The organism is Microbacterium sp. 1262 (assembly GCF_040544895.1).
Classification (GTDB): Bacteria; Actinomycetota; Actinomycetes; order Actinomycetales; family Microbacteriaceae; genus Microbacterium; species Microbacterium plantarum.
Genome location: NZ_JBEPKU010000001.1, coordinates 1,641,176 through 1,697,608 on the forward strand (window position 1 = coordinate 1,641,176; position 56,433 = coordinate 1,697,608).

At 69.8% G+C, this 56,433-nt stretch carries 54 protein-coding genes (2 of these 54 only partly in view); 16 read left to right on the forward strand and 38 right to left on the reverse strand.

The features are described 5' to 3' along the window. Positions 1–747: the 3' portion of a prolyl oligopeptidase family serine peptidase gene (locus tag ABIC53_RS07865; protein ID WP_354450985.1), read on the forward strand. The gene continues 1,182 nt to the left of window position 1, outside the view; only the last 747 of its 1,929 coding nucleotides appear in the window; the start codon falls outside the window, past its left edge; its stop codon occupies positions 745–747. 119 nt (positions 748–866) lie between these two features. On the opposite strand, the gene hflX is transcribed toward ABIC53_RS07865, so the two are convergent. Next, the gene (gene hflX / locus ABIC53_RS07870) at positions 867–2,195 is read right to left on the reverse strand and encodes a GTPase HflX (RefSeq protein ID WP_378718968.1); all 1,329 of its coding nucleotides are present in this window, start codon (positions 2,193–2,195) and stop codon (positions 867–869) included. A gap of 274 nt (positions 2,196–2,469) precedes the next feature. Between hflX and ABIC53_RS07875 the strand changes: the two genes are divergently transcribed. Continuing rightward, the gene (locus ABIC53_RS07875) at positions 2,470–3,111 is read left to right on the forward strand and encodes a class I SAM-dependent methyltransferase (RefSeq protein WP_354450988.1); all 642 of its coding nucleotides are present in this window, start codon (positions 2,470–2,472) and stop codon (positions 3,109–3,111) included. Between the two features lie 32 nt (positions 3,112–3,143). On the opposite strand, the gene dapF is transcribed toward ABIC53_RS07875, so the two are convergent. The 4 genes from dapF to miaB are packed head-to-tail and all read right to left on the reverse strand — an operon-like array spanning position 3,144 to position 7,029. Then, positions 3,144–4,013, reverse strand: coding sequence for a diaminopimelate epimerase (gene dapF, locus ABIC53_RS07880; RefSeq protein ID WP_274177558.1), 870 nt, complete (start codon positions 4,011–4,013; stop codon positions 3,144–3,146). A 9-nt stretch (positions 4,014–4,022) separates the two neighbouring features. Further along, positions 4,023–4,481: a GNAT family acetyltransferase gene (locus ABIC53_RS07885; RefSeq protein ID WP_282502295.1), complete on the reverse strand. Its 459-nt coding sequence runs from the start codon at positions 4,479–4,481 to the stop codon at positions 4,023–4,025. Continuing rightward, positions 4,478–5,482, reverse strand: a complete 1,005-nt coding sequence (gene miaA, locus ABIC53_RS07890) for a tRNA (adenosine(37)-N6)-dimethylallyltransferase MiaA (protein ID WP_354450990.1) — start codon at positions 5,480–5,482, stop codon at positions 4,478–4,480. The genes ABIC53_RS07885 and miaA overlap by 4 nt, the downstream gene beginning before the upstream one ends. Then, the gene (gene miaB / locus ABIC53_RS07895) at positions 5,479–7,029 is read right to left on the reverse strand and encodes a tRNA (N6-isopentenyl adenosine(37)-C2)-methylthiotransferase MiaB (protein WP_354450992.1); all 1,551 of its coding nucleotides are present in this window, start codon (positions 7,027–7,029) and stop codon (positions 5,479–5,481) included. Before miaB ends, miaA begins: the two co-directional genes overlap by 4 nt. A gap of 344 nt (positions 7,030–7,373) precedes the next feature. On the opposite strand from miaB, the gene ABIC53_RS07900 reads away from it, so the two are divergent. Continuing rightward, complete coding sequence (locus ABIC53_RS07900; RefSeq protein WP_354450994.1) at positions 7,374–9,830, forward strand: LuxR C-terminal-related transcriptional regulator; 2,457 nt, start codon at positions 7,374–7,376, stop codon at positions 9,828–9,830. Positions 9,831–9,888: 58 nt separating this feature from the next. On the opposite strand, the gene ABIC53_RS07905 is transcribed toward ABIC53_RS07900, so the two are convergent. The 10 genes from ABIC53_RS07905 to ABIC53_RS07950 form a co-directional block, all read right to left on the reverse strand. Continuing rightward, positions 9,889–10,386 (reverse strand): regulatory protein RecX, encoded by a 498-nt coding sequence (locus ABIC53_RS07905; protein WP_354450996.1) that lies wholly within the window; start codon positions 10,384–10,386, stop codon positions 9,889–9,891. 215 nt (positions 10,387–10,601) lie between these two features. Beyond that, positions 10,602–11,654, reverse strand: coding sequence for a recombinase RecA (gene recA / locus ABIC53_RS07910; protein WP_274177548.1), 1,053 nt, complete (start codon positions 11,652–11,654; stop codon positions 10,602–10,604). A gap of 279 nt (positions 11,655–11,933) precedes the next feature. Next, a complete protein-coding gene (locus ABIC53_RS07915) occupies positions 11,934–12,158 on the reverse strand; it encodes a DUF3046 domain-containing protein (protein ID WP_112613755.1) in 225 nt (74 codons plus the stop codon). A 15-nt stretch (positions 12,159–12,173) separates the two neighbouring features. Next, complete coding sequence (locus ABIC53_RS07920; protein WP_112613753.1) at positions 12,174–12,494, reverse strand: helix-turn-helix domain-containing protein; 321 nt, start codon at positions 12,492–12,494, stop codon at positions 12,174–12,176. Positions 12,495–12,651: 157 nt separating this feature from the next. Further along, the gene (locus ABIC53_RS07925) at positions 12,652–13,197 is read right to left on the reverse strand and encodes a CinA family protein (protein ID WP_354450999.1); all 546 of its coding nucleotides are present in this window, start codon (positions 13,195–13,197) and stop codon (positions 12,652–12,654) included. Further along, positions 13,194–13,766, reverse strand: a complete 573-nt coding sequence (pgsA, locus tag ABIC53_RS07930) for a CDP-diacylglycerol--glycerol-3-phosphate 3-phosphatidyltransferase (RefSeq protein WP_112613749.1) — start codon at positions 13,764–13,766, stop codon at positions 13,194–13,196. The genes ABIC53_RS07925 and pgsA overlap by 4 nt, the downstream gene beginning before the upstream one ends. Positions 13,767–13,783: 17 nt before the next feature. Next, positions 13,784–16,507, reverse strand: coding sequence for an FtsK/SpoIIIE family DNA translocase (locus ABIC53_RS07935; protein WP_354451001.1), 2,724 nt, complete (start codon positions 16,505–16,507; stop codon positions 13,784–13,786). A 48-nt stretch (positions 16,508–16,555) separates the two neighbouring features. Further along, the gene (locus ABIC53_RS07940) at positions 16,556–18,232 is read right to left on the reverse strand and encodes a ribonuclease J (RefSeq protein WP_269266686.1); all 1,677 of its coding nucleotides are present in this window, start codon (positions 18,230–18,232) and stop codon (positions 16,556–16,558) included. A 52-nt stretch (positions 18,233–18,284) separates the two neighbouring features. Then, positions 18,285–19,262, reverse strand: coding sequence for a 4-hydroxy-tetrahydrodipicolinate synthase (dapA, locus tag ABIC53_RS07945; protein WP_112613743.1), 978 nt, complete (start codon positions 19,260–19,262; stop codon positions 18,285–18,287). Positions 19,263–19,419: 157 nt separating this feature from the next. Continuing rightward, positions 19,420–20,262: a type IV toxin-antitoxin system AbiEi family antitoxin domain-containing protein gene (locus tag ABIC53_RS07950; RefSeq protein WP_354451004.1), complete on the reverse strand. Its 843-nt coding sequence runs from the start codon at positions 20,260–20,262 to the stop codon at positions 19,420–19,422. Positions 20,263–20,485: 223 nt separating this feature from the next. Between ABIC53_RS07950 and ABIC53_RS07955 the strand changes: the two genes are divergently transcribed. Next, positions 20,486–21,025 (forward strand): NUDIX domain-containing protein, encoded by a 540-nt coding sequence (locus ABIC53_RS07955; protein ID WP_354451006.1) that lies wholly within the window; start codon positions 20,486–20,488, stop codon positions 21,023–21,025. Between the two features lie 30 nt (positions 21,026–21,055). On the opposite strand, the gene thyX is transcribed toward ABIC53_RS07955, so the two are convergent. Next, complete coding sequence (gene thyX / locus ABIC53_RS07960; RefSeq protein WP_354451008.1) at positions 21,056–21,808, reverse strand: FAD-dependent thymidylate synthase; 753 nt, start codon at positions 21,806–21,808, stop codon at positions 21,056–21,058. A 74-nt stretch (positions 21,809–21,882) separates the two neighbouring features. Here thyX and ABIC53_RS07965 point away from each other — a divergent pair, with 74 nt between their 5' ends. From ABIC53_RS07965 to ABIC53_RS07975, 3 genes are all read left to right on the forward strand, one after another. Continuing rightward, a complete protein-coding gene (locus tag ABIC53_RS07965) occupies positions 21,883–22,317 on the forward strand; it encodes a TlpA family protein disulfide reductase (RefSeq protein WP_181574138.1) in 435 nt (144 codons plus the stop codon). A gap of 121 nt (positions 22,318–22,438) precedes the next feature. Beyond that, entirely contained in the window at positions 22,439–22,864 is a 426-nt protein-coding gene (locus ABIC53_RS07970) for an OsmC family peroxiredoxin (protein WP_023951786.1), read from the forward strand. Further along, entirely contained in the window at positions 22,857–23,771 is a 915-nt protein-coding gene (locus ABIC53_RS07975) for a TIGR01777 family oxidoreductase (protein ID WP_114587983.1), read from the forward strand. The genes ABIC53_RS07970 and ABIC53_RS07975 overlap by 8 nt, the downstream gene beginning before the upstream one ends. A 1-nt stretch (position 23,772) precedes the next feature. On the opposite strand, the gene ABIC53_RS07980 is transcribed toward ABIC53_RS07975, so the two are convergent. The 7 genes from ABIC53_RS07980 to ABIC53_RS08010 form a co-directional block, all read right to left on the reverse strand. After that, the gene (locus ABIC53_RS07980; RefSeq protein WP_354451011.1) at positions 23,773–24,222 is read right to left on the reverse strand and encodes a tetratricopeptide repeat protein; all 450 of its coding nucleotides are present in this window, start codon (positions 24,220–24,222) and stop codon (positions 23,773–23,775) included. Next, positions 24,219–25,034, reverse strand: a complete 816-nt coding sequence (dapB, locus tag ABIC53_RS07985) for a 4-hydroxy-tetrahydrodipicolinate reductase (RefSeq protein ID WP_354451013.1) — start codon at positions 25,032–25,034, stop codon at positions 24,219–24,221. The genes ABIC53_RS07980 and dapB overlap by 4 nt, the downstream gene beginning before the upstream one ends. Positions 25,035–25,044: 10 nt before the next feature. Next, positions 25,045–25,866, reverse strand: coding sequence for a sulfite exporter TauE/SafE family protein (locus ABIC53_RS07990; RefSeq protein WP_112615043.1), 822 nt, complete (start codon positions 25,864–25,866; stop codon positions 25,045–25,047). A gap of 64 nt (positions 25,867–25,930) precedes the next feature. Then, the gene (locus tag ABIC53_RS07995; protein ID WP_323987427.1) at positions 25,931–26,518 is read right to left on the reverse strand and encodes a GrpB family protein; all 588 of its coding nucleotides are present in this window, start codon (positions 26,516–26,518) and stop codon (positions 25,931–25,933) included. A gap of 4 nt (positions 26,519–26,522) precedes the next feature. Then, entirely contained in the window at positions 26,523–27,122 is a 600-nt protein-coding gene (locus tag ABIC53_RS08000) for a histidine phosphatase family protein (RefSeq protein ID WP_112613727.1), read from the reverse strand. Positions 27,123–27,207: 85 nt separating this feature from the next. Then, positions 27,208–28,230, reverse strand: coding sequence for an aldo/keto reductase (locus ABIC53_RS08005; RefSeq protein ID WP_112613725.1), 1,023 nt, complete (start codon positions 28,228–28,230; stop codon positions 27,208–27,210). A gap of 199 nt (positions 28,231–28,429) precedes the next feature. Then, on the reverse strand, positions 28,430–30,709 hold the full coding sequence (locus ABIC53_RS08010) for a polyribonucleotide nucleotidyltransferase (RefSeq protein ID WP_354451016.1): 2,280 nt from the start codon (positions 30,707–30,709) through the stop codon (positions 28,430–28,432). Positions 30,710–30,998: 289 nt separating this feature from the next. Between ABIC53_RS08010 and ABIC53_RS08015 the strand changes: the two genes are divergently transcribed. Both ABIC53_RS08015 and ABIC53_RS08020 read left to right on the forward strand, forming a co-directional pair. Then, a complete protein-coding gene (locus ABIC53_RS08015) occupies positions 30,999–31,181 on the forward strand; it encodes a DUF5302 domain-containing protein (RefSeq protein WP_036304634.1) in 183 nt (60 codons plus the stop codon). 128 nt (positions 31,182–31,309) lie between these two features. Then, positions 31,310–32,773, forward strand: a complete 1,464-nt coding sequence (locus ABIC53_RS08020) for an HNH endonuclease signature motif containing protein (protein ID WP_502915517.1) — start codon at positions 31,310–31,312, stop codon at positions 32,771–32,773. Positions 32,774–32,908: 135 nt separating this feature from the next. Here ABIC53_RS08020 and ABIC53_RS08025 read toward each other — a convergent pair whose 3' ends face one another. Then, positions 32,909–34,357, reverse strand: a complete 1,449-nt coding sequence (locus ABIC53_RS08025; protein ID WP_354451018.1) for a cation:dicarboxylate symporter family transporter — start codon at positions 34,355–34,357, stop codon at positions 32,909–32,911. A 117-nt stretch (positions 34,358–34,474) separates the two neighbouring features. Between ABIC53_RS08025 and ABIC53_RS08030 the strand changes: the two genes are divergently transcribed. Beyond that, the gene (locus tag ABIC53_RS08030; RefSeq protein ID WP_354451020.1) at positions 34,475–35,779 is read left to right on the forward strand and encodes a sensor histidine kinase; all 1,305 of its coding nucleotides are present in this window, start codon (positions 34,475–34,477) and stop codon (positions 35,777–35,779) included. Next, entirely contained in the window at positions 35,776–36,456 is a 681-nt protein-coding gene (locus ABIC53_RS08035) for a response regulator (RefSeq protein WP_282502275.1), read from the forward strand. Before ABIC53_RS08030 ends, ABIC53_RS08035 begins: the two co-directional genes overlap by 4 nt. Before the next feature lie 62 nt (positions 36,457–36,518). On the opposite strand, the gene ABIC53_RS08040 is transcribed toward ABIC53_RS08035, so the two are convergent. After that, positions 36,519–38,507 (reverse strand): glycosyltransferase, encoded by a 1,989-nt coding sequence (locus ABIC53_RS08040; RefSeq protein ID WP_354451023.1) that lies wholly within the window; start codon positions 38,505–38,507, stop codon positions 36,519–36,521. A gap of 150 nt (positions 38,508–38,657) precedes the next feature. Between ABIC53_RS08040 and ABIC53_RS08045 the strand changes: the two genes are divergently transcribed. Then, positions 38,658–39,341, forward strand: coding sequence for a DedA family protein (locus ABIC53_RS08045; RefSeq protein WP_354451025.1), 684 nt, complete (start codon positions 38,658–38,660; stop codon positions 39,339–39,341). Here the strand turns inward: ABIC53_RS08045 and ABIC53_RS08050 are convergent. Next, positions 39,253–39,897: a CE1759 family FMN reductase gene (locus ABIC53_RS08050; protein ID WP_354451027.1), complete on the reverse strand. Its 645-nt coding sequence runs from the start codon at positions 39,895–39,897 to the stop codon at positions 39,253–39,255. The genes ABIC53_RS08045 and ABIC53_RS08050 overlap by 89 nt on opposite strands. Continuing rightward, a complete protein-coding gene (locus tag ABIC53_RS08055) occupies positions 39,894–41,090 on the reverse strand; it encodes an LLM class flavin-dependent oxidoreductase (protein ID WP_274178014.1) in 1,197 nt (398 codons plus the stop codon). The genes ABIC53_RS08050 and ABIC53_RS08055 overlap by 4 nt, the downstream gene beginning before the upstream one ends. Before the next feature lie 147 nt (positions 41,091–41,237). Here ABIC53_RS08055 and ABIC53_RS08060 point away from each other — a divergent pair, with 147 nt between their 5' ends. Both ABIC53_RS08060 and ABIC53_RS08065 read left to right on the forward strand, forming a co-directional pair. Next, complete coding sequence (locus ABIC53_RS08060; protein WP_282502272.1) at positions 41,238–42,401, forward strand: acyltransferase family protein; 1,164 nt, start codon at positions 41,238–41,240, stop codon at positions 42,399–42,401. A 9-nt stretch (positions 42,402–42,410) separates the two neighbouring features. Next, positions 42,411–43,424 (forward strand): isopenicillin N synthase family dioxygenase, encoded by a 1,014-nt coding sequence (locus ABIC53_RS08065; protein WP_354451029.1) that lies wholly within the window; start codon positions 42,411–42,413, stop codon positions 43,422–43,424. Between the two features lie 185 nt (positions 43,425–43,609). Here ABIC53_RS08065 and rpsO read toward each other — a convergent pair whose 3' ends face one another. Continuing rightward, entirely contained in the window at positions 43,610–43,879 is a 270-nt protein-coding gene (gene rpsO, locus ABIC53_RS08070) for a 30S ribosomal protein S15 (protein WP_023951820.1), read from the reverse strand. Between the two features lie 118 nt (positions 43,880–43,997). Here rpsO and ABIC53_RS08075 point away from each other — a divergent pair, with 118 nt between their 5' ends. Continuing rightward, complete coding sequence (locus ABIC53_RS08075) at positions 43,998–45,302, forward strand: MFS transporter (RefSeq protein ID WP_354451031.1); 1,305 nt, start codon at positions 43,998–44,000, stop codon at positions 45,300–45,302. A gap of 75 nt (positions 45,303–45,377) precedes the next feature. On the opposite strand, the gene ABIC53_RS08080 is transcribed toward ABIC53_RS08075, so the two are convergent. From ABIC53_RS08080 to ABIC53_RS08090, 3 genes are all read right to left on the reverse strand, one after another. Next, positions 45,378–45,932 (reverse strand): YceI family protein, encoded by a 555-nt coding sequence (locus ABIC53_RS08080; protein ID WP_323987419.1) that lies wholly within the window; start codon positions 45,930–45,932, stop codon positions 45,378–45,380. 164 nt (positions 45,933–46,096) lie between these two features. Continuing rightward, positions 46,097–46,465: an FKBP-type peptidyl-prolyl cis-trans isomerase gene (locus ABIC53_RS08085; RefSeq protein ID WP_023951826.1), complete on the reverse strand. Its 369-nt coding sequence runs from the start codon at positions 46,463–46,465 to the stop codon at positions 46,097–46,099. A 184-nt stretch (positions 46,466–46,649) separates the two neighbouring features. Next, on the reverse strand, positions 46,650–47,819 hold the full coding sequence (locus ABIC53_RS08090) for a PrsW family intramembrane metalloprotease (protein ID WP_114588022.1): 1,170 nt from the start codon (positions 47,817–47,819) through the stop codon (positions 46,650–46,652). 86 nt (positions 47,820–47,905) lie between these two features. Here ABIC53_RS08090 and ABIC53_RS08095 point away from each other — a divergent pair, with 86 nt between their 5' ends. Continuing rightward, positions 47,906–48,775 (forward strand): fumarylacetoacetate hydrolase family protein, encoded by an 870-nt coding sequence (locus ABIC53_RS08095; protein WP_112613699.1) that lies wholly within the window; start codon positions 47,906–47,908, stop codon positions 48,773–48,775. On the opposite strand, the gene ABIC53_RS08100 is transcribed toward ABIC53_RS08095, so the two are convergent. The 7 genes from ABIC53_RS08100 to ABIC53_RS08130 all read right to left on the reverse strand — a co-directional run. Further along, complete coding sequence (locus ABIC53_RS08100; RefSeq protein ID WP_282502270.1) at positions 48,765–49,916, reverse strand: LacI family DNA-binding transcriptional regulator; 1,152 nt, start codon at positions 49,914–49,916, stop codon at positions 48,765–48,767. The two genes, ABIC53_RS08095 and ABIC53_RS08100, sit on opposite strands and share 11 nt — an antisense overlap. Positions 49,917–49,953: 37 nt before the next feature. After that, the gene (locus tag ABIC53_RS08105; RefSeq protein ID WP_282502269.1) at positions 49,954–51,798 is read right to left on the reverse strand and encodes a glycoside hydrolase family 3 protein; all 1,845 of its coding nucleotides are present in this window, start codon (positions 51,796–51,798) and stop codon (positions 49,954–49,956) included. Between the two features lie 56 nt (positions 51,799–51,854). Then, positions 51,855–52,739 carry a carbohydrate ABC transporter permease gene (locus ABIC53_RS08110; protein WP_282502268.1) on the reverse strand — a complete coding sequence of 295 codons (885 nt, stop codon included), beginning with the start codon at positions 52,737–52,739 and terminating at the stop codon, positions 51,855–51,857. 4 nt (positions 52,740–52,743) lie between these two features. Next, positions 52,744–53,694: a carbohydrate ABC transporter permease gene (locus tag ABIC53_RS08115; protein ID WP_112615035.1), complete on the reverse strand. Its 951-nt coding sequence runs from the start codon at positions 53,692–53,694 to the stop codon at positions 52,744–52,746. A gap of 5 nt (positions 53,695–53,699) precedes the next feature. Further along, positions 53,700–54,965: a sugar ABC transporter substrate-binding protein gene (locus tag ABIC53_RS08120; protein WP_269266712.1), complete on the reverse strand. Its 1,266-nt coding sequence runs from the start codon at positions 54,963–54,965 to the stop codon at positions 53,700–53,702. 173 nt (positions 54,966–55,138) lie between these two features. Next, a complete protein-coding gene (locus ABIC53_RS08125; RefSeq protein WP_274177527.1) occupies positions 55,139–55,552 on the reverse strand; it encodes a DUF4190 domain-containing protein in 414 nt (137 codons plus the stop codon). A gap of 76 nt (positions 55,553–55,628) precedes the next feature. After that, positions 55,629–56,433 carry the 3' portion of an aspartate ammonia-lyase gene (locus tag ABIC53_RS08130; RefSeq protein WP_112615031.1) on the reverse strand. It continues 656 nt past the right edge of the window, so the window shows 805 of its 1,461 coding nt (coding positions 657–1,461); the start codon falls outside the window, past its right edge — the gene reads right to left on this strand; it ends in the stop codon at positions 55,629–55,631.

Consider the following 56,433-nt stretch of genomic DNA (forward strand, 5'->3'; position numbering starts at 1 on the left):
AACCCCGATGTCACGGCGCCGACCGACGAGCTGCCGCCGTACCTCGTCTGGGTGCACGGCGGGCCGACGTCGCACGTGGGCGGCACCGCCGACGCCAAGGCGGCCTACTTCACCAGCCGAGGCATCGGCGTGCTCGACGTGAACTACGGCGGGTCGACCGGGTACGGCCGGTCGTACCGTGAACGGCTGAAGGGCCAGTGGGGCGTCGTCGACGTCGATGATGTCGCGGCGGCGGCACGCGGCCTCGCCGCCGACGGACTCGCCGATGCGTCACGGCTCGCGATCGAGGGCGGGTCGGCCGGTGGCTGGACCGTGTTGGCGGCGCTCGTCGGCACGGACGTGTTCGGCGCGGGCGTCTCGCGCTACGGCGTCGGCGATGCCCGCGCCCTCGCGGCCGAGACCCACGACTTCGAGGCGCGCTACCTCGACGGCCTGATCGGTCCCCTTCCCGAAGCGGAGCACGTGTACATCGAGCGCTCGCCGCTGAGCCACGCCGAGGGGTTCCGCGTGCCGCTGCTGCTTCTCCAGGGCGACGAGGACGCGGTCGTGCCGCCGGCGCAGGCCGAGGCCATCCGCGACGCACTCGTCGCGCAGGGCGTGCCCCACGCCTATGTCCTGTACGCGGGCGAGGGGCACGGGTTCCGACGGACCGAGACGATCGTGAACGCTCTGGAGAGCGAGCTGGCGTTCCTCGGTCAGGTGTTCGGTTTCGACACGCCCGGCGTCGCGCCGATCGAGCTCGACTGAGCCCGGCGACCGCCTGGCGCTGATACGCCTGTCAGGCCGGCGGTGCTGTTGAGGCCTTCCGCATCCGCGGCGGGCTCACCAGCACCGCCGAGCCTGCAGGTGTATCGCCGACCGCGGGCTCAGACGGCGTAGGGCGCGAGCTCAGCCGCGAGACGCTCGGAGACGTGCGCGTGCACGGCCGTGCCGTCCTCCTCGTGCGAGGTGGCGACGATGTGGCCGCTCTCGTGCACGGCCGAGATCAGGTCGCCACGGTCGTACGGCACGAGAGCGCGCACCTCCACCGCCGGCAGCGGCAGCGCATCCTCGATCGCGGCGCGCAACTCGTCGATGCCCTCACCCGTGCGCGACGACACGAAGTGGGCCGTCGGCTCGAGCCCGCGCAGCAGCAGCCGCGCATCGTCGTCGACGAGGTCGGCCTTGTTGAAGACGACGAGCTCGCGGGTGGCGCGAGCGCCCACGTCGCCCATCACGTCGCGGACGGTCGCGAGCTGCGCGGCGGGGTCGGGATGCGAGCCGTCGACGACGTGGACGATGACGTCCGCGCCCGAGACCTCCTCGAGCGTGGACCGGAACGCCTCGACGAGCTGGTGCGGGAGATTGCGGACGAAGCCGACGGTGTCGGTGAGCGTGAACACGCGCCCGTCGGCGGCCTCGGCCCGACGCACCGTGGCATCCAGCGTCGCGAACAGAGCGTTCTCGACCAGGACACCCGCGCTCGTCAGCCGGTTCAGCAGACTCGACTTGCCGGCGTTGGTGTAACCGGCGATCGCCACCGAGGGGATCGTGTTGCGCCGACGCTCGGCGCGCTTCGCCTCGCGCGACGGCGCGAACTCGCGGATCTGCTTGCGCAGCTGCGCCATGCGGGTGCGGATGCGGCGCCGATCGAGCTCGATCTTCGTCTCACCGGGACCGCGCGAGCCCATGCCCGCACCGCCCGCGCCGACCTGGCCACCGGCCTGGCGGCTCATCGACTCGCCCCATCCGCGCAGACGCGGCAGGAGGTACTCGAGCTGTGCGAGCTCGACCTGGGCCTTGCCCTCACGACTCTTGGCGTGCTGGCTGAAGATGTCGAGGATGACCGTGGTGCGGTCGATGACCTTGACCTTCGCGACATCCTCCAGGGCGCGCCGCTGGCTCGGTGCCAGCTCGGTGTCGGCGATCACGGTGTCGGCACCGACGGCGGCGACGAGGTCGCGCAGCTCGGCTGCCTTGCCGCGTCCGATGTAGGTGGCGGGGTCAGGATGCGGTCGCCGCTGCAGAACGCCGTCGAGCACGACCGCACCGGCGGTCTCGGCCAGGGCCGCGAGCTCGCGCAGCGAGTTCTCCGCGTCCTCGTGCGACCCCTGGGGATACACGCCGACGAGCACGACGTTCTCGAGTCGCAGCTGTCGGTACTCGACCTCGGTGACGTCCTCGAGCTCTGTGGACAGACCGGGGACACGGCGCAGCGCCGCGCGCTCCTCGCGATCCCACTGGTCGCCGTCGGTGTCTCCGTACGACACCGTCGACTCATCCTGCAGCGCCTGCGCGCCGCCGAAGACGCGGATCGACGAGCGCGTCTCCGCGCTCGCGAGCACGCGATCGACCGGGTCCACCGCGATGTCGCCGTCGCCGTCGGGGGTGGTGATATGCGTCATAACTCTCTTCCCGGGATGCCCGTGCCCGGGCATCCGTGAATTCTAGTCTCCCGCCGGTACGTCCGGCTCCGATACGCTCGGATGCATGGGGAGCGATCATTACTTCAGCGCGTCCCCGTCCAGCGAACAGAACCTCCGCCGTATCCGCGTGACCCTCGCGGGTCACGCCGTCGAGGTCACGACCGCGGGCGGGGTGTTCAGCCCTGACCACGTGGATTCGGGTACAGGGGTTCTTCTGGCCAATACTCCCCCGGCACCGTCCGGTGGGGATTTCCTCGACCTCGGCTGCGGCTGGGGGCCGATCTCGCTGTCGCTGGCTCTGGAGTCGCCTCACGCCACGGTGTGGGCCGTCGATGTCAACGAACGGGCCCTCGACCTGGTGCGACGCAACGCCGCTGATCTGGGACTCAGTAACATCAACGCCGTCCTGCCCGACGATGTTCCCGACGACGTCGTATTCCGGACCATCCGCTCCAACCCGCCGATCCGCGTGGGCAAGAACGAGCTCCACGGGATGCTGCAGCGCTGGATACCCCGTCTGGCTGAACGCAGCGACGCGTGGCTCGTCGTGCAGCGCAACCTCGGTTCGGATTCCCTCCAGCGCTGGCTGGCCGCGACGTTCGACGACGGCTACGGCGTCTCGCGCGCCGCGACCGGACGCGGATTCCGCGTGCTTCGGGTGCGCCGGCACGGCACTCCCCCGACGGGCGCGATCGAACTGCCCTGACCACGAGCCGTCCGGAAACCGCGGCGCTCGGATCAGTCGGCGAGGGTGACCTGCCCCGAGAAGACCAGCGTCGCGGGGCCCGAGAGCAGCACGTGCTCGCCATCGGCCTGCCGCACGATGCGCACGCCCAGCGTTCCGCCCGGCACGTCGACGGTCCAGCGGTCGGGTGCCGCAGCCCCGGCCCAGTGACGCACGGCCAGAGCGGATGCCGCGACCCCGGTGCCGCACGACAGGGTCTCTCCCACGCCGCGCTCGTGGACGCGCATCCGGATGGCCCCGACACCGTTCTGAACGAGCGGCTCGGCCGGAACGACGAACTCGACGTTCGCGCCGGCGGACGGACGAGGCTCGAGGGTGGGCTGTACCGTCAGGTCGAGGCCCTCGAGTTCATCCTCCCCGGCGAGCGCCACGACGACGTGGGGGTTGCCGACGTCGATCCCCTGCCCGGGGCGGGCGACGCCGAGCCCGCGTGCGCGGACGAGAACGTCGCCGTCTTCGGCCCGCCAGGTTCCGAGGTCGACCTCGAAGCCGTTGTCGACCCGGGTGATCGTCTTCACTCCGGCACGCGTGCCGATGCGGAGGCCGGCATCGATCGAGGCGAGGCCGGCGTCGGCGAGGTAGCGCGCGAAGACCCGCGTTCCGTTGCCGCACATCTCGGCCTTCGAGCCGTCGGCGTTGCGGTAGTCCATGAACCACTCAGCGCCGGCGGCAGCGGCATCCGCCCCCTCGGGGATCGCGGCCGAGCGGACGACTCGCAGCAGCCCGTCGGCGCCGATGCCGACATGGCGATCGCAGAGCGCTGCGATCTGCGCGTCGCTCAGGTCGAGGTCGCCGTCCGGGTCGGCCAGGATCACGAAGTCGTTGCCGGTGCCGTGCCCCTTGGTGAACGCGAGAGTCGCCATGAGCCCAGCTTAGGCGGGGCCGCCCGGGCCATCGACGACGAGGCGCTTGCCCGCGGACCACACGGTGAACGGCTCGTAGCCGAGCTCGTCGTAGAAGCCGCGCACCGCCTCGTTCTCAGGCCGCACCATGAGCTGCACCTTCGGACACCCCATGGCCTCGAGCAGGCGCTCGGACTCGGTGACGAGCAGGCGCCCGATGCCGAGCCCCCGGTGAGACCGAGCCGAGGCGAGGTAGTAGAGCCAGCCGCGGTGTCCGTCGTAGCCGGCCATCACGGTGCCGACGACGGCTTCAGCCGTCCCGTCGACAGGCTGATCGACGGCCACGAGGAAGAGTTCGGGCTGCAGGGTGAGTTTCCGCCTGATGTCGGCACGCGGGTCGTTCCAGGGACGGGTGAGACCGGCCTCGTGCCAGAGCCGGATGACGGCTTCTTCATCGGCGAGCGCGAATGCGCGCACGGTGATGCTCACTGTTCCTCCCGTTCCGACCGGGGCACTGCCTCGCCCGGTCCGGCCACCGCCCCGATGAGGGACGCCGCGTCGACCTCGCGGGCGTCGACCCACCGCACGTTGTCATAGCGCTTGAACCACGAGACCTGCCGGCGCGCATAACGCCGCGTGAGGGCCTGCGTCTCGGCGATGGCCTCGTCCTCGCTCAGGTCGCCGCGCAGCTGCGCGAGTGCCTGCGCGTAGCCGATCGCCCGGCCCGCCGTCACACCGCGTTCGAGGCCCTGCCGTCGCAGCGCCTCGACCTCGTCGAGCAGCCCGGCAGCCCACATCCGTTCCACACGCACGTCGAGCAACGGGACGAGCTCGTCGCGCGGTACCGCCGTGCCGATGATCCGCGTCCGCGGCATCCAGAGCACCGGCGCCTCGGGCAGGGCTCCGCCATGCGTCTGTCCACCCGATGCCAGCACCTCGAGCGCGCGCACGATGCGGCGGCCGTTCCGCGGGTCGATGCGATCGGCCGCCTCCGGGTCGGCCGCGCGCAGGCGCGCGAACAGATGTCCGGCACCGTGTCGCTCGAGTTCGTCCTCGAGAATCGCGCGCAGCCCCTCGTCGCGCGGCGGGAAGCGGAAGTCGAACAGGACGCTCGACGCATACAGCCCGGAACCGCCGACGAGGATCGCGTCGGCTCCGCGGCCGTGGATCGCCGAGATGGCGCGACGCGCGACTTCCTGGTACCACGCGACCGCGGCCTCCTCGGTGACGGCGAGCGCATCGAAGAGGTGGTGCGGGATGCCGCGGCGCTCGGTCTCGGGGAGCTTCGCCGTCCCGATGTCCATGCCGCGGTACAGCTGCATCGCGTCGACGTTGACGACCTCGGCCGGGCGGCCGCGTGCGGCGAGCGCTGCGGCGAGGTCGAGGGAGAGACCCGTTTTGCCGGTGCCCGTCGCCCCGACGACGGCCCACAGGATCGGCGCTCCGGCAGCCTCGCTGCCACCGGCGCCCGGGCCCGAAGCTGTCGTCACACGCCGACGCGCAGGGACGGCAGCCCCAGCGAGACGGAGCGCGGACCGCCATCCGACGAGGCCGGAGCCGGCACGCCGCACGACTCGGCCAGCGAACGGTCCCACGCGTCGCCGGCTCGGGTACGGCGGACGCGCAGCGGCGAGCCGTCCGTGCTGTCGGCCAGCAGGTGGAAGGGGGCTGCGTGCGTCACCGTCACCGTCACGACATCCCCCGGTCGCGGGGTATCGGAGCCCTCCGGCACCTCGAAGTGCACGAGGCGGTTGTCTTCTGCGCGCCCCGTGAGCCGGTGCGTCTCGGCGCCCTTCTTGCCTTCGGCCGACGAGACCAGCACCTGGACCTCACGGCCGAGCTGCTTCTGGTTCTCCTCGAGCGCGATGCGGTCCTGCAGCGCGACGAGGCGCTCGTAGCGCTCCTGCACGACGGCCTTGGGCACCTGGTCGGGCATCGTCGCGGCGGGTGTGCCCTCGCGGATCGAGTACTGGAAGGTGAATGCGCTCGCGAACCGGGACTGCTCGACCACCCGCAGGGTGTCTTCGAAATCGGCGTCGGTCTCGCCGGGGAACCCGACGATGATGTCGGTCGAGATCGCCGCGTGCGGGATGCGCTCGCGCACGCGGTCGAGGATCCCCAGGAATCTCGAGCTGCGGTACGACCGGCGCATCGCCTTCAGGATGCTGTCGGAGCCCGATTGCAGCGGCATGTGCAGCTGCGGCATGACTGCCGGCGTCTCGGCCATGGCGTCGATGACGTCGTCGGTGAACGCCGCCGGATGCGGACTCGTGAAACGGATGCGCTCGAGGCCGGGGATCTCCCCCGCTGCGCGCAGGAGCTTGCCGAACGCCTGTCGGTCGCCGAACTCGACACCGTAGCTGTTCACGTTCTGGCCGAGGAGGGTGACCTCGATCGCCCCGTCGTCGACCAGCAGACGGATCTCGTTCAGGATGTCGCCGGGACGGCGGTCCTTCTCCTTGCCGCGCAGGTGCGGCACGATGCAGAACGTGCACGTGTTGTTGCAGCCGACCGAGATCGACACCCAGCCGCTGCAGACCGAGTCGCGCTTCGTCGGGAGAGTCGAGGGGAAGGTCTCGAGCGATTCGAGGATCTCGAGCTCGGCCTCGCCGTTGTGCCGCGCTCGCTCGAGCAGGCCCGGGAGGGCCCCCATGTTGTGCGTCCCGAAGACGACGTCGACCCACGGCGCCTTCTGCTGGACGGCCGCCTGGTCCATCTGCGCGAGGCATCCGCCGACGGCGATCTGCATACCGTCGTGCTTGTCTTTGCGCGATTTCAGATGCCCGAGGGTGCCGTAGAGCTTGCCGGCCGCGTTGTCGCGCACCGCGCAGGTGTTGATGACGATGACGTCGGCCTCGGTGCCGGGATCAGCCGGGAGGTATCCGGCGCTCTCGAGCGAACCCGACAGGCGCTCGGAGTCGTGGACGTTCATCTGGCAGCCGAAGGTGCGCACCTCGTACGTGCGCGGGCGGCCGTCGGCGGTGCGCGCCGCGAGCGACGGCGCGATGAGGGTGGGTGCGCTCGAGGGAGTCGACATGATTCCCTCATTCTACGAGCGGCTGCCCGAAGTCCCGCCGATTCACCTGTCCGCGCTCGTCCGCCCCGGGACCATCTGCACACCGCGAGAGCGAACTCAGAGCCAGCTCAGTAGTGGCTCCGCGCTTGCTCATTGGCTCTGCTCTCGCGGGCTGGCTAGGTTGAGCAGAGACAGCGTGAAACCGGGGGGAGCATCGCAGGACCATGATGGACGATCGATTCGGATGGCCCACGTCTAGAAGGACGGGCAGAACGGCCTCCTCCACAGCGGAGCGCGACGTCCTCATCGGGGCGAGCAGAGATGCGCGCGCCTTGACGGACGCTTTGAGTCGAGGCGCATCGACCGTGCTGGTCGGTCCTCTCGGGTCGGGCAAGACCTTCCTCATGCAGCACGTCGCCGAGGCGCTCGCCGCCCGGTCGGTGTCGCCCGTGATCCTCCGAGGAGCAACGGCACTCGCAGACGTCGAGTACGGGGTCGTGAACGCGTCATCCGACCCCCGGGCGTCCGAGCTGAGGGAGGGCACGCTCGAGCGCCGCATCGTGCTCATGGTCGACGACGCGCAGCACCTCGACTCCGCGTCGGCCGAGGCCGTCGCTCGTGCGGTCCATCGCGGGCAGGCGGCGGTGCTGGTGGCGCTCTCCGAGCCGCGCATCCCCTCTCGCGAGCTCGACACGGCGGGTCATCGTCTTGCCGATCTGTGGCTCGATGGGACGGCCGAGCGGCTGGACCTCGGCGGCTTCACCGCGGAGGAAGGATCGCGCCTGTTCGCCGAATTCACGTCGAACCAGCCTTTCGACGGTGTGACCCGCGCGGCGATCATCTGGCAGGCCGACGGTTCTCGCCTGTTGCTTCGAGCCCTCGCCGATCACGCTGTTGACGCCGTATCCCGCGGCGAAGATCCGATACGCGCGATCGACGACGCCCCGCCCAGCAGCAAGCTCGCCGCAGCTCTGAGCGCACACATCCGCGGCGTCGACGACGCCACCCTCCAGGCACTCGTCCTGGTCGGCCACGCGCCAGGCATCGCCTTAGGCGACGCGGCGAGATTCGTCCCGACCGCCGTCCTCCATCATTTGCGAAGCGCAGGCATAGTGCAGGACGACCGCAGCCTGGCACACCGCCTGACCGCCAATCGCGCGGTCGCGCGCGCGGCCGCGCGCGCAATCGGTGCCAGCCGAGCCGAGGCACTCGTCCGCGAGGCGACGGACCGCATGATCGAGGATGGCGGCCAATGGTGGAATGGACCGCTGGCGCGGCTGGTCGCCGAGCGGTGGATACGCGGGTCGGGCAGTCCCGCCCGCCTCGCCAACGTGTCCGCCGACCTGATCGTGCGTGTACTCGCCGACGCCGCACGCCTCGCCAACGACGAGGGTGACGCCGGGTCGGCTGCGGCATACGCCGCCTGGGCGGGCGAGCACGCCTCCACACCGGTCCTCGCGCTTGAGGAGAATCTCGCTCACGTCGTGCTGGGGGCGAAGCGCACCAGTCGCCTCAGCCTGCACGCGCTCCCCTCCCATGGCCAACGGAGGACGCTCACCGCAGCGGTGGCGCTCGCGCTGCAATTCGACAGCTCGCCTCGCCCGCAAACCGACGCTGGCGTGGCGGCAGAGGTCACGGTCGACAACGCCCTCGCCGATGCACGCAACGCCATCAGCAGAATGGAGATCGGACGAGCCGACAGCGTTCTCCGCTCCGTGCGTGCGCACCCGGATCTCGACCACGCCGACCGAATAGACACGGAGCTGCTGGCCGCGACCGTATCGGCGTACCTGGGCCGCGAACAGGATATGCGACGTGATCTACGGTCGGTCGATTGGCTGCTGCGCAGCGGGGGGCGCCGCGGCTCGGCCGCAGAACTGCTCGCTGCTCGCTGCCGGGACCTCGCTGCGCGAACGACGGCAGGGGTCGACGACACCGACGTGCTCGCGCAGCTGGACGCAGAGCGTCGACTCGCAGTGCACACCGGTGACATGAGTCTCGCGCTGGCAGGCGTCGCTTCCGTACTCACGCTCCTCCGGCGAGGGCACGTGCTGGAGGCGCGCATCGAGCTTCTCGCGGCTCTTCGGCGCAGCCCGATCAACGGGGGCGAGGGGCAAGGCCTCATCGTCCTCGAGACCGCGCTCGGACTCGCCCTGTACGGGCATGTCAGCGAGGCCCGACACCTCATGGACACAGTGGCACCGCTCGAAACGCCGACACCATTGTTCGAGCATATGGAGCACGCGACGCAGGCCACGATCGAGCTCGCCGAGGGACGATGGGATCACGCTCGGCGGTCCGCCGCCCAAGCGTGGGTCATCAGCAGCCGCACCGATGCCGTCATGCTTCAGACCCGGACGCTGCACCGTCTCATCGTGGTGGGGCATCCGGACGTCCGTACGGCGCTGCGCGATCTGCGCGCACTCGTCGCGGGCATTCCGTCGGATGCAGCACGGATGATCCTGGCGAGCGCCGAGCAGGCTGCTCGGAGCAACGAGATGACGGTCCCGGCGGCGCTCCTTCACCTGCGACTCGACCTGTGCCCGCCGCAGCTCCTCCCCGACCTCGCCACGCACGGATTTCCCGAATCCGCGGTATCACAGAACACGCTCACCCCACGCGAGCTCGAGATCGCAGGGCTCGTGCGCCGGGGCTTTTCGAACCGCCAGATCGCGAACGCCCTCTTCCTGTCGGTGCGGACGGTCGAGTCCCACATCTATCAAGCGCGCTCCAAGATCGGAGCTCGAAGTCGCCAAGATCTCGGTGCCCTCATCGCTCCAGACAACCGGGACCACCAGAACTCCCGCCGAACGTGGGCGTGACCCGCGGAATGCACGATCCTCTCGCTTCCGGCGAGCCGGAGCCAGCTTCGTGTCGCCCTCAGGCCAGGTCCGCCAGCGCCTGACGGGCGGCATCAAGCGCCACCGTCCCCCGGAAACCACGCCGTGCCAGCTGTCCGTGCAACCGCCGAAGTGCGACGTCGTGATCGAGCCCCGACATCCCGCGCGCGCGCTGCCGAGCGAACTCGAGCGCGCGCTCGGCTTCGTCGTCGGGCAGCGACGCCATGGCGATGTCGATGACCTCGCGGTCGAGGCCGCGACGAGACAGTGTCTGCGCGATCGCGGTGGCGCCTTGCGCCTTGCGCCCGAGCGCCCCGTCGAGCAGTTGCTCCGCCAGCCGGCTGTCGTCGAGATAGCCGTTGTCGAGGAAAGCGGCGATGACGGCATCGGCGTCAGCTTCGGCGAGTTCCGCCTCGCGCAGGACGTCGCGAGCCTCGCGCACGGACAGCGACCTGCCGCGCAGGCGTTTGAGCAGCGTGCGCTCGGCACGCGCGCGCACGGCGGCATCGTCGGTGGGGGCTTCGTCAGCGGACCTCACGGCTGCCGGCTCGTCGGGAGTCGTTCGAACCGCGGCCGACGGACGGGAGGCAGCTGTTCGCGGTTCGGTGGTCCAAGTGGTGTGCCACTTCTGGCCGTCTTCCGCGACGCGTCCGCTTCGCGGGCGAGGCTCCGACGGGGCGGCATCCGCTTGCCCGAAGAGCGGGATGACGGGGGCGAGGCGCTCGGCCTCGCCCCCGTCGTGATCCGTAGCGCTCACGCCGGGCGGCGCGCCGCGAGGTCGTCGCCCTGGACCGGAGCAGGGGCAGCGGGCTGACCGATATCGAGCTTCTGCTTGATCTTGTTCTCGATGTCGGCGGCGATGTCGGCGTTCTTGATCAGGAAGTTGCGGGCGTTCTCCTTGCCCTGACCGAGCTGCTCACCGTCGTACGTGTACCAGGCGCCCGACTTCTTGACGATGCCGTGCTCGACACCGAAGTCGATCAGGCTGCCCTCGCGAGAGATCCCGACGCCGTAGAGGATGTCGAACTCGGCCTGCTTGAACGGCGGCGCCATCTTGTTCTTGACGACCTTGACGCGCGTGCGGTTGCCGACCGCTTCGGTACCGTCCTTCAGCGTCTCGATACGGCGGATGTCGAGGCGAACCGACGCGTAGAACTTCAACGCCTTACCGCCGGCGGTCGTCTCGGGCGAGCCGAAGAAGACACCGATCTTCTCGCGCAGCTGGTTGATGAAGATGGCCGTCGTCTTGGTCTGGTTCAGGCCACCGGTCAGCTTGCGGAGCGCCTGCGACATGAGGCGTGCCTGCAGACCGACGTGAGAGTCGCCCATCTCGCCCTTGATCTCGGCCTCGGGAACGAGCGCAGCGACGGAGTCGATGACGACGAGGTCGATCGCCCCGGAGCGGATCAGCATGTCGGCGATCTCGAGCGCCTGTTCACCTGTGTCGGGCTGCGAGACCAGCAACGCGTCGATGTCGACGCCCAGCTTCTGAGCGTAAGACGGGTCGAGCGCGTGCTCGGCGTCGATGAACGCGGCAATACCGCCCGCACGCTGCGCGTTGGCGATGGCGTGCAGGGTCAGCGTCGTCTTACCCGATGACTCGGGTCCGTAGATCTCGATGATGCGGCCACGCGGGAGACCTCCGATGCCGAGAGCGACGTCGAGGGCGATCGACCCCGTCGGCACGACCTCGACGGGCGCGCGCTCGTCGGAGCCGAGGCGCATGACCGATCCCTTTCCGAACTGACGGTCGATCTGGGCGAGGGCCGATTCGAGGGCCTTCTCGCGGTCAGCGGGTGATGGCATGGCGTGCTCCTTATGCTCGCGTTTCCGACGCCTGTAGGCTGTCGCGCTCCCGGCTCGGTGCCGGGATGCTGCGACAAGGCATGGTGTGTCTCTCGACGCTGTCCACGGTACGGAGGGCCTCCGACATTCGTCGGCTACCGGGCCGTATCCGGGGATCCTCGACGGGATGAACCACCTGTGCAGGACATTACGCCCGTTTCGAACGAATATTCGACGACACGCCGCAACATCCGGTTCAGCATCGAACACGCACGGCGTCGGCGACCGCACGTGGGACCGTCAGCGTTCCCGCGGATCCAGCCGCCCGACCCCGTAACGTCGGGGCTCGGGTACGTCGGCCTCGACGCACAACGCGAGCCATACGGCGCGAGGCGGCTCGCCGTCGGCCAATGCCTGGCGCGCGGTGCGGTCGCCCAGCGGCCCCAGCGCGAGATCGTCGATCAGAGCAGGACCGCGGCCGGCGAACTCCGCCTCGACGGCGCGATCGAATTCACTGCGACGCATCGGACCGCGCGAAGCTCAGTGCAGCGAGAGCTCGGGTGCGATGAGGTCGTTGTCGAGACCCGCGATGTCGTCGGGCACGACATCCGAGAGCACCGGCAGCCCCTCCAGCACGGAGATGCGGTCGCCGACTTCGCGCATGATGCTCGAGATCGGCACGTCGAGGGCTTCGGCCACCGCGGCGAGGATCTCGCTCGATGCTTCCTTCTGACCGCGCTCGACCTCGCTCAGATAGCCGAGCGCGACGCTGGCGCGGCTGGCCACCTGCCGGAGCGTGCGACCCTTCTGCAGGCGGAGGTCACGCAGAACATCGCCGATCTCCTGTCGAACCAAGATCATCTCGGACCCCCTCCTTCGTCGTGGTGCTGGCTTGTCCCGGGTGGACAACGGTATCTCATCAGCACGCCACCCTAGCCCGCACCTGCTGTGGGTCGGATGAGAGTTGACATGCGCTGCTCACGATGACAAGAACCGCGATCGCCGCTCGTCTATTCCGTCACAGCGCGTCGAGCGCCAACCGGATCGCCCGGGCGGCGGCCTCCGCGCGGATCTGCGCACGGTCGCCCCCGAGGTGCAGGCTCTCGACCCGCACACCGAGCGCCGTCGCCACCGCGATGTGCACCGTTCCGACGGGCTGTCCATCAGGTGAGCCCGGTCCCGCAATACCGGTCGTGGCGATGCCGACATCCGCCACTGCATCGCCGGGCCCGAGCGCGGCGCGCGCACCCTCGGCCATCTGACGCGCGACCCGCGGGTGCACCGCCCCATGCGCCTCGAGCAGTGCGCCATCGACGTGGAGCAACCGCTGCTTCAGCTCGGTCGCATAGGCGACGACTCCGCCGCGCACCACCGACGACGCTCCCGAGACCGCGACGAGCTCGGCGACCACGAGTCCGCCTGTCAGCGACTCGGCCACGGCGAGCGTCCACCCCAGCTCGCCGAGTCGCTCGATGAGGCGCTCAGCGTCGGTGCGCCGACCCGGCGAGACGAGTGTCGCCTCGACATCATCCGGGAGGTCGTGGACATGCTCGCGCGCCGTCACGATCCCACTCCGCTCCGTCGCGCGCCGCGGACGGCGGTGATGACGTAATCGATGCCGCTCGCGACGGTCAGCAGCACGGCGATCCACATCGCGATGCCGTTGACCACGTGGATCCAGTCGCCGACGATCGTCCACAGCGGCAGGAGGGCCAGTGACAGTGCGATCGCCTGTGCGACGGTCTTGAGCTTGCCCATCCATGCCGCGGCGACGACGTGATCGCCCGCGACGATGAGCCGATGCACGGTGATGCCCAGCTCGCGCACGAGCACGACGATGGTGACCGCCCAGGGAAGCTCGCCGAGCATCGAGAGCCCGACGAAGGCCAGGCCGGTCAGAACCTTATCGGCGATCGGATCGAGCAGCTTTCCGAGATCCGTGACGATGCGGTACTTGCGGGCGAGGTACCCATCGATGCCGTCCGTCGCGATCGCGACGATGAAGAGCACGCCGGCCCACCAGCGCAAAGCGCCGTCCGCTCCCCCGTCGACCAGCAGCAGCCAGAGGAAGACGGGGGCGCACAGGATGCGCGCGATCGTGATCGCGTTGGGCAGTTGCCGAGGGATCGCCACGGAGCCGAGCCTATCCGTCAGTCGCGTCCGGTGAGGCCCCAGGCGTCTTCGGAGGCGTCGTCACCGTCGACAACCTTCAGCCCCTCGAACTGCGCTTCGACGGGGTCGACGGCGCCGCCGGCGGGAGCGGCAGCCGCGGGAGCCGGCGGGTCCTCTCCCCGCAGCCGTGCCAGGACGGCCGGCAGCTGGTCGGGGGTGACGAGGACGTCACGCGCCTTCGAACCCTCCGAGGGCCCGACGATCTCGCGAGATTCGAGGAGGTCCATGAGGCGTCCGGCCTTGGCGAACCCGACGCGCAGCTTGCGCTGCAGCATCGACGTCGACCCGAACTGGGTCGACACGATCTGCTCGGCGGCGGCGAGCAGCAGCTCGAGGTCGTCACCGATGTCGGCGTCGATCTCCTTCTTCTCGGCGACCGCGGCCACGTCGGAGCGGTACTCCGGCTGGGCCTGGCCCTTCACGTGTGCGACGACCTTCTCGATCTCCGACTCCGCCACCCACGCGCCCTGCACACGGATGGCCTTCGACGTGCCCATCGGCAGGAAGAGGGCGTCGCCCTGACCGATGAGCCGGTCGGCGCCGGGCTGGTCGAGGATGACGCGGGAGTCCGTGACGCTCGTGACGGCGAACGCGAGCCGTGACGGCACGTTGGCCTTGATGAGGCCCGTCACGACGTCGACCGACGGTCGCTGGGTCGCGAGCACGAGGTGGATGCCGCTGGCGCGTGCGAGCTGGGTGATGCGGACGATCGAGTCCTCGACGTCGCGCGGAGCGACCATCATGAGGTCGGCGAGCTCGTCGACGACGACCAGGAGGTAGGGGTACGGCTTGAGCACGCGCTCGCTGCCCGCCGGGAGCTGGATCTCACCGGCCACGACGGCCTTGTTGAAGTCGTCGATGTGACGGAAGCCGAAAGACGCGAGATCGTCGTACCGCATGTCCATCTCTTTCACGACCCACTGCAGCGCCTCGGCCGCCTTCTTCGGGTTCGTGATGATGGGGGTGATCAGGTGCGGCACGCCGGCGTAGCTCGTGAGCTCGACGCGCTTGGGGTCGATGAGGACCATCCGGACGTCGGTGGGCTTCGCCCGCATCAGCAGGCTCGTGATCATCGAGTTCACGAAGCTCGACTTACCCGATCCGGTCGAACCGGCGACGAGCAGGTGAGGCATCTTCGCGAGGTTCGCGACGACGAATCCGCCGCCGACATCCTTGCCGACGCCGATCGTCATCGGGTGGGTCGACGAGGTCGCGGCGTTCGAGCGCAGCACGTCTCCGAGCGTGACGATCTCGCGGTCGGTGTTGGGGATCTCGACGCCGATCGCGCTCTTCCCGGGGATGGGCGCGAGGATGCGAACCTCGTTCGAGGCGACGGCGTAGGCGATGTTGTTCGTCAGGGCCGTGATCTTCTCGACCTTGGTGCCGGGCCCGACCTCGATCTCGTACTGCGTGACTGTCGGCCCACGCGAGAACCCGGTGACCTTGGCGTCGATCGAGAACTGCTCGAAGACACCGGTGATGGCCCGCACGATCGCGTCGTTCGCCTCGGACCGCGTCTTGGCGGGGGTGCCGGCGCCGAGTGCCGCGACGGCGGGCAGGCGGTACGGCGTCGCCGGGGGCTGACCGTGGAAGTCGCCGCCGAGGCCGGTGAGCCCGGGCAGCTCTTCGATCTCACCGGTGTCGTGGTCATCGCGCACGGCGGTGTCGGCCGGCCGGCCGGAACGGGCGGCCGTGGCCGCCCGCTCGATGACGGAGGGGTCGATGATCTCGGTCGGCGCGTCGGGAAGCGGGGGCGGCGTGGCGACGGCCTGCTCGAATCCGCCGGCGACAGAACCGGCGACGGAGGGGCCGAGAAGCTCGGTGAGGTCCTGCGACGCACTGCCGTCGTCGGGATCCTCCTCGCGGCCGCTCTTGTTGCGACGCCACCACGGCAGCGCGTCTTCGTCCTCGTCGTCGTCCACTTCCGCGGGCGTCGCCTTCTTGCCCTTCTTCGGCGAGAAGGCGACGGTCGGAGCGTCGCCATCGGGGTCGGCGGCCGGACGCTCGGCGCCGAACATCCAGGCGTACAGGTCGCCGAGGCGGCTGCCGATACGGTTCGGCGGCGTCTTGGTGAGGATGAGGATGCTGAGGACCGTGACGAGACCCAGGACGGCCGCAGCCCCGTAGACGGTGAGAATGGTCAGCGGCTCCCCCACGGCCCATCCGAACAACCCGCCCGACGCGCTCAGCTCGAGCGCACCGGCCTTGGGCTCGGGGCGCGTGCCGAAGACATGGCAGAACCCCGCCACAGAGAGGATGAACAGGCCGAAGCCGATGCCGATACGCCCGTTGTCGTTGACCGACGCGGGATGCCGGAACAGCCAGCCCGCGAGGAAGAGCAGCAGCACCGGCATGATGAACGCCTCACGACCGATGAGGAAGCCCACCGTGTAGGCGCTCACGAGCGTGCCGGCCTCGGTTCCGATCATGAACCATTCGACCGCCGCGCCCGCGATCGCGAGCAGCACGAGGAGGAAGGGCAGCCCGTCGCGACGCTGGTCCTTCTCGAGCGTCTCGGGTCCGAATGCACGGAACATTCCGCCCGTGGCGTGGGCGAGCCCCATCCAGGCGCGCGCGATCACCGGAGGCCGGTCGGCCTCGTCGACGTATCGCTTGGGTGTCGGTTCGCTCTTGCGGGCGCGCGAGGTCGAGGTCTTCGCCGGTGCGCGGCGTCCGGAGGGCGCGTTCGTGCTCCTGGCCATTCCTCCACGGTACGCGGGTGTTCCCCCATTACCGCGGAACGACGCGGGTCAGGCCTCGATGACGACCGGGACGATCATCGGGCGACGTCGGAGCGACTGATTCACCCAGCGGCCGATCGTGCGGCGGACGACCTGTGAGAGCGCGTGGTTGTCTCGCGTCCCCGATTGCACGGCCTCCGCGAGCGCAGCCGCGATCTTCGGCTTGACGCCCTCGAACACCGCGTCGTCCTCGGCGACACCACGCGCGTGGATGTCCGGGCCGCTCACGACTCGTCCCGTCTTGCCGTCCACGACGACGATGACCGAGATGAAGCCTTCCTCGCCCAAAATCCGACGGTCCTTGAGATCGGCGTCGGTGATCTCGCCCACGGTCGAGCCGTCGACGTACACGAAGCCGATGTCGAGCTGGCCGACGACCTCCGCGACGCCGTCCTTGAGGTCGACGACGGTACCGTTCTCGGCCAGGATCGTGCGATCCTCCGGAACGCCGGTGTCCTGCGCGAGTTTCGCGTTCGCCATCAGGTGACGGTACTCCCCGTGCACCGGGAGCACGTTGCGCGGCTTGAGGATGTTGTAGCAGTACAGCAGCTCGCCCGCGGCGGCGTGTCCCGACACGTGCACCTTGGCGTTGCCCTTGTGCACGACGTTCGCGCCGAGCTTGGTCAGCCCGTCGATGACGCGGTAGATCGCGTTCTCGTTGCCCGGGATCTGGCTCGACGCCAGGATGACGGTGTCTCCCGGCCCGGGCTCGATCGCGTGCTCGAGGTTGGCCATGCGCGAGAGCACGGCCATCGGCTCGCCCTGGGAGCCCGTCGACATGTAGACGATGCGATCGTCGGGCAGGTCCTTGGCCTTCTTGTAGTCGATGAGCACGCCGTCGGGGACGTTGAGGTACCCCAGGTTCTCGGCGATGGTCATGTTGCGGACCATGCTGCGGCCGAGGAAGGCGACGCGGCGACCGTTCGCGGCCGCGGCATCCACGACCTGCTGCACGCGGTGCACGTGGCTCGAGAAGCTCGCGACGATGACACGGCGCGGCGACTTGCTGATGACCTGGTCGAGAACGGGACCGATGCCGCGCTCGGTCGGCGTGAAGCCGGGGACGTCCGCGTTGGTGGAGTCGACGAGGAACAGGTCGACGCCCTCCTCGCCCAGTCGCGCGAAGGCACGCAGGTCGGTGATGCGGCCGTCGAGCGGGAGCTGATCCATCTTGAAGTCACCCGTCGCGAGGACGAGCCCCGCGGGGGTACGGACGGCGACCGCGAGCGCGTCGGGGATCGAGTGGTTGACCGCGATGAACTCGAGGTCGAACGGACCGACCTGCTCCTCCTGCCCCTCGGTGACCGTCAGGGTGTAGGGGCGGATGCGGTGCTCCTTGAGCTTCGCCTCGATGAGGGCGAGCGTGAGTCCCGAGCCGATGAGGGGGATGTCACCCTTGAGCTTGAGCAGGTAGGGAACCGCCCCGATGTGGTCCTCGTGGCCGTGGGTCAGGACGACACCGACGATGTCGTCGAGGCGATGCTTGATCGGCTCGAAGTCGGGCAGGATCAGGTCGACGCCCGGCTGGTGCTCCTCGGGGAAGAGCACGCCGCAGTCGACGACGAGGAGCTTGCCCTCGTACTCGAAGACGGTCATGTTCCGGCCGACCTCGCCGAGGCCTCCGAGCGGGTACACCCGCAGCGTTCCGGGTTCGAGAGCGGGCGGGCTGAAGACGTTCGTGGGCATTGGCACGCTTCCTCGGGACGCCGACCTATGCGGCATCCTCATTTGTTTTCGTCTAGCGGGTCGTCCCGTGCACCTTGGGCAGGGCACCGCCGGCGGCGGCGTTACGGTCGGGACGGAAGTTGGAGAAGTCGGCGCCGGGGACGCCCGAGACGAGGGCGAGCTCGTCCTCGATGATGGCGGCCTCCCACTCTTCGGGGCCGACGAGGGGCAGCCGCACGCGTGGGCTCGAGATGCGGCCCAGGCCGTGCAGGATGTACTTCGCACTCACGGTGCCCGGGACGTGCGTCATGACGGCGCGCACGAGGGGCTCGAGGCTCTTGTGCGCCGCGGTCGCCGCGGCGAGGTCGCCCCGGTTCACCGCGTCGACGATCGTGCGGTACGGGGTCGCGGTGATGTTCGCCGTGACGCCGATGAGGCCGCTCGCGCCGATGGAGAGGTGCGGCAGCACGTTGGCGTCGTCACCGGAGAAGTACATGAGGTCGGTCTGGTTCAGCACGCGGCTGACCTCGCTGAAGTCGCCCTTCGCGTCCTTGACCGCCAGGATGTTGGGGTGCTTGGCGAGGCGCAGGATCGTCTCGTACTTGATCGGAACACCCGTGCGTCCGGGGATGTCGTAGAGGATGACCGGCAGGTCGGTCGCATCGGCGACGAGGCGGAAGTGCGTCAGGATGCCGGCCTGCGTGGGCTTGTTGTAGTACGGCGTGACGATCATGATGCCGTCGGCGCCGGCCTTCTCGCTGGCCTTGTACAGCTCGATCGCGTGCGCGGTCTCGTTCGAGCCACCGCCCGTGATGATCTTCGCGCGACCGGCGGAGACCGACTTGCCGACCTCGACGAGGCGGAGCTTCTCGGGGTCGGTGAGCGTGCTCGTCTCGCCCGTCGTACCGGTGACGACGATGCCGTCGGCGCCGGCGGTGATGACGTCGTCGATGTGCTTCTCGACGGCGGGCCAGTCGACCTCACCGTCGGCGGTCATGGGAGTGACCAGCGCGACGAGGACCTGTCCGAAGGGATTGCCCGAGTGCGTCATGGTCTCAGGGTATCGGTTCCGCCTTTGCATCGCGTATGACCGACGGGCTGACTCCTGGTCGCCGATACGTTCGCAGGACCGGAGGTGCTGGTGGCGGCATGGCAGCGCCGCGAGGCGACATCCGCCCCGCCGGTCCGACGGATGTATCGCGACTGCGTCAGCGGCGTCGGCGGATCGCGTCGAGACGCGCGAGGACGGCTCGCTCGACGCGGGGCCAGTCGAAGACGACGAGGGCATAGTCGAAGCGCAGAGTCTCGTAGCCGATCGCCGCCGCTTCGGCGTCGCGCACGAGATCCTTGTGCCGCAGCGACGTGCCCTCGTGGTTGAGACGGCCGTCCACCTCTATGATGAGGCACCCCGCGACGAGGAAGTCGACCCGCCCCACGCCCGGGATGAGCACCTGACTCTCGACGGAGATGCCCAGCCGCGAGAGGCGCAGCCGCAGGAGGGACTCGAGCCCGCTGTCGGCATCGGGACGAGCGAGATCGACGAGGTATCGGAAGCGGGCCGGGAGCGCCAGGCGCACCTCCGCCCGGTCTGCGCGCGTGAGCAGGCCGAGCCGCCACGCCGACTCGAACGCCACGAAGAACACCTCCGCACCGAGGCATGAGGCCGCCTGCACGAGCGCGTGGACGAGCGAGACGGCACCGAATGCCGCTGGGTCCCCGTCGTGATGCGTGACGCAGCGGCATCCCGGGTGCGCGTGCACCCGTCCTGCACGCCCGACCCGCACGTGCAGGCGTCCCTGCGGCTCGAGCACCCACACGCCGCGCCGTCGCAACGCCGAAGCGCAGCACACCTCGCCGCCGTGGGCAGCGGCTTCGAGGACAGCCGGCTCGGCATCCGGAACCGCGTAGACACCGTGCCGGACCCTGATGAGCGCGCCCCTCTCGACCGCCCGCGCCAGCTGCAAACGAGTGACGCCTCGCGAGGTCAACCAGCGCGACCGCACGCACCCGCCCATCGCACGGATTCTCGTGGCCAGTTCGTATCCGCTCATTCACCGACGTTCGCCGCGAACGCGATCTCGTCGCTCAGGACATCGGCCGTCTGTGGAGGGAGCGGACCCGCTGCGGACTGGGGAGGAGCGCCGAGCGACCTCGAGTCGGATACAACCGTCGGACTCGCGGTGCGGGATGCGCCTCAGGGGCCGGCCGACGCGACACCAGCCCCGCCGGTCCGACAGATGTATCGCGGGGCGCAGGGCGCTCTAGGGTAGCGGCATGGCGTGGACGACGCGAAGCACCCGCACGACGTACGAGAACCGGTGGATCTTCGTTCGCGAGGACGAGGTGACCGGGCCGGCGGGAGACGGGATCTACGGCGTCGTCGAGATGCGGCATCCGGCCGTTTTCGTCGTGGCCGTCGACGAGCAGGACCGAGTCTGCTTCGTGGAGGTCGACCGCTACACGACGGGCCGCTCGCTCGAGGTGCCGGCAGGCGGGACTGACGGCGAGGAACCGCTCGTGGCTGCGAAGCGCGAACTGCTCGAGGAGACGGGCCTCGTAGCCGCCTCGTGGGAGGCCATCGGCCGGATGAATGCGCTCAACGGCATCGCGGTCGCCCCGGAACACGTCTTTCTCGCGCGCGGCCTCGCCGAGGCGGAGGACGCGGCGTCATCCCAGCGGGAAGAAGGCATCGAGCGCGTCGTGTGGATCCCGTTCGCCGAGGCCGTGCGTCAGGTCGCCGAGGGACAGATCGACGACGGCGAGACGGTCGCGGCGCTCGCGTACGCGGGCATCAGCCTGGGCCGATTCGTCTGAGTCGGTCCCGCGACGTCGCCCTCCGAGCCGTCAGGGAGCGACGCGGCCGTTGGCGTTGAATGCCGCATGCGTGAGCGGCATGAGCTCGCGCCAGAAGGTCTCCATCTTCTCGGCGCACATCTCGATCTCGCGCTGCGGGAACGACGGGAAATGCGTTCCCTCGACCTTGGTCCGCAGCGACAGGAAGTTCATCAGCGAACGGGCGTTGACCGTCACGTACATCGACGAGTAGATGTTCAGCGGCAGCACGATGCGTGCGACCTCGCGGGCGACGCCGGCATCCAGCATCCGCCGGTAGGCCTCGTACGCCTGGATCGACGCCTGGCGCGTGCTCTCGTCGACGACGGCGAACTGCTCGTCGGTGCCGGGCAGGAACTCGTACGCGCCCGGCTTGCCGACCTGGTTGAGATTGCGCTCCCGGGCGGGGACGTAGAACACCGGGCGCAGCTCGCGGTAGCGGCCGGACTCCTCGTTGTACGAGGCCATGCGGTGCCGCATGAACTCGCGGAACACGAAGATGGGCGCCTGCACGTAGAAGGTCATCGAGTTGTGCTCGAAGGGCGAGCCGTGGCGGTCGCGCATGAGGTAGTTGATGAGGCCGCGGTCGCGACCGGATGCCTCGGTGCCGGCGGCGGCGGCATCCAGGGTCTGCTCCCCCTGCGTCGACACGCGAGCCGCGAACAGGACGTCCGAGTCGGCGGCACTCGGGCGGACGAGCTCGACCGTCACATCGCTGCGGAACTCGATCTCGGGGCTGGTCGGGGTCTTCTCGGCGTCGCTCACACTCTCAGATTACCCCCGGCGCCCGAGTGCTTCCGGCTCCCCACGAAGGTCTACTCTGGGCTGTTGTGGAACTCATGGCGGTGGCGGTCGTCCTGGCCTGTCTGTTAGCGGTAACAGGCGGGATCGGAGTCTTCCTGCGGTGGCGCGCCTCACGGCCCTATCCCATCCCGCGCTTCGATGTCGTCGACCCGCGTCGACTCGGCGCCGACCCCGATGCCCTCGGTCGAACGGCGACGCTCCTGCAGTTCAGCAGGGAGACCTGTCACCGGTGCCCCGCGGTGCATCGCACGCTCTCGGAGATGGCCCGGGAGACCGACGACGTCGTCCACCTCGACATCGACGTGACCGACCGCCCCGACATCGCGCGTCGATTCCAGATCGCGCAGACGCCCACCACGCTCGTCCTCGACGGACGGGGGGTCGTGCGGACCAGATTCGGCGGCGCACCGCGACGGGATGTCGTGCACCTCGAGATCCTGCGGTTGCGGGCCGACTCCGCCTCGGTCTGAGCCCGCCGACGGACCCTGTCAAGACGTTCCGACGGGCGGCCGACCGACTTAGGCTCGACGCGAGCGCACACCGCGCCGTCTCGATACGGCACCCGAGGTGCCATCTGCGAACAGGAGAGTCATGAGCGTCACGAGCGAAGCAACCACCAGCTGGAAGGGCAGCCTCACCGAGGGATCGGGACAGATCGCCCTCGAGAGCTCGAACCAGGGCCCGTTCGAGGTCAACTGGAAGGCGCGCAGCGAAGGCTCCAGCGCGGTGACCACCCCCGAGGAGCTGATCGCCGCCGCCCACTCCTCCTGCTTCTCGATGGCTCTCTCCCACGCTCTGGCCGAGAACGGCACGCCGCCCGAGTCCGTCGAGACGACGGCATCGGTCACCTTCATCCCGGGCACCGGCATCACCGGCTCGCACCTGAACGTCAACGCCGTCGTCCCGGGCCTGTCGGCCGAGGACTTCGACCGGCTGGCCCAGGAGGCCAAGAGCGGATGCCCCGTCTCCGCCGCCCTCGCGGGCATCGAGATCACCCTCGAGGCGACGCTTGGCTGATCAGGGCTCGGCGGGCCGTGTCGTCGTCGCGGGTGCGTCCGGTCTGATCGGACGCGCCCTCGTCGACGCGCTGCGCGGTGACGGGATCGAGGTCACGCGTCTCGTCCGCCGCTCCCCTGTCGCCGCCGACGAGGTTCAATGGTTCCCCGGAGAGCGCCCGCTCGACCCCGCGGTGCTCGACGGGGCCCGCGCCGTGGTGGGGCTCAACGGCGCGAGCATCGGCCGCTTCCCGTGGACCCGTTCGTACAAGCACGAGCTCGTGTGGTCGCGGCTGCTCCCGACCGAGACGCTCGCAACAGCCGTCCGCGCGCTCGGATCGGATGCGCCGGTGTTCTTGTCGTCATCGGCCGTCGGCTACTACCCGACCCGGCCCGGCGTCCGCATGACCGAGACCGCGCCGCGCGGCGACTCGTTCCTCGCCGATCTGTGCGGGGAGTGGGAGGCGGCTGCACTGACCGCTCGTGAGCACGCGCGCGTGGTCCTCCTGCGGACGGCGCCGGTCGTGCATCCCGAAGGCGTGCTGAAGCCGCTCATGCTGCTGACCCGAGCGGGTCTGTCGGGACCGATCGGTCGAGGCACGCAGGTATGGCCCTGGATCTCGCTCGTCGACGAGGTCGCAGCCATCCGTCACCTCATCGACGCCGACGTCGCCGGTCCGGTCAACCTCACCGGGCCGACGCGCGCGACGGCCAACGACCTGGGCTTCGCTCTGGCCATGAGGATGAACCGCCCATACCTGGTCCGCGCTCCCGAGTGGGGGCTCCGCCTCGTCCTCGGACGCGATGCGACCGAGGCGCTGCTGACCAACGACACCGACGTGGCTCCGGCGGTCCTGCAGAAGTCGGGCTTCGTCTTCACGCACGAGCGCGTGGAGGACGCCATCCGCGCCGTCGTCCCGCCGCGCTGAATCAGGCGTTCCGCTCGGCCCGCTCGAGGGCGATCGCCGTACGGACCGCCTGTCGTGCGCGCCGGCGGTCGCCGGCGCCGTCGTAGGCGAGGCCCAGTCGGAACCATGCCCGCCAGTCGTCGGGTGCCTGCTCGACCGCTTCTCGGTAGCGCGGGAAGAGGGCATCGGCCTCGGCGCGGTCCGGTCGGCCGCTCGGGGCGAGATCGATGGTCTCCACGGGAAGCGCCGCCTCTTGCTCGAGCCGCTTCCCGAGCCGCGACGCACTCGCGCCGAACGCCAGCTCGCGCCACAGCGCCCATGCGGCGATGACCGGAAGGACGATCAGCGCGACGCCCATCGCGATGCCCACGGGCTCGCCGGACATCACGAGAAGCACGGCGCGTTGGGCGACGAAGACGATGTAGATGGCGAGCAGTGCCGCCATGATCAACGCCAGGATGCGGGCGCTCATGCTCCGGTGGCTCGCGCGACCTGACCCGGGACGTCGCCCTCGTCGGTCGGCGCGTTCTCGTTCGTCGCGGCGGGCGGCCGGATCCCGATGTCGATGAAGCTGTCGAGCCCGACGGTGATGCCGCGCGCGTCTCGGGCGGCGTCGAGCGCGATTCGGATGCCGGGCTCATAGGCTCGCGCGGGCTCGATCGTGTCGTGCACGATCGATAAGGCCTCGCCCGGGCCCGAGAGGATCGTCTCCTGGCGGGCGATGACGCCGGGCCGGCGCAGCGAATGGATCGGGACGCTGGCGACCTTCTGTCCGCGGGCGCGCTGGTCCGCGTGGGGCGACTCGACCGGACCGACGCCGGTGCGGGCAGCGGCGATGAGCTCGGCCGTGCGGACTGCGGTACCGCTCGGAGAGTCGACCTTGGTGTCGCGGTGCGCCTCGATGATCTCGATCGAGGGGAAGAGCGAGGCGGCTGCAGCGGCGAGGGCGCTGCCGACGACCGAGCCGAGCGAGAAGTTGGGGATGAAGACGACTCCGACGCCCGCAGCATCCGCAGCGGGGCGGATCTGCGCGATCCGCTCCTGCGACCAGCCCGACGTGCCGACGAGCACATTGAGGCCGCGCTCGACGGCTGCACGCACGACATCCGTCGACACGGCCGGGGTCGAGGCGTCGACGACGAGGTCGGCGCCGTCGATCTCGTCGAGGCTGCTGCGGCTCGTCAGGACCGCCGAGAGCTCGAAGCCCTCCGACGCCTCGATGACGTCTCGGATGATGCCGCCGAGCTTTCCGGTGCCGCCCACGAGGGCCACGCGCGTGGTCATGACCACCAGCCTACGCGGGCGCGAACTGCATGAACGTGTCCCAAGCGAGCTTCACGACGAGGATCGACAGCACGACGAGGAACACGATCCGCACGAAGCCGCTGCCGTTCTTCGTCGCCATGCGAGCGCCGATGAACCCGCCCGTCATGTTCGCCGCCGCCATGACGACGGCGAGCAGCAGGAGGATCTCGCCGTGCACCCCGTAGACGAGGAGCGCTGCGAGATTCGTGGTGAGATTGGCGATCTTGGCGTTGACGCTCGCCTGGAGGAAGCCGTATCCGAGCACGGCGACGAGCAGGATGACGAAGAACGAACCGGTGCCGGGACCGAGGATGCCGTCGTAGAAACCGACGACGATTCCGATGAGCGCCGAGCGCCACACGATGGCCGCACGCGACTCGTGGCGCGGCTCGTGGTTCAAGCCCATCTTGGGTTTCAGCAGCGTGTAGATCGCGACCGCCACGACCGCGACCAGCACGATCGGCGTCAGCAGTTCCCGCGGGACGTAGCGCGACAGCGCGGCCCCCACGGCCGACCCCCCGAATGCGCCGGCCACAAGCGGCACGAGGAGGACCAGTTGCACGCGGATGCGGCGCAGATAGACCCAGCTGGCCGAGAGCGTGCCCGCGAAGGACGACAGCTTGTTCGTCCCGAGGATGAAGGGCGTCGCGACATCCTTGGGCACGCCGATGACGAGGGCGGGGAGCTGGATCAGCCCTCCCCCGCCGACGACCGCGTCGACCCAGCCGGCCACCCCGGCCGCGACGATGAGGAAGATCAGCGCGGAGACGGAGACGGGAAGCCAGTCGGCGAGCAGAGGACCATCGAGCACCGATCGATTCTCCGGTTCGGTGCGCGCCGCGTCCAATCGGCAGGAGCCGGGCTCGCGCCGCGGATCAGCCGTGCATGTCGCTGAAGAACGCCGTCTTCGCTCGGGTGTAGTCGTCGTAATCGGCCTTGCCCGCGTTCGCAGCCGACAGTCGGCGCTTGAGGTCCTGATAGTGAGCGCTGAGCACGGGGTCGGCACAGAGGGCGTCGCGGAATCGCACCGTCTCGCGCGCCCATGGCGAATCGGAGCGGCGCACGTGCAGGATCACGTCGGCGCCGCGCGCGACGAACAGCCGCTTCTCCCAGACCTCATCGGGAACGTCCTCGGCACCACGCGGGATGTCGCGGCTGACACCGGGAGAATCAGGCCGAGACCCCCACTCGCGACGGAAGCCCACAGGTCCCAGTCGCGCGCTGAGCTCGTCCTCGGCCGGCAGGGGAAGGATGCTGACCTGGAGATCGATGATCGGCTTGGCGTCGAGTCCCGGTACCGCGGTCGACCCGATGTGGTCGAAGCGGGCGGCGTCGACTCCCGGCAGCCCGACGAGAGCGTTGTGGACGCGATCGAGGATCGCCCGCGCCTCGACGGCCCACGCGGGATCATGCGGCTGAAGCTGCGCGGGGTTACGGGGCTCTTCGGCGGGCGCCTCGGCCATCGGCTCAGACGGGAAGGATGTCGGGAAGGCCGGTGCGCAGCTCGACAGGGAGGTGCGAGAGGTCGTTGTGCGAGACCATCGTCCAGGGGCGGCCGGGGCGCTGCGCGAGCACGGTCAGCCCGCAGTGAGCCTGGTTGATCGTCAACCACCGCCAGTCGGGCGCCTGCAGCACCTCGCGCACGAACCAGGCGATGACGAAGTTGTGGGTGATCAGCAGTTCGTGGGCGTCGGGCTTGCGAGCGAGGAACTCCCCCACCGCATCCGCCATCTGCGCTGCGCCCGCCTCGGTCTCGGCCTCGGTGTACGACCCGAAGAAGGGCTCGTAGGCGGCGGGCGTATCGGGCGTCATACCGGTCGGGACGCAGTCGAACAGCAGAGACGACGCCTGCGGAGCCAGGGCCGGCAGGCGCTTGGCGACGGCGCGCGCCGTCTCTTGGGCGCGCTCGAGCGGCGAGTGCCAGACGGCGTCGAGGGGAACGCCGGAGATGCGATCGGCCAGCAGCTCGGCTTGACGGCGTCCACGCGGCGAGAGCGGGCCGTCTTCGAGACCGTGCTCGGCGTCCTGATGCTCTCCGTGGCGCACGAGGTAGAGATACTGCGTCACAGAAGCTCGATTCGAAACGATGAACAGGGCGCCATCCACCCTACGTCACCCCTCCGACAGGCGCTCCGCGGGATCACAGATCGGCTCACTCCACGGCGCGCGCGATCTCCGCGAGGTGCGAGCGACCGAGCCGGGCGCCGACACCCTGCACGAGCTGGTCGACGTGCGCGGGCCGGCTCGCATTGACGATCGGCGCCGTGACGACGCGCTGCGCGAGGAGCCAGGAGACCGCGATCGCTGCCGTCGAGACCGACAGCTCCTCCGAGATGCGGTCGAGCGCCTTCAGCGTCCGGGCGCCGCGACGGTTCATCCATGCGGCGAGCTGCGAGCCGCGCACCGATGACGACAGACCGGAACGATCGCGATGGCTCCCGGTGAGGTAGCCGTGCTCGAGAGCCTGCGAGGGCGTCACCGCGAGGCCCTGGGCGCCGGCGATGAGACGCAGGTCACCGTCGAACTCCGACCGGTGCAGCAGGTTGTAGGGAACATCCAGTGCGGCGAAACGCGGGTACCCCGCGGAAGACAGGATGCGGGCCTCGACGAGCTGCATCGCGGTGTATCCGGCCGCTCCCAGCGCTCCGACCTTCCCGCTCTCGACGAGCCATTCCGCCGTCGCGAGAGTGTCTTCGAGCGCCGTGACGCCGTCGGTCGCGGCATCCAGGTACAGCAGGTCGATGCGATCGATGCCCAGCCGGCCGAGCGACGCCTCCACCGACCGTACGAGATTCACCGAGCCGAGCCCAGGATTGTCGGGGTTGCCCCCCACCCGCACCGTGACGACGATGTCGTCGCGGTTTCCCCGACTGGAGAGCCAGCGGCCGATGATGTGCTCGCTGCGACCCGAGGCGTAGCCGTCGGAGGTGTGCAGGGCGTTGCCGCCGCGCTGCACATAAGCGTCGAGGACGGCGTGGCTCGCTGCGAGATCGATAGTCCACCCGAACTCGGAGCCGCCGAGGATGAGGGGGAAGATCCGCTTGCCGGTCTCGGCCAGGTCGACGCGGATGTCGGCGCCCACGGGCTTGCCGTGTACCGGGATCGGGCTGGAGGGATGCACGGCCGCGGCGGGCGCACCAGCGGCTGCGACCTGAGCCACCCGGTCCCCCGACATCACACACCTCCGTCGACACCGAGGAATCGCGGGGCGCGGCTCCTCGGCGCGCACTTCGAGAGTAGGACACCCCGCACCGGTGGGCGCGTATTGTCGCGAACGGGCCGTGAATTCCAGATAACTGTTTCATCACGGCCGCTCTGGGAACGACGGATGCCCGCCCCCGAGACGGGGACGGGCATCCGGGTGATCAGGAGATTCAGCCTTCGGCGGGAGCCTCGGGGCCCTCGCTCGCAGCGGCCGAGCCGTCCTGGTCAGCGGTCTCTTCGAGAACCGGCTCGAGGGAGAGCTTGCCGCGGTCGTCGATCTTCGTGATGCGCACGAGGATCTTCTGGCCGACGCCCAGGACGTCTTCGACGTTCTCGACGCGCTTGCCGTCGGCGAGCTTGCGGACCTCGCTGACGTGCAGCAGTCCGTCCTTGCCGGGCAGGAGCGAGATGAACGCGCCGAACGTCGCGATCTTCACGACGGTGCCCAGGAACTGCTCGCCGACCTCGGGGTTGGTGGGGTTGGCGATCGCGTTCACGCGGGCACGAGCGGCCTCGGCCGAGGGGCCGTCGGTCGCGCCGATGTAGACGGTGCCGTCCTCCTCGATCGAGATGTCGGCGCCGGTCTCGTCCTGGATCGAGTTGATCGTCTTGCCCTTGGGGCCGATCAGCTCACCGATCTTGTCGACCGGGATCTGGACGCTGATGACGCGCGGGGCGGTCGGTGCCATCTCGTCGGGACTGTCGATCGCGGCGTTGAGGACGCCGAGGATCGTCAGACGAGCCTCCTTGGCCTGGGTCAGCGCGGCCGAGAGCACCGACGACGGGATGCCGTCGAGCTTCGTGTCGAGCTGGATGGCCGTGACGAACTCGCTCGTGCCGGCGACCTTGAAGTCCATGTCGCCGAGCGCGTCCTCGGCGCCGAGGATGTCGGTCAGCGCCGCGTAGCGGGTCTCACCGTCGACCTGGTCGGAGACGAGACCCATCGCGATACCGGCGACCGGGGCGCGCAGGGGCACACCGGCGTTCAGCAGCGAGAGGGTCGAGGCGCACACCGAGCCCATCGAGGTCGAGCCGTTCGACCCGAGGGCCTCGGAGACCTGACGGATCGCGTACGGGAACTCCTCGCGGCTGGGCAGCACCGGCACGAGCGCGCGCTCGGCGAGGAAGCCGTGCCCGATCTCGCGACGCTTCGGGCTGCCGACGCGGCCGGTCTCACCGGTCGAGTAGGGCGGGAAGTTGTAGTGGTGCAGGTAGCGCTTGCTCGTCGTGGGCGACAGCGAGTCGATCTGCTGCTCCATCTTCAGCATGTTCAGCGTGGTGACGCCCAGGATCTGGGTCTCACCGCGCTGGAAGATCGCCGAGCCGTGGACGCGCGGGATGACCTGCACCTCGGCGTCGAGCGGACGGATGTCGGCCAGGCCGCGACCGTCGATGCGGACGCCCTCGCTGAGGATGCGACCGCGGACGATCTTCTTGGTGACCGACTTGTAGGCGGCGGAGAACTCCGCGAGCGCGGACGCCGGGAGCTGCTCGGCCTCGACGGCAGCGGCGACCTCGCCCTTGACGCGGTCCTTGATCGCGTCGTCGGCGTTCTGGCGCTCCTGCTTGTCGGCGATCTGGTAGACGCTCGTCAGCTCGCCGTAGGCGCGCTCGGCGACGAAGTCGTAGACCTCGGGCGCGTACGGCGGGAAGACGGGGTAGACGCCCGGCTCACGCGACGCGGATGCCGCCATCGACGCCTGCGCGTCGACGAGCTGCTTGATGAAGGGCTTCGCGGCCTCGAGGCCCTGTGCGACGACCTCTTCGCTCGGCTTGACGGCGCCGCCCTTGATGAGGTTCCAGCTGCCCTCGGTTGCCTCGGCCTCGACCATCATGATGGCCACTTCGCCGTCGGGGAGCACCCGGCCGGCGACGGTGAGGTCGAAGACGGCCTCTTCGACGACCTTCTGGTTCGGGAAGACGACCCACTGGTCCTCGTGCTCGCCGTGACCGGGGACGAGCGCCAGGCGCACGCCGGCGATCGGGCCGGAGAACGGCAGACCCGAGATCTGGGTCGACGCGGAGGCCGCGTTGATCGCGAGGGCGTCGTAGTACTCGCCGGGTGCGATCGAGAGGACCGTGATGACGATCTGGACCTCGTTGCGCAGGCCGTCGACGAACGACGGGCGCAGCGGGCGGTCGATCAGACGGCAGACGAGGATCGCCTCGGTCGAGGGGCGTCCCTCGCGGCGGAAGAACGAGCCGGGAATCTTGCCGGCGGCGTACGAGCGCTCTTCGACGTCGACGGTGAGCGGGAAGAAGTCGAAGCCTTCGCGCGGGTGCTTGCCGGCGCTGGTGGCCGAGAGGAGCATCGTCTCCTCATCGAGGTAGGCGGCAACGGCGCCCTGCGCCTGCTGTGCCAGGCGTCCGGTCTCGAACCGGACGGTGCGGGTGCCGAAGCGGCCGTTGTCGAGGACGGCTTCGGCTGCGGTGATTTCTGGACCTTCCAAGAGGTCCCTCCTTCTTTGTTTAGACTCGCACGCGCGTTTCGCGCACGAGATCGTGCGAAGGAGCGGGGCAGATATGGGCGCGCGGACGAAACCGCGAGAACCGCCTGCGCTGGTCACCAGTCGAAGATCACCATCTCCGCGATCGGCATTCGATCGGGATGGGAACCCACCACAGGGGACCAGCTTCCTGCCGGATCCGCTCCATGAGCTCAGTGTTGAATTGAGCGGGTGCCGGACGGCAACCTGCCCCAGCCTACCAGCGAGACCCTCGCCTGCGTATCGTGGCCTCATGAGCGAAGCAGACAAGCCCGCGGGCGCGGCATCCGACGATGTGAAGCGCAAGTTCCGCGAGGCGCTCGAAAAGAAGAACGCCCAGCACCGCACCGGAGAGGCACACCTCGACGGCGATTCGTCGGTGCACGCGTCGCACGGTGCCATGACGAAGCGGGAGTTCCGCCGCAAGAGCGGGTGACGCCGAACGGCCGCCCGCGAACGGGGCTCGGATGCTGACGCGTCCGGGCCCCGCCTGTATTTCTCGGGCGCTTCGGGGTGTGTGCAGAGTGGCGGGGCGATGTCGGAGGTTCGTGACAGTATTCGAACATGCATTCGAACGACGGGATCGGTAGCCGGGCAGGCTGCGGGATGGGCAGCGACGGCGACGTCGACGTCCTCGCTCAGCTGGTCGCGGATGCCGAGGGCGTTTCGGATGCCGCGCGAGCCGTGCAGATTCGTGAGGTTCGGGTGCTCGCGGCGGCTGGGCTGCTGGCCGAGAAGCAGGCCGCTGGGGCGTCGGAGAAGGTCAAGGCGCGCGAGATGGCGTTGCGGGGCATCGCCGCGGAACTTGCCGGAGTGTTCGTCACGACCGACCGCACTTTGCAACGGCGGATCGACGAGGCGCGCGATCTGGTTGAGAACTACCCGGTGACGATGGCGGCCTGGGAAGCCGGGCGCATCGTCCGCGGGCATGTCCGGGTGATTCAGGAGACGGGATGCCTCGTGCCCGCAGAGGGCCGGGCGGAGTTCGAGCGGGTCGCGATCGAGCGGTGCGAGGGCGAGAGGCCCAACCGGGTGCTGGAGACATTGCGGATGCTGGCGGAGCAGATGCACCCGCGGTCGTTCACCGAGCGGCACGAGGAGGCCGCGGCGGGGCGGTGCGTGCGAGTGCAGGTCGGGGCGGATGGGATGTCGGACCTGATCGCGACCTTGCCGACCGTGATCGCCGACGGGATCGTGGACCGGCTCACGCGGCAGGCGCGGGAGATCATCAACGCGCGGGCCCAGGCTGACGGGGCGGGTGGCGGCGCTGACGCTCGAGCCGACGCCCCTGACGCTCGAGCCGAGGCGCCTGGCGTTCGAGCCGACGCGAACGGCGGCTCACCCGGCGCCGACACGACGATTCGCGACGGGTCGTCGTTCGTCGACGATGCCCGCACGATCGATCAGGTCCGCGCCGACGTGTTCAGCGACCTCCTCCTGACTGGATCGCCGGCGCTCGACCCGACTGGCACCGGTGACGGCGGCGGAACGCTCGGGGCGATCCGGGCACACGTGCAAGTCGCCGTGTCCGCGCTGACACTCATGGGGCAAGACGAGGGGCCTGCCGATCTGGCGGGGCGCTCCCCCATCGATGCGAACACCGCACGCGAACTCGCCGGCAACGCGACCTCGTGGGACCGGCTGCTCACCCACCCGGTCACCGGAACCGTCCTCGAATGCGACAGCTACCGGCCCACCGCCGCCATGGTCAGGCTGCTGCGAGCCCGAGACCGGCACTGCCGATTCCCCGGATGCCGGCAACCCGCCATCCGCTGCGAGATCGACCACACCATCGCCGCATCCGACGGCGGCGCGACGCACGTGTGCAACCTCGCGAACCTCTGCAAAAGACACCACGACGTCAAACACCACACCCGATGGCGAGTACGACAACTCCCCGGCGGAAGGCTGATCTGGACCTCACCCACCGGACGGATCTACCGCGAAGACGCACCACCACCCCTCGTCGCATTCACGGTCGCCTTCACGTCCACAGAGCCACCCGGCCCCGGGGCCCCGCCATTCTGAGCGGTCGCGTTCCACCTTCTCCTCGCGGGGCCCGTCGCCCTGCGCGCCAGCGAGCCGGTTTCGCCTGCCGTCGAGAATGCCGGTGGCCACGGCATCCGATTTCTCGGATCCGCGGCCACCGGAGATCGGGAACCGTCAGCGCGTCGCGGCCTCGCGGCGGAGGCGAGCGCGCTCCTCCTTCGCCGCGGCCTCCTCGAGGGCGGCGTCACCGAGTCCCTGCGTGTTGACGGCGCCGGTGTCGTTCGACATCCCGTCGTGACCGTGACCGGTGAGCATCGCCTCGTCGAAGGGGCGCTCGCCGCTGAGCACGGCGCGGGCCTGGTCGCGGTCGAACTCGCGGGTCCAGGTTCCGATGAGGATCGTCGCGACCGCGTTCCCGGTGAAGTTGGTCAGCGCGCGACCCTCCGACATGAACCGGTCGATGCCGACGATCACGCCGACGCCGTTGACGAGGTCGGGCCGGTACGCCTGCAGACCGCCGGCGAGGGTCGCGAGGCCGGCGCCGGTGACTCCGGCCGCGCCCTTCGAGGCGATGATCATGAAGACCAGCAGTCCGATCTGCTCGGGGATCGACATCGGAGCGCCCATCCCGGCGGCGATGAACAGCGACGCCATCGTGAGGTAGATGGCCGTCCCATCGAGGTTGAACGAGTATCCCGTGGGGACCGTGATACCCACGACCGGCTTCGAGACGCCGACGTGCTCCATCTTGGCGATCAGGCGGGGCAGCGCGGACTCGCTCGACGAGGTCCCGACGATCAGCAGGTACTCGCGGGCGAGGTACTTCATCAGGCTGAAGATGTTGATCCGCGCCACGGCGTAGAGCAGCGTGCCGAGCACCGCGACGATGAAGACGATGCACGTGATGTAGAACGCGATCATCAGCACACCGAGGCTCACGATGGCGGCGACACCGGTCTTGCCGACCACCGCGGCGATCGCACCGAAGGCGCCGATCGGAGCAAGCCACAGGATCATGCCGAGGATGCGGAAGACCAGCGTCTGCAGGTTCTTCACGGCGCTCATGATCGGGGCGCCCTTCTCGCCGAGTCCCTGCAACGCGAAGCCGACTAGCAGCGCGATGAACAGCACCTGGAGCACGCTCTCACCGGTGAACGCCGAGAAGAAGGTGGTCGGGATGATGCCGAGCAGGAAGTCGGTCGTCGACTTCGCCTCGGCCGCCGCCCCGGCGTCGTAGACCGCGCTCTGCATGTTGAGCCCCTCACCCGGGTGGATGATGTTGCCCACGATGAGTCCGATCGCCAAGGCGAAGGTCGACATCACCATGAAGTACAGCAGCGCGAGACCGCCGATGCGCCCGACCGTCGCGGCCTTCGCGATGGAGCCGACGCCCACCACGATCGTGCAGAAGATGATCGGCGCGATCATCATCTTGATGAGGTTGACGAAGCCCTTGCCGAGCGGCTCGAGACCGACGGCGAAGGAAGGCCATACGAGGCCGACGACCGCGCCCACCACGACCGCCAGGATGACCGAGACGTAGAGCCACGTGTGCTTGTCCCAGGCCTGCTTGCCTTTCCGGGCGTTGTACCCCGGCAGGCGGAAAGATGATGTGAGAGCCATGGTCTCCTCCAGCTGAACAGTCGTTGTCCGATGCCGACGTCTCTGTCGGTGCGCTCTCAGCGTCCGGCCGTTCCGCGCGGACGCCGATTTATGGTCGTATTGGTCACGGCCTGCGACGTGGCAGCACCCGACGACGACGACGACGAGAGCGAGAGCGGCATGACAACGCGCACCCGCAGCGCCGCTTCGCTCGTGTTCGTCGCGGTCGCGGTGGCCGTGGCGCTCCTCACCCTGGCGATCGCCGGCATCCTCATCGCCGACGGCCAGCGGTCCGCGCGGTCCGAGGCCGAGCGCGTCACCCAGGCCGTCGCGCAGACCGTCGCCGACTCGGCGCAGGTCGCCGACCTCCTCGCCGCCGGCGACCGCGACCTCGCATCCGCGGAGCTGCAGCCCCAGGTCGAACAGGTGATCGTCGATGCCCGCGTCGACTTCGTCACGATCATGGACCCGAGCGGCATCCGGATCACGCATCGCGACGCCGAGCGGATCGGCGAGCGCTACCTGGGTTCGATCCCCACCACGTCACGCGCGTTGACGGAAGAGTTCACGGGCACCCTCGGCCCCTCGATCCGCACCATCGTGCCCGTGGAGAGCGGCGGCGCCGTCGTCGGGTGGGTCTCTGTCGGCGTGACCATCGGCAGCATCGCGGCGACTCTGGGGCCCCGCATCCTCGTCGTCGTCGGCATCGCGGCCGCGCTCCTGGCGGCCGGTCTCGTCGGAGCCGTCGTCGCGCGTCGGGCGACGCGGCAGGTCACCGGAGACCTGCCCGCCGGCGCCGTCCGCGACGCCGTCTCGTCGTTCGAGTCGCTCCGTACGCTCGGCGAAGCCCTGCGGGCGCAGACCCATGAGCACGGCAACCGCATGCACACCGCCATCGCCCTGCTGGAGCTGGGTCGCACCCCCGAGGCGATCGAGATCCTCGCCGAGACCTCGCGGCAGAGTCAGGTGCTGGTCGATGAGGTCGCCGCCCGCCGCGAGGGCGATCCGACTGTCGGGGCGCTGCTGCTCGGCAAGGCCTCGCAGGCCAAGGAACGCGGCATCCGGTGGCGCTCCCGCATCGAACCCGACGCGCCTCGCTCGGTGCTCTCGCCGGTCGACGCCGTCTCGGTCGTCGGTAATCTCATCGACAATGCGCTCGACGCCGCCGCCGGCGGGCCCGAACCGCGCTGGGTGGAGATCAGGATGACGCGCACCGAGGAGGACGAGCTCGAGATCGCCGTGTCGGACTCGGGAACCGGCGTCCCTCCCGAGCTCCGGCGCCGGATCTTCGAGCACGGCTTCTCCACGAAACCCGCCGGCGCCGAAGGACGTGGTGTCGGTCTCGCCCTCGTCGCAGCGATCGTCGACGACGCCGGCGGTAGCCTCACCCTCGATCACGACCCGACGACGTTCCGCGTCATCCTGCCGAGGAGGGAAACATGATCGGCGTGCTGCTGGTCGACGACGAAGCCCTCACCCTCGACCTCCACCGCCACTACATCGAGCGGCTGGACGGATTCCGGGTCGTCGCCGAGTGCAGCGGCGCACGTGCCGCCCTGCGAGCCCTCCTCGACAGCCCGGCCACGGACGAGATCGACCTCGTGCTTCTGGACATGACGATGCCCGACGGATCGGGACTCGACGTCCTGCGCCATGTGCGCGCGCGAGCCCGGGATGTCGACGTCATCGCGATCACCTCGGTGCGGGATGCCGACGTGGTGCGCCAGGTCGTCGGCCTCGGCGCGGTGCAATATCTCGTGAAGCCCTTCACCTTCGCCGACTTCCAGGAACGGATGTCGCAGTACGCGCGCTACCGCGAGCGCGCGAGCGAGACCACGGGCGCGGCGACCCAGGCCGAGATCGACGCGATGCTGGGGGCGCTGCGCCCGGTCACGGCGCCCGTCCCCAAGGGGCTCTCTCCCGAGACGCTCGAGCGCGTGTCGAACCGGCTCCGCGAGGCCGGAGCCCTGTCCGCCCGCGAGGCTGCGGAGGCGCTCGGGATGTCGCGCGTCGCGGCGCGACGATACCTCGAGCACCTCGCCGACGCCGGCCGTGCCGAACGGGCCCAGCGCTACGGGGCCCCCGGCCGCCCCGAGGCCGAGTACCGCTGGCGCCCCTGACCGCGCGTCGCTCCCGGCGGGGCGGGGCGGGGGCGGGGCGGGGCGGGGCGGGACGGGGCGGGCTACTGCTGTGGGAGGGACGAGCGGCGCGGGGCCGTGGGGCCGATGCGCACGTAGGCGGGGAGCTTGGGGGCGACGCCGTCGCCGGCCGTGCGGCCGCGCAGGCGCCGCCACATCCACGGGAGTGCATCGCGACGCAGCCACGTTCCCGGCACGACGGGATCGTCGTCGAGATGGAAGGCCTCGTCGAGCTCGGCGAGCGCCTCGGCGTGCGGCACCCCGAGCGCTTCCGCCGCGCGATAGGCCACGAGCCGATGCCCGCGCGAGCGCAGATGCACCTTGTCGTCGGCCCACAGCTCGAGGCGGGCGAGTTCCGGCACAGCCTCGAGGTCGACCAGGATGGCGCCCGTCCTCGACGCGATCGTTCGCAGCCGGGCGTTGTAGGCGGCGAAGCGCCGCGCGAAGATGCTCGCTGCGGCCCGCCCCGGAAGGAACACCGTGGCGAGCAGCACGTCCGCCCCGGATTCCCGCAACCGCCGGACCGCGATCTCGACCTCGTCGGCGACGCTCGCGACGTCCACCCGGGCCTGCACGAGGTCGTTGGCACCGATGAGCACCGAGACGAGTTCGGGCCGCAGCGCCAGGCACGCCGGAACCTGCTCGTCGACGAGGTGCCGTACCCGTTTGCTGCGCACCGCGAGGTTCGCGTACTGGAAGGCTGCGGTTCCCCCACCGGCTCGCGGCGCCGCCGAGGCGAGCAGCTGAGCGAGACGATCGGCCCATCCCCGGTGCATCCCCGCCGGCATGCGCGACGTGTCGCAGAGCCCCTCGGTGATCGAGTCGCCCAGCGCGACGTAGCGCCGCCACAGCGGGGGTCCGTCGCCCGCGACGGGCAGCTCGGCGCGCGGCCACACGCGAGCCCGCCGGGCACGGTCGATCGCATGCAGCTCGCCCGCACGCTCGTAGTGGCCGAGCAGGGCATCGCCGAGGCTCTCCCAGGTGCGCCCGGCGACGGCCTCCCGGGCCGCCGCGCCGAACGCGCGCCGCTTCGCCGCGTCCCCCGCCAGGTCGGCGACCCGGCTGCGGAGGTCGTCGGCATCGCCGGGCCGGTAGAGCCACCCGTCGACACTGCTGCGCACCAGGTCGAGCGGGCCGCCGCGACCCGTCGCGACCACCGGTACACCGCTCGCCTGCGCCTCCTGGATGGTCTGGCCGAACGTCTCGCTCTCGCCCGGGTGCACGAAAACGTCGAAGCTGGCCATCACGGTGGCGAGCTCGTCCCCCTGCAGATGCCCGAGGAAGACGGCATCCGGCAAGAGGCTCTCCAGACTCGTCCGCGAGGGCCCGTCGCCCACGATGACCAGTCGCACGCCGGGCAGCGAGCTGAGCGCCGCCAGGTCCTCGATCTGCTTCTCGGGGGCGAGCCGCCCGACATATCCGACCACGACGTCGCCGTCGGCCGTTTCCGGAACGACCCGCCCGCGCCACGCCTCGTCGCGGCGGTGGGGCGCGAAGCGGATGCCGTCGACCCCGCGGCCCCAGATCGCGACGCGATCGACACCGAGGTCCTGCAGCTGCCGCCGTGCCGCGTCGGCGGGGGCGAGCGTCAGCGTCGCGCGACGATGCAGCCGCCGCACGTGAGCCGCCGTCAGGGCCGTGGCGTGGGGCACGCCGTAGCGCTCGGTGTAGGCGATGACATCGGTCTGGTAGACGGCGACGCTCGGCAGGCCGAGACCCTCGGCCGCGAGCAGCCCCTGCCAGCCGAGAAGGAACGGCGATGCGAGGTGCACCACGTCGGGGCGGAACTCTCGCAGCGCCCGCGCGACCGAGACGACGGGCGGGGCCGCCACGCGCACGGCCGGATACCGGGGCATCGGGATCGACCGCACCGCTCGCCCCGGAACGGCGAGCGGATGCCGTCGCCCCGCGCCCGGCGCGACGACGAAGGCATCGTGCCCGCGATGCTCGAGATGCTCGAGCACCCGCAGGACCGAACCGGTCACGCCGTTCATGTGGGGAAGGAAGGACTCGGTGACCACCGCGACTCTCACGAGACCAGGGTGTCGCCGACGGCGCGCCACTGTCTGCTGAACCAGCCGGAATCGCGCACTGTTCACACGATCCTCCGCGCTCGGTCACCTCGCGGACGCCTGACCGTCGCCGTTCCCGCTCCGTTCATCCACGGCTGATAGGGATGCCGCGTGCTCGACGACCTGCTGACCGCGATGTCCGGCGGCCCCTGGCTCCTCGTCGCGGTCTTCGCGCTCGTCCTCCTCGACTCCGTCCTGGTCGTCGTCCCCGGCGAGATCGCGGTGACGGCGGCGGGAGCGCTCGCCGCGTCGACCGGCGATCCCCCGCTGGCGGCCGTCGTCGGTGTCGCCGCATCCGCTGCGTTCTGCGGGGATGCGCTCTGCTACGCCGTGGGGCGTCGGATCGGCCTCCGCCGGTGGCGGTGGATGCGGCACCGGCGCGTGCAGCGCGCGTTCGCATGGGCGGGGGCTCGGCTGCAGCGGGGAACCGCGACGGTCGTCTTCACCGCCCGCTTCATCCCCTTCGCGCGCCTCGCGGTCAATCTCACCGCGGGCGCGACGCGAGTATCGGCCGTGCGCTTCCTCGCCATCGCCGGAGTCGCGGCGACGGCCTGGGCCACCTATCAGAGCGTCATCGGCGCGGCGATCGGCGCGCTCCTGCCCGATGCCCCGCTGCTTGCGGTGCTCCTGTCGGTGGCCGCGGCGCTGGCGCTGGGCGCCGCGATCGATGTGATCACGGCCGCCCTCACGCGGCGCCGCGAGCGGGTCACTCCCCGGCGAGACCGCCGAGCAGGTGACCGAACGACTTGCCCTCGCCCAGGTACGAGGCGGGGTCGAAAGGATCACCGTCCGTGACGGGCGTGCGTGCCACGACGGCCGCAGCGAGCTCCCGTGCGCCGCGCTCGACCCGCGCGCTCAGCGGAGCGACCTCGTCGGCCTTGCTCCCCCAGTCGCTCGACGCCGCGAAGACGCCGGTCGAGACCGGGGCCGCGTGCAGGTACGCGAACAGCGGCCGGATGGCATAGTCGATCGCGAGCGAGTGACGAGCCGTGCCCGCGTTCGCCCCGATGAGCACGGGCTTCCCGGTGAGCGAGTCGGGGTCGAGCACGTCGATGAACGACTTGAACAGCCCGGAGTAGCTCGTCGAGAAGATCGGCGTCACAGCGATGAGCGCGTCGGCCGAGACGACCGAGTTGATCGCCGACTCGAGGGCGGGCGGGGCGAAACCCGTCAGCAGGTTGTTCGTGATGTCGTGCGCGAGATCGCGCAGCTCGATGACGTCCGCTGTCGCGGTGATGTCGGATGCCGTGAGCTCGGCGATCGTCGCCGTCGCGAGCCGGTCGGCGAGCATGCGGGTCGACGACGGGTTCGACAGGCCGGCCGAGACGACCGCGACACGCCGCGCGCTCATCGTGCCGCCGCCACACCGAAGGCCGAACCTGCGGGCGCGGGAGCGTCCTGGTAGGGCGAGGGGCCGCTGAGGTTGTCTCCGCGATTGGCGCGGGGCCGCGCTTCGCGCGCCGGGCCGTCGCCGTACACCTCACGGACGCGCGCGGCGTGCGTCGGGGCGTCGGGCACTGCCGCGCCACGACCCTGCGCGAGCTCCTTCCGAAGCACCGGGACGACCTCGCCGCCCAGGATGTCGAGCTGCTCGAGCACGGTCTTCAGCGGCAGGCCCGCGTGGTCGATGAGGAACAGCTGACGCTGGTAGTCGCCGAACGTCTCGCGCATCGCCGCGTACCGGTCGATGACCTGCTGCGGCGACCCGACGGTGAGGGGCGTCATCTCGCTGAAGTCCTCGAGCGAGGGGCCGTGACCGTAGACGGGGGCGTTGTCGAAGTACGGGCGGAACTTCCGAACGGCATCCTGCGAGTTGGCGCTCATGAACACCTGGCCGCCGAGACCGACGATCGCCTGCTCGGGCGTGCCGTGGCCGTAGTGCGCGAAGCGCTGACGGTACAGGTCGATGAGGCGCTGGTAGTGCTCCTTGGGCCAGAAGATGTTGTTCGCGAAGAAGCCGTCGCCGTAGTAGGCGGCCTGCTCGGCGATCTCGGGGGTGCGGATCGAGCCGTGCCAGACGAACGGAGCGACGCCGTCGAGCGGACGGGGCGTCGAGGTGAAGCCCTGCAGCGGAGTGCGGAACTTGCCCTCCCAGTCGACGACGTCCTCACGCCACAGCTTGTGCAGCAGGGCGTAGTTCTCGATCGCGAGCGGCAGGCCCTGACGGATGTCCTTGCCGAACCACGGGTAGACCGGGCCGGTGTTGCCGCGCCCCATGATGAGGTCGACGCGGCCGCCCGACAGGTGCTGAAGCATCGCGTAGTCCTCGGCGATCTTCACCGGGTCGTTCGTCGTGATGAGCGTCGTGGCCGTGGAGAGGATGAGGCGTTCGGTCTGCGCCGCGATGTAGGCGAGCGTCGTGGTGGGCGACGACGACCAGAACGGCGGGTTGTGGTGCTCGCCGATCGCGTAGACGTCGAGCCCGACATCCTCGGCATGCTTGGCGATGGTCACGGCGGCGCGGATCTTCTCCGCTTCGCTCGGGGTGTGGCCGCTCGTCGGGTCTGCCGTGATGTCGCTCACGGAGAAGATGCCGAACTGCATCCCCGACCAGCCGGTGTTATCGCTCGTGTGCGTGTTCACGTCGGTCCGCCTTCCCGGATGCCGCGGCATCCGTTTCATGCAAATGAATATAAACCATGCAACGCGGTCGCGCTCGGACTATTCCCCCGGGATAGTGTTTCATCCACGATGACGCATCCCGCCACCGGCACGACCGGAACGCGCCCGAAGCGGCGCGTGCCCTTCTGGGACAACGCCCGCTTCGCCTGTATCGTGCTGGTGGTGCTGGGTCACGCGATCCAGCGCCTGACGTACGACTCCGACATCGCGATGGCGATGTACCTCGTGATCTACGCGTTCCACATGCCCGCGTTCGCGATCATCTCGGGCTACTTCTCCAAGTCCGACCCGCAATCGCGGCGGCAGATGGCCCGCGTCATCACCGACATCCTCGTGCCGTACGTGATCTTCGAGGGACTCTGGACGCTCACGAAGTTCCTCGTCGAGGGCCACGCGAACCCCAACCCGACCCAGCCCTCGTGGACGCTGTGGTTCCTGCTGGCGCTCGGGATCTTCCGCCTGGTCCTGCCCTACCTCGCGCTCCTGCGGTGGCCGCTCCTGTGGGCCTTCGCGATCTCGGTGATCTCCGGGTACCTCCCGAACATCGATTCGACGCTCTCGCTGTCGCGAACGCTCGGCTTCCTGCCCTTCTTCGTGCTCGGCTGGTGGCTGCGCGACCGCGACGTCGTCGACCGGTTCGACCTGCTGCGGCGCACCCCGACGACCGTGACGGCGGCCGTCGCGACGCTCGGGCTCGCGGGATGGGCGGCCTGGGCATTCATCGGAACATGGCGCGACATCAACCTCGGAAAGTGGATGTTCTACGACGCGAGCTACTCGGATGCGGGCAGCTCCGAATGGTGGGCGGGAGCCGTGCGGGTCGCCCTGCTGCTCGTGGCGCTCGCCCTCACGGCATCCTTCCTGGCCCTCGTCCCCCGCGGTTCGCACCGCTGGACCCGGCTCGGGCAGTACACGATGTACATCTACCTGCTGCACTCGTTCGTGCTGTACCCGTTCCGGGAGTCGGGCGTGCTGCGAGACGCCGAACCCACGTGGGTGTGGCTGCCGCTCGTCGTCGTCGCGTCGATCCTCATCGCTCTGGGTCTGGCCACGGCTCCGGTTCGACGAGTGTTCCGGCCGCTCGTCGAGCCCCGCCCGGCGTGGCTCTTCCGCGACCCGCAGCTCGCGGGCCGCGAGGGCCGGCGCAGCGACCCGACGGGGTCGCGTCGTCCGCGCGAGGCCGGCGAGGTCATCCCGCGCAACAAACGAGCGGATGCCGCAGAGGGCTCGTAGCCTCACTGCATGAGCGAGCTCTCCCTTCCCGTTCTCGACTTCTCCCAGCTCGACGGCGACGCCGCCGATGTCGCCCGCTTCCGCGACGAGCTGCGCGCCGCGACGCACGACGTCGGCTTCTTCTACCTCACCGGCACCGGCATCCCCGCCGGTCTCGAGGACCGGCTCCACCGCGTCGCGCGCGAGTTCTTCGACCTGCCCGAGGCCGACAAGCTCGCGATCGAGAACGTCAACAGCCCGCACTTCCGCGGCTACACGCGCGTCGGCGGCGAGCTCACGCAGGGCCGGGTCGACTGGCGCGAGCAGATCGACATCGGTCCCGAACGGTCCGCGGTCGACGACCCCGACGCGCCCGACTACGCCCGGCTCATCGGCCCCAACCTGTGGCCGGCCGCGCAGCCCGAGCTGCGCGAGGTCACCGACGCGTGGGTCGCGCACCTCTCCGAGGTCGCGCGGCGTCTGCTCCGCGCCTGGGCCGAGGCCCTCGGCGCCCCCGCGACGTACTTCGACGACCACTTCGGCGAGCCCCAGACCCTGCTGAAGATCGTCCGCTACCCCGGCAAGGACGACCCCACCCCGCAGCAGGGGGTCGGCGCGCACAAGGACTCGGGCGCCCTGACCCTCCTATGGGTCGAGCCCGGCAAGGGCGGCCTGCAGGTCGAGCGGGATGGCGAATGGGTCGACGCTCCGCCGGTGCCCGGGGCCTTCGTCGTCAACATCGGCGAGCTGCTCGAGTACGCGACCGACGGCTATCTCATCGCGACGAACCACCGCGTCGTGGCGCCGCGGTACCCGGACGACCGCATCTCGGTCCCGTTCTTCTTCAACCCCGCGCTCGACGCCCGGTTCCCGCTCATCGACCTGCCCGCCGAACTCGCCGCCGAGGCGAGAGGCGTCACGAAGGACCCGAGCAACCCCATCCACGGGGTGCACGGCGAGAACGCGCTGAAGTCGCGCCTGCGGGCCCACCCCGACGTCGCCGAGCGCTGGCACGCCGATCTACTCGCCGCGGCCCACCGCTGAGCACACACCACCGAACACCCGCCGCCGAACACGCACCGTCTCCGCGACAACGCACCAGACGGCGTACGTTCTCGCGGTGAAGGTACGTTCTCGCGGCGCGGGCTCGGGAAAAGCCGAAGGCCGCCCCACACCTGGGACGGCCTTCGCAAGAATGTTTTGCGCGATTGTGCGCGGAGTCGCTCTCCTTAGCGGCGGAGACCGAGGCGCTCGATCAGCGTACGGTAACGCTGGATGTCGAGCTCCTGGAGGTAGCCGAGCAGTCGACGGCGCTGACCGACGAGCAGGAAGAGCCCACGGCGCGAGTGGTGGTCGTGCTTGTGGGTCTTGAGGTGCTCGGTGAGGTCCTTGATGCGCTGCGACATGAGCGCGACCTGCACCTCGGGGGATCCGGTGTCACCGGGGTGCGTCGCGTACTCTTCGATGATCGCCTTCTTGACGTCTGCTTCGAGTGCCATAGATGGGATCCCCTTCCTTCTCATTGCGCGGCGCCCGTCACCCGATGTGCGAGCTCTCTTTATCCGCGGCCGATCGAACGGCAACCGCTCTACTGTACCAGTCATCTAGGCTCGCATGATGCGCCTGCGTCGGGATCACCTCATCGATCTGCGGCCGTTGACCACCTCCCCCGCCTTCGCGCGCATGTGGGTCGGCTCGACCCTCGCCGGCCTCGGCGGGCAGTTGACCATCGTCGCGATCATGCTCCACATGTACGACCTGACGGCGTCGACGTTCGCCGTCGCGATGATCGCGGTCGCCGGGCTCGTGCCGATGATCATCGCCGGCCTCTACGGGGGCATGCTCGCCGACGCGTTCGACCGGCGCCGGGTCGCCATCATCGCGGCATCCGTGACCTTCGTCTCGACGGCCGTCCTGATGGTGCTGACCTGGAGCGGCGGCGAGACGGTCGCGTGGCTCTACGCCATCGCGGTCGTGAACTCTGCTGCCAATTCGGTCGTCATGGCGGCACGGCAGGCGATCGTGCCGCGGCTGATCCCCCGCGAGCTGCTGCCCGCAGCCTCGGCGCTCGGCGGCATCACCATGGGGATCATGGTCTCGGTCGGGCCGGCCGCGGCCGGGCTGCTCGTGGCCTTCACCGGCTACGGCTGGACCTACACGATCGACCTCGTGCTCATGAGCGCCCTCTTCCTCGGCCTCTGGTCGTTGCCCAGCATCCGCCCGGAGGGCGCCGTCGTCCGCCCGGGCCTGCGATCGCTCGCCGACGGCTGGCGCTTCATCAAGCGCGCGAAGAACATCCGGCTGCAGTTCATCCTCGACATCATCGCGATGACGTTCGGTCAGCCCACCGCCCTCTTCCCCGCCATCGGCGCAGTGCTGCTCGGCGGCGGCGCGATCACGACGGGGCTGCTGACAGCCGCCATCGCCGTCGGCGCGTTCTTCTCGAGCCTGTTCTCGGGACCGATCGCGCGCTACCCGATGCACGGGCGCGGAATCGAGCGCGCCATCATCGCCTACGGCATCACGATCGCCCTGTTCGGCGCCGTCCTGCTCGCGGGGTCGTTCGGTGTACTCGCCCCGGGGACCGTAGGCGAGGAGTCCGCGAACGTCGCCCTGATCGCCCTCGCCGGCCTCGCGCTGGCCGGTTCCGGCGCGGCCGACAACGTCAGCTCGATCTACCGCAACACGATGGTGCAGGCCGCCGTCCCCGATGCGATCCGAGGCCGACTGCAGGGCCTGTTCATCGTGGTGGTCGCCGGCGGTCCGAGGCTGGGCGCGCTGTACGCCGGGACGCTCGCGACCGTCACGGCGCTGTGGTTCCCGCCACTGTTGGGCGGCTTCATCATCGTCGGTCTGGTGGCGCTCCTCGTGCGCCTCGCCCCCGCGTTCCGCGCCTACGACGCGGCCCACCCGACCCCGTGAGCCGGCCGACGCGCCCCCGGAGACACGACGAGGGGCGGATGCCGCAGCATCCGCCCCTCGGAGAGAACCGGGCGATCAGGCCTGGATGGAGCCCTGCAGGTCGAGCTCGATGGTGACGTCCTTGCCGACGAGCACGCCGCCGGTCTCGAGCGCGGCGTTCCAGGTGAGGCCGAAGTCCTCGCGGTTGATGACGGTCTTGGCCGTCGCGCCGGCCTTGTAGTTGCCCCACGGGTCGGTGCCGAAGCCGCCGAACTCGACCTCGAAGGTCACCGGCTTGGTGACATCCTTGATGGTGAGGTCGCCGTCGACGAGGAAGTCGCCGCCCTGCTGACGCACGCCGGTCGAGACGAACGTGATGTTGGGGTAGTTCTCGACGTCGAAGAAGTCGGCACTGCGGAGGTGGTTGTCGCGCCCCTCGTCCTTGGTGTTGATCGAGGCGACGTCGACCTTGGCGTCGAGCGTCAGCTCGAGCGGGTTCTCGGGGGCGACGATGGTCGCCTCGGCGACGGCGAAGGTGCCGCGCACCTTCGAGATCATCATGTGGCGGACGCTGAAGCCCACCTCGCTGTGGGAGGCGTCGAGCACCCAGGTGCCAGCCTTGTAACCGGGGATGTCGGTGGTCGTGGTCATGATCGTCCTTCGTCGTAGGTGTCCGGGAGGGCTCCGGCGTACAAGGGGTCGGCAACGCGGCCCGCGCACAGCCTATTCCCGCGAATGTAAATTTCCGGTTGCCGAATGGCGACGGGCGGATGCCGCGCTGTGCAGCATCCGCCCGTCGAGCGGTGTCCGTCGGGTCAGCCGACCGCGAGCAGGTCGATGATGAAGATCAGGGTCTTGCCGCCGAGGAAGTGACCGCCGGCGGGGCCGTAGGCCAGGTGCGGCGGGATCACGAGCTCACGGCGTCCGCCGACCTTCATGCCCGGGATGCCGTCCTGCCACCCCTGGATCAGACCGCGGAGCGGGAACTGGATGCTCTCACCGCGGTTCCACGACGAGTCGAACTCCTCGCCGGAGGTGTACTCGACGCCGACGTAGTGAACGGTGACGGTGTCGCCGGGCTTGGCCTCGGCGCCGTCGCCGACGATCAGGTCGCGAACGACGAGGTCATCGGGCGCGGGCCCCTCGGGGGCGTCGATCTCGGGCTTGGTGCGGTCGTCAGTCATGGTGTCCATCCAACCCGAGGGCGAGGACGGGTGCAACGCGGCGCCCACCCGAGCGCACCTCTTGACGCGGCGCGGCGGCGGGAGGATCATGAGGGCAGGCCAACTCAGCGCCCGGGAGACATGCAGGCATCGCCGCAGCACCGGGCGCTGAGTCTTTCCCGGGCGGTGTCGTCCCGGTCGAGGGTCACGGTCGCAGCAGGGCCTGTCGCAGGCGCGTGGCCCGGGCGAGATGCTCGCGCTCGTCGGAGAGCGCCCGATCGTCGCGGCCGGTCAGCGCCCGTTGGCGTGCGGCAGCGAGACGCGTCGCCTCGGCGATGAATGCCCGCATCGTCTCGGTGCGGTCGCCGGGAAGTGTCCGCGCCCAGGCCAGCGCGCGCCTTCGGCCTCCCCCGGTGGCGAGCAGGTCGACCTCGACGGGGGTGAACCAGCCCGCCGCGGCGTAGTCGTCGAGCCGCTCGCGGGTGAGGCGCGCCTCCTCGCGGCGCAGCAGCAGCACGCCGATCACGAACCCGATGAACAGAGGCACCTGGAGCGTCACGTAGAGGGCGAAGAAGTCGGCGAAAGCAGCCGAGCCGTTCCAGAGCGCGTGCAGCAGGATCGCGACGGCGAGGCCGGTCGCCCAGGGCCCGAACACGGCGGCGCCCCGTGCTCCCCGCCGCACGGCGAGTCCGACCGCGAAGCCGGTCGCAGCCGTGAACATGACGTGGGCGAAGGGCGAGAGGATGCCGCGCAGCACGAACGTGACCGACACCTGAGCAAGACCGCCGGTGATCAGGCTGTCGGCGAAGTAGAGGATGTTCTCGGTGAAGGCGAACCCCGCCCCGACCATCGCCCCGTAGACGACGCCGTCGACGGGTCCGTCGAAGTAGCGGCGCCCGAGACGGAGCATGAGGAGGATGCCGAGCCCCTTCGCGATCTCCTCCACGATGGGCGCCTGCACGACGCTCTTCATCGCCTCGAGGAGCGGGTCACGCGCCGGACCGGTGGCGATGGTCACGAGAAGGTCGACGCCGAGCGCGATGACCACCGACGCGACGGCGCCCCACAGCAGCGCGATCCACAGCAGCCGTGGCGGCTCGGGCTCCCAGCGATCGACGATGCGGACAACCCACAGCACTCCCAGCAGCGGCAGCAGCGCGAGCACGGCTCCCACGATCGAGGCGAACCAGCCGAGGAACGACACGAGGTAGGCCGCCAGTCCGAGGAGCAGCACCACGAGGACCGCGCCGACCCAGAGCGCCGCCCAGCCGCCGGGACGCGCCCGGACGGGGACGACGGGCGGCGAGGTCGGCGCGGCCGGGATGGGACCGGGGTGACCGGGCTGCGGCTGCGAGAGAGGCGACGGGAACGACACGCCCCCACCCTAGAGCGCGGGCGGCGTCCGCCCTATGGCGAGGACGTCGCGCCGCGACCGAGTCGTGAGCCGGGTAGCCTGAGAGCATGCGCTTTGCCCACGTGATGACCGCGGGGGCCGACGATCCCCGCCTCGTGCTCGTCGAAGACGACCGGGCCACGTTCGTCGGCGACCTGTTCGCCGGCGCACCCGAACGACTGCAGCAGCTCATCGAGCTCGGCGACGACGGGCTTGCGCGCGTCGCGGACGCGTCGACGAGCGAGGGCGTGGCGTGGCACGACATCACCGGCTCGGCCTTCGCATCGGCCGTTCTGGCCCCGCCGATCGTGCTGGCCGTCGGGCTGAACTACGCGGCGCACTCGAGCGAGCTGGGCCTGAAGGCCGACACCGCGCCCACCGTGTTCACCCTGTGGCCGAACTCGCTCACCGCGCACGACGCAATCACGTCGTGGCCGCGGAGCCTCAGCGAGTCGGTCGACTACGAGGCCGAGCTCGGCGTCATCATCGGCACGGCGGCCAAGGACGTCCCTGCAGACACGGCTCTCGACCACGTCTGGGGCTACACGGTGGTCAACGACATCACCGCGCGCGACATCCAGTTCTCCGAGGCGCAGTGGTCGCGCTGCAAGTCCTTCGACGGGTTCACGCCGACGGGACCCTACGTGGTGACCGCCGACGAGGTCCCCGACCCGCAAGACCTTCACATCTGGGCCGTCGTCGACGGCCAGACGGTGCAGGACGCCTCGACGGGACAGATGATCCGCTCGGTCGCGACGCTTGTCGCGCACCTCTCGACGGCGGCCACGCTCCTGCCCGGCACGCTCATCTCGACCGGCAGCCCGGGCGGCGCCGGCTACTCGCGCGACCCGCAGATCTTCCTGCGCGACCGCTCCGTCGTCACCGTCGGGATCGACGGGATCGGTGAGCTGCGGACGCACTGCCGCATCACGGACTGACCGGGCACCCGCAGCTTCCGCCGACCCGGAGCCCCACCTCGACGCGCACGCTGCGCCGCGCCGAGCCGTCTCCCGGATCGGTCAGCAGCAGGTGGGCGGCGATGCGCCCCATGAGCTCCATCGGCTGGCGCACGGTCGTCAGCGGCGGCGACGACATCCCGGCCGCCTGGATGCCGTCGAAGCCGGCGAGCCGCACATCGCGGGGCACGACGATGCCCCGGGCGTGCAGCACGTCGAGCGCGGCGAGCGCGATCTGATCGGTCGCGCACAGCACCGCTTCGGGGAGCGTGCTCTCGCGTGCTCGTGAGCTCAGCCCCGGGAACACCGGTGCGCGCTCGAGCTCGACGGTGTCGATGATCTCGGCGCGCGCGCCGGGGTGAGAGGCGACGGCATCGAAGAAGGCGGCGCGGCGCTCGTCGGTGTCGAAGCCCGCAGGCGCGTCGATCCACCCGAAGGTGGAGACGCCGTGGACCTCGACGAAATGATCGACGAGCATCCGCTCACCACCAGCGTTGTCGGCGAGGACATGGTGCGCGTCACCCAGCGGCGAGCTCAGCACGGCGACCGGGAGCGTCGACGACACCGAGCCGAGAGACGCGGTCACCGTCGGGCCCGGCAGGATCGCGAGGCCGTCGACCTGCCCCGCCGTGTCGGCGATCTCGGACGCCCCCAGCCCCCCGGTGCTGAGCAGCACCGCGGTGCCGGCCCGCTTGCACTCGAGCACGAAGCCGCGCTGGATCTCATCGACGTAGAGCGGGAACGTCCGGGGAGCGCTCCGGCGGACGTCCTCGTCGGCGTCCCACGCGATCAGGTCGACGTCGAGGTCGAGCTCGGCGAGATCGGTGAGCCCGGGCGGCGTCGGCCGCTCGGGAGCCGCACCCGAGGTCAACCCCGTCTCGACGGGCGGCGCCGATTCGACCAGCAGATCGAACAGATGCAGCCCGAGCACCCCGGTGCGGCCGCGCGCGAGGTTCCGGGCCGAGCCGCTGGGGACGTACCCCAGCTCGCGTGCGACCCGCAACACCATGTCGCGGGTCTCGGTGCGCACCTTGTCGGGGCGCCGGAACGCGAATGAGACCGTCGCGATCGACACCCCGGCACGTTCCGCGACGTCGTAGACCGTGGGTCGTCCGACCACCATGACTACCTCGATTCCCCGGGGAGTCTACCGACGCACCTCACGCCGGCACGATCGACAGTCCGGTCCCCCGCGGGAAGATCGGCTCGTCCGTGTCGCCCGGGACGTCGGTCCGGGAACGGCGCACGGCGTCCATGGATCGCGGGATCTCGACGGGCAGCGTGCCACGTGGCGGCACCGCGCCGGTGAGCGCGGCGAGCACTGCGGCATCCGAGCTGCCGTAGTCGGCGACGATCGCCGAAGCGACGGGAACGAAGGGGGTGAGGACCGCGGGCCGGTCGAGGCCGACGACCAGCACGAGAGGGGCGTGCGTCGCGACACGACCCAGTCGCGACACCAGCCCGGGGCCGAAGTCGAGGGAACCCTGGTGGAACCACTTCTCGAGGAACAGGTCGTCGCGAGGCTCGAAGGGCGCTCCGACACGGACGATCGCGACGTCGGCGTCCTCGGGCCGCTCGACGCGGTCGCCGTACGGGGCGATCGCGGCGTCGCCGACGTTCTCGGCGTAGATCCTCGGGCGGGGCGCCGAACGGATCGGCAGCACCTCGTCGCGGTTCTGCAGAACGGTCAGCGACTCCGCCTGCGCGCGGGTGCCGAGCGCGCGGAAATCGGCGTTGCCGACGATGCGCTCGGCCTCGTCCTCGTCGACGTACGGGTCGTCGAAGAGGCCGAGCCGGAATTTCACGAGCAGGATGCGCCGGGCCGAGACGTCGATGCGCTCGAGCGGCACGGTGCCGGATTCGACGAGGCCGACGAGCAGCTCCGTGCACTCCTCGCCGCCGAACTGGTCGACACCGGCGTCCAGGAGCCGCAGCATCCGCTCGGTCGGGTCGAGCTCCTCGACGCCCCACGCGCGAGCGGGCAGCACCTGGTCCCCGACGTGGTTGTCGTTGACGAGCTCCCAGTCGGTGACGACGACGCCGTCGTAGCCGAGCTCGTCGCGCAGGAGGTCCGTCACGATCTGACGGTTGTAGGCGAATCCGACCTCGGCGATCGGCACGCCGTTCCGTTCGAGTCCGACCGGCATGCCGTAGTACGGCATCATGCCGGCCGTGCCGCGCCGGATCGCCTCGCGGAAGGGCTCGAGGTGATAGTCGAACATGCCGCCCGGGTAGACCTGCTCGCGTCCGTACGGGAAGTGCGCGTCTTCACCGTCGAGCTGCGGCCCGCCGCCCGGGAAGTGCTTCGTCGTGCACGCGACGCTCTCAGCGCCGAGCACGTCGCCCTGGAAGCCGCGCAGGTAGGCGGCGGTGATCTGCGAGACCCGCTCGGCGTCGAAGCCGAACGTCTGGGCCTGACGACCCCAGCGAGCTTCGGTGGGGAGGTCGATCTGCGGGTGCAGCGCCGCCCGGATACCGACCGCGCAGTACTCGCGACGGGCGACGTCGGCGAACTGCTCGATGACCTCGAGGTCGTCGAGCGCGGCGAGCCCCAGCGGCTCCGGCCACTGCGAGAAGGGACCCGCGGAGAAGGCGACGCCGGTGTTCTCGACGAACGCGTGCCGCGGATCGGTGCTGATCGTCACCGGGACGCCGTGCGGCGTGCTCTCGGCGAGTCTCTGCAGGTTGTTGTTCCAGCGAGCGCCCTCACGAGCCGTGCGGATGGCGTGCACGTTGAAGTGCGTCATGTTCTTGCCGACCACGACGTCGGTCGTCGGCGACTTCGAGATGGCGCCCGGTGTCTCGAGGAGCTCGCCATCGGGACCGATCTCGATGACGGTCTGGAACATGAGGCCGATCTTCTCGGCCGGCGACATCCGGCTGAGCAGATCGTCGGTGCGCTCCTCCGGGGTCAGGCGGGGGTCCTCGTAGGGGTCGAGGACGCCGTTGCCGTTGAGGTCGCGGAAACGGGTTCCATCGGGCGCGGTGTGGAATTCGGGTCGCATGAGGTGCTTTCGCTTGTGGGGGGACGGATGCGGCGACGCGGAGGTCGGCGCGTGGGTCACTTCAGACCGGTGGTGGCGACGCCCCGGATGAACCAGCGCTGCAGGAAGACGAACAGCACGATGATGGGCGCGATGACGAGCACGGATCCGGCCAGGAGCAGTCCGTAGTTGGTCGCGTTCTGTCCCGTCGAGTAGAGCGAGAGCGCGACGGGAAGCGTGTACATCTCCTCGGTCTGGGCCGCCACCAGCGGCCAGAGGAAGTTGTTCCAGGAGGCGAGGAACGTCAGGATGCCGAGGGTCGCGAGCGGCGGCCCGCACAGCGGCATCACGATGCGCGAGAAGATGCGCCACTCCCCCGCCCCGTCGAGGCGGGCGGCCTCGAGCAGCGCGTCGGGGATGCCCATGATGAACTGCCGCATGAGGAACACGCCGATGGGGGCGGTGATGAAGGGGAGGATGAGCGCGGGGTAGGTGTTGACGAGCCCGAGCGAGGAGACCATCACGAACAGCGGCACGAAGGTGACGACCCCCGGCACCATGAGCGTCACCATCACGAGGAGGAAGAGCACCTTCTTGCCGGGGAACTCCATCTTCGCCAGGGCATAGCCCACCATCGAGCAGAACACGATGTTGCCGAGGACGGTGACCACCGCGACGATGAGGCTGTTGGCGAAGAAGTGTCCGAAGTCGAGAGGCCCGAACCACTGCGCGAAGTTCTCGCCCGTCGGGTTCTCCGGGAACCACGTCGGCGGGCGGCGCAGAATCTCCCCCTGCGTCTTGACCGATCCGAGCACCATCCACAGGAACGGGATGAGCCAGAGGGTGAGTCCGACGGCCAGGACGGTGTAGGTGATCGCACGCGGACCGAACCGACGGCGGCGGCGCCGCGGAACGGGCGGCGGCGTGACGGTGTCCACCACGGGAGCGGGGATGGTTGTCATCGGGTCAGTCCTTCGAACGGAGCAGTCGGAACTGGAGCAGGCTCAGCAGAGCGATGGCCAGGAACAGGACGTAGCTGGCGGCGGAGGCCAGTCCGTACTCGCCGAAGCCGAACTGCTGGAAGGTGTAGTACGCCACGGACAGGGTCGAGTCGAGCGGCCCGCCCTTGGTCATGACGAACGCCTCCTCGAAGAACTGCAGGTAGCCGACGGAGATGAGGACCGCCCCGAGGAGGATCGTGGGGCGCAGCAGCGGCAGGGTGACCGAGATCAGGCGCCGCCACGATGACGCGCCATCCATCGTCGCCGCCTCGTTGACGTCCTGCGGAACGGCCTGCAGGCCCGCGAGGAAGATCACCATGAGCGTGCCGACGTTGCGCCACACCGCCATCATGATGAGCGAGGGCAGGGCGAAGGCGGGGTCGTTGAGCCAGTTCGGGCCATCGATGCCGACGAGCGCCAGGGCCGAGTTGAGGAGGCCGTCCGGCTGGAGGATGTAGCGCCAGACGACCGCGACCGCGACGATGCTCGTGACGACCGGCGCGTAGAAACCCACCCGGAAGAACGCGACGATGCGGCCGCCGCCGCTGTTGAGGGCGAGCGCGAGGGCGAGCGCCAGCACCATCGTCACGGGGATGCCGACCACGACGAAGACCGCGGTGACCCCGAGGGACGTGATGAAGCGCGGGTCCCCAAAGAGCGTCGCGAACTGGTCGAGCCAGACGAAGTTCACCGCGAACGGCGAGGTGATGTCGCGAGCGGTGAAGTCGGTGAACGACATCGCGAACGACCCGACGATCGGGAAGAGCATGAAGACGGCGAACACGGCGACGAAGGGCAGGCAGAACGCCCAGGCGATGAGTGCCTGACGCTTGCGCAGCCGTGCGTGCAGCCCGTCGGGGCGGGAGGCCCCGCGGCCGGAGTCGGCTCCGGCCGCGGGGAGGGTGGTGGTGGACATCGAGGTCACTCGAGTCCGATCGCGTCGGCGTCGGCCTGCAGCTTCTGCAGCACCGCGGGAACATCCGCTCCGCCGCGACGCAGCTGCTCGAGGGCCTGGTCGCCCTTGGCGGCCACCTGCACCCAGCTGGTCGTCACGGGCGGGGCCTTGGCGGTCTGCAGCTGCTCACCGAAGGTCGTCAGGCTCGCGTCGTCGGCAAGGGCGGGCGCATCCCACGCGGCCTGGAGAGCGGGCAGGTCACCCGTCGTCTCGTAGAACGCCGCCTGAGTCTCCGGCTCGCTCAGCCAGCGGACGAGCTTCCACGCCGACTCGGCGTTCTTGCTCTGGTTGAACACGACGAGGTTCGCGCCGCCGCTGAAGGACACCGACCCGGTGTCGGCGGGCAGGACGGCCGTCGCGTACTTCGAGGCGAAGTCCGCACCTCCGAGCAGCTCGAGCTGACCGCGCAGGAACGGCCCCTCGACGACCATCGGCGTGGTTCCGGCCACGAACTCGGCCTCGGTCGCGCCGGCGGAGATGTCGGCGTTCGCGTCGGCGAGCCCCTTGTCGAAGAAGCTCTTGTAGTACTCCAGCCCCTTCGTCATCTCGGGGGTGTCGAGGGTCCAGGCGTCACCGTCGGTGAGCTCCGCACCGGCGGACCACGGCATCCACATCGCCCCCTGGAACGAGTCGTTGCCGCCGGGCATCCGGATGCCGTACTCGGCGCCCGCCTTCTCCTTCATGTCGGCGGCGAGCTGCTGCAGCTCGTCCCACGTCGTCGGAGCCTGGGACCAGCCGGCCTGCTGCGCGAGGTCGGTGCGGTAGTACAGCACGCGCGTGTCGACGTACCACGGCACACCGGCGGCGCGGTCGTCGAACTCCGTCGTGCTGAGGGCGCCGGGGAAGAAGCCGTCGGTCGCGATCTCGGCCGGGACGGTGGCGAACGCGTCGCCGAAATCCGCCATCCACGTCGAGCCCACCATGGCGACGTCGGGGGTGTTCCCACCCGCGATCGCCGTCTGGAACTTGTTGTGCGCTGCGTCCCACGGAATGGCGGTGACGTCGATCTTCACGTCGGGGTTGGCTTCCTGGAACTCCTTGACGAACTCCGGCAGGGCCTCGCCCTCCGCACCCATCGCCCATACGCTGATCGTGCCCGTGGCCGGGCTGTCATCGATCGTCGTGACCTCTGCGGGCCCGGCCGCCGACTCGTCTGCACGGCCGCAGCCGGTCAGGATGAGCGACACCGCAGCGAGGGTGGCGATGCCGCCTGCCACTGTCTTGAACTTCACGTCTTCCTCCTTGAATCGCGGGATCGCCGCGGCGATCAAAGCGCTTAACCGTTGCGCTGGCGTCGAGTTTAAGCGCTTTGACTGCGCGGACGCAAACGTCCCGAGCGACTCCTGAGGTGGGCAGACGAAGAGCCCCCGCGGACGATGTCCGCGGGGGCTCTTCGGGACGCGAACTACCGCGCGGAGGAGCAGGACTGCGTCTGGCCCCACACCGTCACGGTGTCGGCGCCCTCGACCACGCAGGTCTGGTAGATCTCGTTCGCCGCGTTACCGAAGACCGAGAACAGGACGATCGCGACGACCACACCGATCACCATGAAGACGGCGCTGATGATGATCGCGGCGAGAGCGAGGCCGTTCTTACGGCCCGCTTTCTTGCTCTGGACGAGCGCCACGATTCCGAGGATGAGACCGACGAGCTGCAGCCCGACGGGAACCAGCGCGAGGATGAACGCGACGATGCCGAGGGTCTTTCCCGGCACCGGGGCGTTCGGGTTCTGGTACGACGCGTCGGAAGACGACGTCGGGTACGCCGGCGGCTGGTAGGCCGGAGGCTGCGGCGCGGACGGGTTGTTCGGGTCGGTCATGGGATCCCCCGGTCGGTCGGAAAGCGATGAACAGCCTCGACGTTATCGACAGCGGACCCCGCGGCACAAAGCCTTGTCAGCCCGAGACGCTCTCCTCGGCGTCGGCGAGGACGATCGGGATGGCCGCCGTCACGGCCTGCAGACCCGACAGGCGCGCGGGCGAGAGCTGCTTGTCGACCTCTTCGCGCGACATCAGCCCCGCCTCGACGACGAGATCGCCCACGTTGCGGTGCGTCAGCAGCGCGGTCTTGGCCAGGGCCGCTGCCGCGGCGTAGCCGATGAAAGGCGTCAGAGCCGTTACGACACCGACCGAGGACCCGACCATGGCCCCGAGGCGCTCGCGGTTCGCCGTGATGCCGTCGACGCAGTTGACGCGGAGCGTCCGCATCGCCCGCCGCATCCAGGTGATCGACTGGAAGATGGAGTGCGCGATGATCGGCTCGAAGGCGTTGAGCTGCAGCTGACCGCCCTCGACCGCCATCGTCACCGTCAGGTCGGCGCCGGCCACCGCGAAGGCGACCTGGTTGACGACCTCGGGGATCACCGGGTTGACCTTGCCGGGCATGATGCTCGACCCCGCCTGCCGGGCCGGCAGATTGATCTCACCGAAGCCGGCCTGGGGTCCGCTCGAGAGCAGCCGCAGGTCGTTGCTGATCTTCGACAGCTTGATCGCGTTGCGCTTCAGCGACGACGAGAACGACATGAACGAGCCGGTGTCGCTGGTCGACTCGACGAGGTCGACGGCGCTCGACAGATCGAGGCCGGTGATCTCGCGCAGATGGCGGACGACAGCGGGACGGTACTCGGGATGGGTCGTGATGCCGGTGCCGATGGCGGTCGCGCCCATGTTGATCTCGTAGAGCAGCGACGCGTTCTCGCCG

Coding starts and splice junctions, on each gene's coding strand:
- dapB (WP_354451013.1), bottom strand. CDS start 25,034: ATGACCACGCGCGTGGCCCTCGTGGGCGGCACCGGAAAGCTCGGCGGC.
- miaB (WP_354450992.1), bottom strand. CDS start 7,029: ATGTCGACTCCCTCGAGCGCACCCACCCTCATCGCGCCGTCGCTCGCG.
- ABIC53_RS08005 (WP_112613725.1), bottom strand. CDS start 28,230: ATGTCGGGGGACCGGGTGGCTCAGGTCGCAGCCGCTGGTGCGCCCGCC.
- ABIC53_RS08055 (WP_274178014.1), bottom strand. CDS start 41,090: ATGCAGTTCGGCATCTTCTCCGTGAGCGACATCACGGCAGACCCGACG.
- ABIC53_RS08095 (WP_112613699.1), top strand. CDS start 47,906: ATGCGCTTTGCCCACGTGATGACCGCGGGGGCCGACGATCCCCGCCTC.
- dapF (WP_274177558.1), bottom strand. CDS start 4,013: ATGGCGACTCTCGCGTTCACCAAGGGGCACGGCACCGGCAACGACTTC.
- ABIC53_RS07995 (WP_323987427.1), bottom strand. CDS start 26,518: ATGGCCGAGGCGCCCGCCGAAGAGCCCCGTAACCCCGCGCAGCTTCAG.
- ABIC53_RS07915 (WP_112613755.1), bottom strand. CDS start 12,158: ATGCGTCGCAGTGAATTCGATCGCGCCGTCGAGGCGGAGTTCGCCGGC.
- ABIC53_RS07955 (WP_354451006.1), top strand. CDS start 20,486: ATGGCGTGGACGACGCGAAGCACCCGCACGACGTACGAGAACCGGTGG.
- recA (WP_274177548.1), bottom strand. CDS start 11,654: ATGCCATCACCCGCTGACCGCGAGAAGGCCCTCGAATCGGCCCTCGCC.
- ABIC53_RS07965 (WP_181574138.1), top strand. CDS start 21,883: ATGGCGGTGGCGGTCGTCCTGGCCTGTCTGTTAGCGGTAACAGGCGGG.
- ABIC53_RS08035 (WP_282502275.1), top strand. CDS start 35,776: ATGATCGGCGTGCTGCTGGTCGACGACGAAGCCCTCACCCTCGACCTC.
- ABIC53_RS08025 (WP_354451018.1), bottom strand. CDS start 34,357: ATGGCTCTCACATCATCTTTCCGCCTGCCGGGGTACAACGCCCGGAAA.
- ABIC53_RS08125 (WP_274177527.1), bottom strand. CDS start 55,552: ATGACCGACCCGAACAACCCGTCCGCGCCGCAGCCTCCGGCCTACCAG.
- ABIC53_RS08075 (WP_354451031.1), top strand. CDS start 43,998: ATGCGCCTGCGTCGGGATCACCTCATCGATCTGCGGCCGTTGACCACC.
- ABIC53_RS07875 (WP_354450988.1), top strand. CDS start 2,470: ATGGGGAGCGATCATTACTTCAGCGCGTCCCCGTCCAGCGAACAGAAC.
- ABIC53_RS08110 (WP_282502268.1), bottom strand. CDS start 52,739: ATGACAACCATCCCCGCTCCCGTGGTGGACACCGTCACGCCGCCGCCC.
- ABIC53_RS08115 (WP_112615035.1), bottom strand. CDS start 53,694: ATGTCCACCACCACCCTCCCCGCGGCCGGAGCCGACTCCGGCCGCGGG.
- ABIC53_RS08105 (WP_282502269.1), bottom strand. CDS start 51,798: ATGCGACCCGAATTCCACACCGCGCCCGATGGAACCCGTTTCCGCGAC.
- ABIC53_RS07920 (WP_112613753.1), bottom strand. CDS start 12,494: ATGATCTTGGTTCGACAGGAGATCGGCGATGTTCTGCGTGACCTCCGC.
- ABIC53_RS08100 (WP_282502270.1), bottom strand. CDS start 49,916: ATGGTGGTCGGACGACCCACGGTCTACGACGTCGCGGAACGTGCCGGG.
- ABIC53_RS08080 (WP_323987419.1), bottom strand. CDS start 45,932: ATGACCACGACCACCGACATCCCCGGTTACAAGGCTGGCACCTGGGTG.
- rpsO (WP_023951820.1), bottom strand. CDS start 43,879: ATGGCACTCGAAGCAGACGTCAAGAAGGCGATCATCGAAGAGTACGCG.
- ABIC53_RS08020 (WP_502915517.1), top strand. CDS start 31,310: ATGCATTCGAACGACGGGATCGGTAGCCGGGCAGGCTGCGGGATGGGC.
- ABIC53_RS08060 (WP_282502272.1), top strand. CDS start 41,238: ATGACGCATCCCGCCACCGGCACGACCGGAACGCGCCCGAAGCGGCGC.
- dapA (WP_112613743.1), bottom strand. CDS start 19,262: ATGACGCACTCGGGCAATCCCTTCGGACAGGTCCTCGTCGCGCTGGTC.
- ABIC53_RS08065 (WP_354451029.1), top strand. CDS start 42,411: ATGAGCGAGCTCTCCCTTCCCGTTCTCGACTTCTCCCAGCTCGACGGC.
- ABIC53_RS08050 (WP_354451027.1), bottom strand. CDS start 39,897: ATGAGCGCGCGGCGTGTCGCGGTCGTCTCGGCCGGCCTGTCGAACCCG.
- ABIC53_RS07940 (WP_269266686.1), bottom strand. CDS start 18,232: ATGCCCACGAACGTCTTCAGCCCGCCCGCTCTCGAACCCGGAACGCTG.
- ABIC53_RS07935 (WP_354451001.1), bottom strand. CDS start 16,507: ATGGCCAGGAGCACGAACGCGCCCTCCGGACGCCGCGCACCGGCGAAG.
- ABIC53_RS08085 (WP_023951826.1), bottom strand. CDS start 46,465: ATGACTGACGACCGCACCAAGCCCGAGATCGACGCCCCCGAGGGGCCC.
- ABIC53_RS08015 (WP_036304634.1), top strand. CDS start 30,999: ATGAGCGAAGCAGACAAGCCCGCGGGCGCGGCATCCGACGATGTGAAG.
- ABIC53_RS07950 (WP_354451004.1), bottom strand. CDS start 20,262: ATGAGCGGATACGAACTGGCCACGAGAATCCGTGCGATGGGCGGGTGC.
- ABIC53_RS07970 (WP_023951786.1), top strand. CDS start 22,439: ATGAGCGTCACGAGCGAAGCAACCACCAGCTGGAAGGGCAGCCTCACC.
- ABIC53_RS07980 (WP_354451011.1), bottom strand. CDS start 24,222: ATGAGCGCCCGCATCCTGGCGTTGATCATGGCGGCACTGCTCGCCATC.